This window comes from Streptomyces sp. NPDC050264, assembly GCF_040655895.1.
Lineage (GTDB): Bacteria > Actinomycetota > Actinomycetes > Streptomycetales > Streptomycetaceae > Streptomyces.
Genome location: NZ_JBFAKV010000006.1, coordinates 107,880 through 162,363 on the forward strand (window position 1 = coordinate 107,880; position 54,484 = coordinate 162,363).

Consider the following 54,484-nt stretch of genomic DNA (forward strand, 5'->3'; position numbering starts at 1 on the left):
ACCAGGCGACGTGCACGCCTGCCTCGTTCATGAGCCCGAGGAGGTCCTCCTCGATGGTGCGGCTGCCGAATCCGTCGAGCAGCAGCCGCACCCGCAGACCCGCGCGGGCGCGCTCGGCGAGAGCGAGGGCGAACTCGCGGGCGATGTCGCCGCGCCAGTAGACGAACGTCATCATGTCGATCGTGTGCCGGGCGCCGCGTATCGCCTCCAGCATGGCGGGGAAGATCTCGTCCCCGTTGCGCAGCGGCACGAGGGTGTTCCCCTCCGTGGCCGCGATCCCGATCAACCGCTCGAGCCGGCGGCGCAGTTGCTGACGGGGATCCGTCGCCGATCTGCGCTCGGGGGTGACTGGAACGGCGCTTACGGGGGACGCAGACATGGGAACTCCGGTTCATCGACGGGTACAGCGTCAGACCGGTGCCCCGTCACAACTCGTTCACGCGGCATCCGACCATGTGTCCCTCCGCACAGGGGCCGCCCGCGAGCCCGGAACGCCCGTCGAAGGGGCGCCGCCGTGAGTCGTAACACGGCGCGAGCGGGGCATTCGGAGGCCGGTACGGGCGACGCGCTTTCCAGGCGGCACAGGGCCGTCGGGGGTGAACGGGCCTCAGGGCAGCACTAGTTCGGAATTCGCGAGAACCATGAAGGTTTGGCCACGAATTCACGGGCACGCGGGGTGGAGATTCATATGACTGACACATCAAATCCTTCACAAAACGAGTCCGACGACACATCCAGGGAACCCGCCAAGAGGGAGCCCGCCAAGAAGAGGAGCGCGACGAGGAAGCGCGTGGCGGCCGAGCCCTCCCGGCCCCAGCGTCTCCGTCCGACGGAGGCGATCCGGGAGGGGCGCGAGCAGCTGGCCGAGCTGACCGGGAAAGAGGTCGACTCGGTGTCCTCGTTCCGTGCCACCGATGACGGGTGGCTGCTCGAGGTGGAAGTCCTGGAACTGTCCAGGGTCCCCGACACGATGAGCCTGCTCGCCAGCTACGAGGTCGCCCTGGACGACCAGGGCATCCTCACCGGTTACCGGCGGATCAAGCGCTACGAGCGCGGGCGGTCCGACGACCGCCACTGACCCGCCGTCGCCGACCGGCCCCCTGATGAGCGGGCCGCGCCCGGCGGCGGGCTCCCGAAAGGCGAACGAAAGGGAGGAATCGCACATGACAGTCGCAACGACCCAACAGGGCGGCGGAGGCGGAGGGACCAGTGGTCTCTACGACGTGCTCGAGCTGGTCCTCGACCGCGGACTGGTGATCGACGCCTTCATCCGTGTCTCGCTGGTCGGCATCGAGATCCTGAAGATCGACATCCGCATCGTCGTCGCCAGCGTGGACACGTATCTGCGCTTCGCCGAGGCGTGCAACCGCCTCGACCTGGAGACCGGCAGCAAGAAGCCCTCCGGTCTCACGGACATCATCGGCGACACGATGGAGTCCGGCGCCCACGGCAAGACCAAGGGGGCGCTCTCGGGCGCGGCCGAGACCATATCGGACGCTTTCTCGCAGGCCCGCGAGGAGGGCCAGAGCGAGTCCCGTCCGCGTCAGCGTCGCACCTCGTCGAGCCGCCGTAAGGAGGAGCAGGAATGAGCACCTACGTCTACGGCATCGCCGGTGCCGACCATCCGAGCCTGCCCGACGGCATGGAAGGCATCGGCAGCCCCGCGCTGACGGTCCGCGTCGTCAAGGCCGGCAGCCTCGCCGCGCTGGTGAGTGACGCCCCCGAGAACCTGCGGCCCAAGCGGCGCGATCTGCTCGCGCACCAGAACGTCCTGTCCGAGGCCGGGGGCGGAGGCACCGTCCTGCCCATGCGTTTCGGCAGCGTCGCGGAGGACGACGCCGCGGTCGCGGCAGCCCTCGACGAGCGTGCGACGCACTATGAGGAGCGCCTGGCCGCGCTGAGCGAGCGCGTCGAGTACAACGTCAAGGTCCAGCACGACGAAGAGGCGGTGCTGCGCACCGTCATGGCGGAGAACGCCGACGTACGTGCCCTGGCGCTGAGCAACCGTGACGCCGGCGGCGGCAGCCATGAGGACAAGCTGCGGCTGGGTGAGGCCGTCGCGAAGGCCGTCCAGGCCCGTGAGGCACAGGACGCCGAGATGGTCCGTACGGCACTTGAGCCGCAGGCCGACGATGTCAGCGAGGCGCCGGGGAGCACCGGCTGGATCACCAACCTCTCCTTCCTCGTGGACCGGGCCTCCTCCGAGCGGCTGCTCGGCGCGATCGAGGAGATCCGGCAGGCGGTTCCGCACCTGGTCTTCCGGGTCAACGGGCCGCTCCCGCCCTACAGCTTCGTGGAGCCGGCCCCGGCGGCCTCCAACGCGGGATGAGGCTCTCATGGGGCTGCTGAGCGAGGTGCTCCTGCTGCCGCTGGCCCCGGTTCGAGGCTCCATGTGGGTCCTCGACCAGGTGGTCAAGGAAGCGGAGAGCCAGTACTACGACCCCTCGGCCATTCAGGCTCAACTGGCCGCTCTCGAAAACCAGTTGGAGGCGGGAGAGATCGACGAGGAGACGTTCGACCGCATGGAGGACGAGCTCCTCGACCGGCTCGAGGCCAGTCGGAGCAGACAGTCAGGCGCGTGACACCGGGTCACTCCGGATCACACCTAGGCGCGTGAAGCGATACGTGCAGGAACGGACGACACGATGAACCGAACAGCAGTCGGCCTCGCAGTGGGAGCCGGGTACGTCCTGGGACGTACCAAGAAGATGAAGCTGGCCTTCGCCGTCGGCACCATGGTCGCCGGCAAGAAGCTGCAGCTGAGCCCCAAGGCCGTCGTGGACCTGGTCCGCACGCAGTTGGACAAGAACCCGCAGTTCCAGGAGATCGGCGGCCAGCTGCGCAACGACTTCCGCGGCGTCGGCAAGGCCGCCACCGGTGCGATCCTGGAACGGCAGATGGAGGGCCTCGCCAACAGGCTGCACAGCAGCACGACCGGGGTGCGGGACCGCCTCCAGGGCGGCTCCGCGGACTCCGACGGCGCCGATGACGCCGACGACGTCGAGGACTCGGCGGAGTCGGCCGACCCGGAGACGGAGGGCAAGGCCGGGGCCCGGAAGCCGCGGACCGACAACAAGCGCGACGACGACCGCGACGACGAGCAGGACGGCAACGACGCGTCGGCCCAGGACGAGGAGCGGCCCGCGCCCCGCAAGCGGGCCCCCGTCAAGAAGTCCGCCCCGTCCGGCCGGCGGAAGCCGGAGCAGGGCACGCGGACGCAGGGGACGGCCGCCAAGAAGTCGGCCTCGTCCCGGACGAAGAAGGCTACGGGGGCCGCCCGGCGGTCCCCGAGCAGCGGTGCGAAGGGAGGCCGGAACAATGGCTGAGTCCAAGGCGAACCCGCTCAAGGACCTCGCGCAGAGTCAGGCGGCCGACCGGCTGAAGGCCGAGGCGCAGGACTATCTCGCCGCGAAAGCGACGCATCTGCTGACCGGCGTCGGCCGCAAGCTGGGCCAGACCACGTCCCGGCTCAACGACATCGCCGAGGGGAACAGCCCCGGCTTCGCCAAGCTCGCCATGGACGGCGGCCGCAAACTAGCCGAGGGCAAGGGCCCCGTGCGCGCGGCCGTCGAAACCGGCGCGGGTCACCTCAAGGACAACCTGGTCGGCGGGGTGAAGGGGCTGTTCGGCAAGGGCAAGTCCAAGTCCGGTGCCGGCAAGAAGCCGACGGTCATCCTGGAGAGCATCGATGTCGGCGTGGACGTCCGCACCGCCTACGACCAGTGGACCCAGTACCAGGAGTTCTCCACCTTCGCGCGGGGCGTGAAGAACGCCAACCGCGCGGACGACGTCACGTCCGACTGGCAGATGAAGATCTTCTGGTCCAGCCGGAGTTGGAAGGCGCACACCACGGAACAGGTGCCCGACCAGCGCATCAGCTGGACCTCCGAGGGGGCCAAGGGCACCACGAAGGGCGTCGTCACCTTCCACGAGCTGGGCGCGAACCTCACCCGTGTTCTGTTGATCATCGAGTACTACCCCAAGGGCCTCTTCGAGAAGACCGGCAACATCTGGCGGGCCCAGGGACGGCGCGCCCGCCTCGACCTGAAGCACTTCGCGCGCTTCATCTCGATGAAGGGCGAGGCGACGGACGGCTGGCGCGGCGAGATCCGCGACGGCGAGGTCGTGCGCAGTCACGACGACGCGGTGGCCGAGGAGGAAGAGGAGCGCTCGCAGGAGCAGTCCGAGGACCAGCCCGACGGCGAGTACGACGACGAGGACGAGCCTCGCGCCGAGGACGCCGAAGAGCCGGCCGAGGACGACGAGTACGTCGACGAGGACGAGCCGGCGTACGAGGACGAGGACGTCGAGGACGAGGACGACGAGACGGACGACGACGTCGAGTACGTCGACGAGGAGCCGGACGACGAGTACGCCGACGAGGACGAGCCCGCTGACGAGTCCGACCGGCGCGAGCGCGAACCCGCCCGGAGTCGCTGATGAGCACCGCAAGCAGGTTCCCCGACTCCCCCCTGGGCGGGGGGAGTTCGGGGGCGAACCTCGCCGACATTCTGGAGCGGGTTCTCGACAAGGGCATCGTGATCGCGGGTGACATCCGCATCAATCTGCTCGATATAGAGCTCCTCACCATCAAGCTGCGTCTGATCGTCGCCTCGGTCGACAAGGCGAAGGAGATGGGCATCGACTGGTGGGAGGACGACCCGTCGCTGTCGTCCGGCGCCCGGCGCAAGGAACTCGCCCGGGAGAACGCCGAGTTGAGGGAACGGCTGGCCGCCCTGGAGGGCGGGAGCGCGTCCGAGGCGCTCGACCCGGCGGCCCGGGAGAAGGAGTCGCACCATGAGTGAACTGCGGTACGTCTACGCGGTCTGTGACTCCCTCGACGCCCCGCTCGCGGCGGAGCTGACCGGCGTCGGCGGGGCCGTGCCACGGCAGATCCACCACGCCGGACTGACGGCCGTCGTGAGCCACGTGCCGGCCGATCAGTTCTCCGAGGGCGCGCTGCGCCGGAATCTGGAGAACCTCGACTGGCTCTCCGACACGGCACGCGCCCACCAGGCGGTGATCGCCGCGCTCTCCTCGGTGGCCAGTCCGCTGCCGCTCCGGCTGGCGACCGTGTTCCGCGACGACAGCGGGGTGCGCGCCATGCTGGAAGAGGAGGAGCAGCGCTTCCGCACCTCCCTCGCGCGCATCCGGGACCGTGTCGAGTGGGGCGTGAAGGTGTTCGTGGAGGAGCAGCCGACCGAGTCGGTCTCCGCCTCCGGCGACGGTTCCGCGGCGACGGGATCCGAGCGGCGGGAGCGCGTCACCGCGCAGGCACTCGGCAGCGGTTCGGGCCGTGACTACCTGCGCCGTCGCCGCGCCGAACGGGACGGGCGCGACCAGGTCTGGAGGCAGGCGGAGACGTTCGCGCAGCAGTTGCACGACCGGCTCGCACAAGCCGGCGCGGAGACCCGGATCCACCCCCCGCAGAATCCGGAACTGGCCAAGAGTTCGGGCCGCAATGTCCTCAACGGCGCCTATCTGGTGGACCGTTCGGCGTCGGAGGCCTTCGTGGAACTCGTCGACGCGACCAAGGACACGCAGCCCGGACTGCGCGTGGAACTGACCGGGCCGTGGGCCGCGTACTCCTTCTCCGCACCGCCCGAGGAACGCGCGGACGAGCCGGGTCCGTCGGCAGGTGACACGCGATGACCGTCATCGAGCGCCGCGAGGTGGCCCTCGTGGACCTGCTGGACCGGCTGCTCGCCGGGGGAGTGGTCCTCGCGGGCGACGTCACGTTGCGCATCGCGGACGTGGACCTGGTCCGTATCGACTTGAAGGCACTGATCAGCTCGGTGAACGAGAACGTTCCCTCCCCGTGGGAGGACATCCTGTGAGCTCGTACGACGAAACGCGCCATCCCGGCGCGCAACTTGAGCACACCGGCCGCAACACGTGCTCGTCCTGCGGCGGGCCGGTCGCGGACCCCGGAGCGCAGCCTCAGGCGCAGCCCGAGGGGGAGCCCGAAGTGGGAAAGGGGCGCGGTCGGATCCAGATCGAGCCCGACACGGTGGAACGGGACCTGATGAAGCTCGTCCTGACCATCGTCGAACTGCTGCGGCAGCTGATGGAACGCCAGGCGCTGCGCCGCTTCGACACGGGCGACCTGTCGGAGGAGCAGGAGGACCGCATCGGTCTCACGCTGATGCTGCTCGAGGACCGGATGGCGGAACTGCGCGAGCGCTACGACCTCGGGCCCGAGGACCTCAACATCGACCTCGGCCCCCTGGGCCCCCTTCTGCCGCGTTGAGCCGCGTCACCCCGGTCGAGGTGCGGAGCGCGCATGTCGGTCGCGCCCGGAGCGGGCTCTGTGTGCGCATGCTGCCGCGGTTCTCGGGCCGTCGGTGATCGCGGCCCGCCGCGGTGGACGTGAGCGTGCTGGTAGCCGTGGCCGCACGGCCGCGTCATCCTGAACGTCGGCGCCATGCGTGGCCGCGCGCAGACGGGTTACTCGCCGCTCATGGGTCAATCACCAGATCTCGGGCACGACCGCAATGAGGACCGCGGCAGCGAGAGCGCCGCGGCGACGACACCGGAGACGAAGGCCGACCGCGACGCGGATCGGTTCGGCCCGGACGAAAACGTCGCACGGCGGGCTCCGGAGTCGATCACCGACCTGCCGAAACGTTCATGGATGGCTGTACTCAAAGGCAGCCTGCGAGAGTTCAAGGACGACGAACTCACCGACCGCGCGGCCGCTCTGACGTACTACGGGGTGCTCTCCCTGTTCCCGGCGCTGCTGGTGCTGGTCTCCCTGCTGGGAGTCACGGGCAAGTCCGCCTCGGACAAGGTGCTGTCCAACCTCAGGCAACTGGCGCCCGGCTCGGCGCGGGACATCATCACGCAGGCGGTGGAGCAGTTGCAGGGCAACAGCGGCACCGGCTCCCTGGTCGCGATCGTCGGCCTGGTGCTGGCGGTCTGGTCGGCCTCCGGCTACGTGGCCGCGTTCATCCGGTCCGCCAACGCCGTCTACGACATGCCCGAAGGCCGTCCCGTGTGGAAGATCCTTCCCGTGCGCGTGGGGGTGACCGTGGTCCTGATGGTGCTGGCCGCGGTCAGCGCGCTGATCGTGGTGTTCACCGGGGGCCTGGCCCGGCAGGCCGGCACCATGCTCGGCATCGGCGACAGCGCGCTGGCGGTGTGGTCGGTCGCCAAGTGGCCGGTCCTCGTCGTCCTGGTCACGATCATGATCGCGATCCTCTACTGGGCCACGCCGAACACCAAGGTCAGGGGAATCAGGTGGATCACGCCGGGCAGTGTGCTCGCTCTGCTGATCTGGCTGCTCGCCTCCGCCGGGTTCGCCTTCTACGTCGCCCACTTCGCCTCGTACAACAAGACCTACGGCACGATGGCCGGGGTCATCGTCTTCCTCGTGTGGCTGTGGGTCAGCAATCTGGCGGTCCTGCTGGGCCTGGAGTTCGACGCGGAGACCGCGCGGCAGCGCGCCATCGCCGGTGGCCATCCGCCCGAGGCCGAGCCGTACACCGAACCGCGTGACACGCGCGCGTGGGACGACCAGGACAGGCGCCGCATGGACGAGACGTGACGGCGCGCCCCCCAAGCACTCCTTGTTGAGAACGCCCCTGCCCATTCCATGAAAATAAGGTTAGCCTTGCCTTCGCTTTCGGGGGTGGGTGGCCGGAAGTCATCCTTCCGTGCTGGGGCGGCCTGAGGAGCAGGTGAGTGGGGACCGACACGTCCGGGCTCGGCGTCATACGCCGAGCGGTCGCCGGACAACGCAGGGACGTCGTCGTGGGCTCGGTGCTCAGTTCGGCGCACCAGACCGGCGAGGCACTCGTGCCGGTCCTCATCGGCCTGATCGTCGACCGGGCCGTGGCCCGGCCCGACGGGGGAGCGCTCGCCGGCTGGCTCGTGGTGCTCATCGCCGTCTACGGCATGCTGTCGGTCGGCTTCCGCATGGGAGCCATGGCGGGGGAGCGGGCGGCCGAACAGGCCGCGCACCGCCTCCGCCTGGACATCGTCGGGCGGGTCCTCGCCCCGCACGGCGGCGCCGAGGCAGGCCGGCCGCCCGGCGCTCTGGTCAACGTGGCCACCGAGGACGCCCGCAGAGTGGGGGCGCTCAACATGGCCCTGACCCTCGGTGTGGCGGCGGTCGTCGGGGTCGTGGCGGGAGCGGTACTGCTGCTCCGTGCCTCCCTCCCCCTCGGGTTGCTCGTCCTGGTGGGAGCGCCGGTCCTGATGGTCCTCGGCCACTTCCTGGCGCGGCCGCTGGAACACCGCAGCGCGGCCGAACAGGAACGCGCCGCGCACGCCTCCGCCGTCGCCGCCGACCTGGTGGCCGGGGTCCGCGTGCTCAAGGGGCTGCGTGCCGAACGCGCCGCGGTCGACCGCTACCGGTCGACCAGCCAGGCATCGTTGTCGGCCAACCTCCGAGCCGCCCGCGCGGAAGCCCTCCAGAGCGGCCTGATGCTGGCCCTGACCGGGGCGTTCATCGCCCTGGTCGCCCTCGTCGGCGGGCGGCTCGTCCTGACCGGCTCCATCGGGCTCGGCGCCCTGGTCTCCGCGGTCGGCCTCGCCCTCTTCCTGCCGGGGCCGATCGGCGTACTGGCCTATGTCGGCGCCGAGTTCGCGAAGGGACGTGCCTCGGCCGCCCGGATCGCCGACGTGCTGGCCGCCCCCGGTGAGACCAGCGGCGGCAGCGCGGCCCTCGACGGACCCACACCGGGCGAACTGCGGCTGGCCGGGCTCGGGCACGCGGGGCTCATCGCCGTCGACCTGACCGTGCGGCCCGGCGAACACCTCGGGATCGTCGTCACCGAACCGGCGGACGCGACGACCCTGCTGCGCTGCCTCGCGCGCCAGATCGACCCGCAGCGCGGCAGCATCGCCCTGGACGGCACACCGCTCACCGAACTGGCCCCCGCGGCCCTGCGTTCGGCCCTCCTGGTGGCCGAGCACGACGCCCAGCTCTTCGACGGCACCCTCCTCGCCAACGTGACCGCGGCCGCCCCCCTGGACAGTGACCCCGGCCCCGCCCTGGACGCGGCCGCCGTGGACCAGGTCGCCGCCGTGTTCCCGGCCGGTGTGCACGCCGGGGTCGGTGAACGCGGCAGCTCGCTCTCCGGCGGCCAGCGCCAACGCGTCGCCCTGGCGCGCGCCCTGGCCGCCGACCGCAGCGTCCTGGTCGTGCACGATCCGACGACCGCGGTGGACGCCGCCACCGAGGCCCGGATCGCCGCCGGTATCCGCCGCGTCCGCGCCGGCCGGACCACGGTGCTGGTCACCAGCAGCCCGGCGCTGCTCGCCGCCACCGACCGCGTCGCCCTCATCGAGGGCGGAACCGTCACCGCCGAGGCCTCGCACGAGGAGCTCGTAGGCTCCCACCCCCTCTACCGTGCGGCGGTGCTGTCATGACCACGGTCTCCGACATACCGGACGTGCCCGGCACCGAAGCTCCCGCGGCCGCCCCGGACGACGTCAGAGAACTGCTGCCCGTCGCCACCGCCGCCAGGACCCGGGCCGCCCTGCGCGTACTCGTACGGCCGGACCGGGCGCGGGCCCTGCTCGGCACCGGAGTGCTGGCCGCCGCCACCGCGATCGGGCTGCTCGTCCAGCCACTGCTGGGCCGCATCGTCGACATCGTCGCCGACGGCCGCCCCGCCTCCGCCCTCACCCTGCCGGTCGTCCTCCTGGCACTGGTCGCGGTGGCCCAGGGCGGCACCACGGCCATCGGGCTCACCCAGGTCGCGCGCTTCGGCGAGACCGTACTGGCCCGGCTGCGCGAGCAGTTCGTCCAGCGCGCCCTCCAACTGCCCGCGGACCGGCTGGAACGCGCGGGATCGGGCGACCTCACCGCCCGCATCACCGGCGACGTCGCCCGGGTCGCCGAAGCGGTCCGCTCCGCACTGCCCGAGATGACGCGCTCCGTCCTCACCATCCTCCTCACCCTCGGCGCGATGGCGCTGCTCGACCTCCGGTTCCTGCTGGCGGCGCTCCTCGCCGTGCCCGTGCAACTGCTCACCGCGCGCTGGTACGTGGGCCGTGCCGTCTCCCTCTACGCCGATCAACGCGTCGCCAATGGTGCCCAGCAGCAGCAACTCCTGGAGACCATCGGCGGAGCGGTGACCGTCCGGGGCCACCAACTGGAGCGGCAGCACACCGAGCGCAACGCCGAACGCTCCCGCTCGGCCGTCGGACTGACCATGCGCAGCGTCAGCCTGGTGCTCGGCTTCTACCAACGCCTGCACATCGCCGAGTACATCGGCCTCGCGGCCGTCCTCGTCACGGGATACCTCCTGGTCGACGACGGCGCCGTGTCCGTGGGAACGGCGACGGCCGCGGCCCTCTACTTCCACAGCCTCTTCGGACCGGTCAACGCCGCACTCGTGCTCCTGGACGACGCGCAGTCGGCGGCGGCGGGTCTCGCGCGCCTGGTCGGAGTGACCGAACCGCGCGAGGACGAAACAGCGGGGCCCAAGGCTGCCCCCGTACAACGGCGGCACACCGAGACCACAGTCACCGCGACCGCCGCCGTCACCGTCGACGCCGTGAGCCACGCCTACGGGTCCGCCGCCCCCGTCCTGCACCAGGTCTCCCTCACCCTCGACAAGGGCGAGCACGTGGCACTCGTCGGCAGCAGCGGGGCCGGCAAGTCGACCCTCGCCCGTCTGGTCGCGGGGGTCCAACAGCCCACGGAGGGCTCCGTCGCCGCCGGGGACGGAGGCACGGCGTCCGTCGCCCTGGTCACCCAGGAAGTCCACGTGTTCACCGGCTCGCTCGCGGACGACCTGCGCCTCGTCCGACCCGAGGCGACCGATGCCGAACTGCGCACCGCGCTGGACGCGGTGCATGCGCTGGAGTGGGCCGAGGCGCTTCCCGACGGCCTCGCCACCGTCGTCGGCCAGGGCGGCCACCGGCTCGATCCGGCGCGCGCCCAGCAACTCGCCCTCGCCCGACTGGTGCTGGCCGATCCGGAGGTCGCCGTCCTCGACGAGGCGACCGCCGAGGCGGGCAGCGCGGGCGCCAGGGAACTGGAACGCTCCGCCGAAGCGGCCCTGGCGGGCCGTACCGCCCTGGTCGTCGCCCACCGGCTGACGCAGGCCGCCGCAGCGGACCGGATCATCGTGCTGGAGTCGGGCCGGATCGTCGAGAGCGGCAGCCACGACGAACTGCGCGACGCCGACGGCCCGTACGCGACGCTCTGGCGCGCCTGGTCCGGCAGCCGCCCCGGCTCGCACCCCTGAACACCCCACTCACTACCGCCACTTGAGCATCGACCCGTATCCCCGAAGGACTTCGCCATGTTCCGTCTGCTTCCACGCACCCGGCTGATCGCCGTGGCCGCGTCCGCCCTGCTGCTGTTCGGTGCCGCGGCCTGCGGCTCCGGCGAGAGCAGTGACAAGAGCGCCCCCGCGTCCGACTCCTCCGCGGAGAAGGGCGCCTTCCCGGTGACGCTCTCGCACAAGTACGGCACCACGACCGTCGAGGCAGAACCGAAGCGCATCGTCACGGTCGGCCTCTCCGATCAGGACGCCGTCCTCGCGCTCGGCAAGGTCCCGGTCGGCACGACCGAGTGGCTGGGCGGGTTCAAGGGCGCCATCGGCCCCTGGGCGAAGGACGCGCTCGGCGACAAGCCGCTGCCCACCGTGCTCCACGACAACGGCACGGGACCCCAGGTCGAGAAGATCGCATCGCTCCGCCCCGACCTGATCCTCGCCCTGTACTCGGGCCTCACCAAGGACCAGTACCGCACACTCTCCAAGATCGCCCCGGTCGTCGCCCAGCCCGAGGACGGCCCGGACTGGAGCATCTCCTGGCAGGACCAGACCGAGCAGATCGGCAAGGCGCTCGGCCGCCCCGAGGAAGCCGGGAAGCTGGTCGCGAAGACCGAGAAGCACATCGCCGACGCCGCCGCGGCGCACCCCGAGTTCAAGGGAGCAAGCGCCGTCATGGCCACACCGTACGAAGGCATGTACGTCTACGGCCCGCAGGACAACCGGTCCCGGCTGCTCAGCTCCCTCGGCTTCACCCTCCCCGCGGGCCTGGACAAGGTCGTGGGCGACGCGTTCGGCGCCAACATCAGCAAGGAACGCACCGACCTGCTCGACACCGACGCCATCGTCTGGATCGTCACCGACCCCGCCAAGGACGAGAAGAAGCTGCACGCCGACCCGCTCTACGGCAAGCTCGACGTCGCCGAGCAGGGCAGGGAAGTGATGGTCGAGGAGAGCAGCCACTTCGGCAGCGCGGTCTCCTTCGTGAGCCCCCTCAGCCTGCCCTACACGGTCGACCGGCTGGTCCCGCAGCTGACGGCCGCCGTCGACGGCAAGCCGGCCACGAAGGTCTCCGCTCCGGCGTCCTGATCACGAACCGTCAGAGGAAACCGACCGTGGAGCCCGCCCCGTGACCCGCCCCGCCCGATGGCGCCCCGCCCTGCTCGTGGCCGCCCTGGCCGCAGTACTGATCGTGCTGTGCCTGTTGTCGCTGGGCCTCGGCGCCCTGCAGATCCCGCCCGGCCAGGTCGTCCGCGCCCTGACCGGGCAGCCGGTGGAGGTCCGGGTCGAGGACATCGTCTGGTCCGTCCGCGTGCCCCGCACCGCGCTCGGCCTGGTGGCGGGCGCCGCGCTCGGCCTGTCCGGCGCCGTGATGCAGGCGCTGACCCGCAACCCGCTGGCCGATCCCGGCATCCTCGGCGTGAGCGCCGGCGCGGCCTTCGCCATCGTGCTGGCCGCGGGGGTGGCCGGGATCGGCTCGCTGCTCGGCTACATCTGGTTCGCGTTCGCCGGCGCGATGGCGGCGAGCGTCGTGGTCTATCTGCTCGGCAGGCTCGGCCGGTCGGGCTCCACCCCGATGAAGCTGGCCCTCGCCGGGGTCGCCGTGACGGCGGTGCTCTCCTCCCTCACCAGCGCCGTCGTCCTCGTCGACCCGGAGGCGCTGGACCGCTACCGCTTCTGGTCGGCGGGCTCGCTCGCCGACCAGGACTCCTCCACCGTGCTGCGCATCCTGCCCTTCCTGGCCGCCGGAACGCTGCTCGCGCTGGCGAGTGCCCCCGCCCTCAACAGCCTCGCGCTCGGCGACGACGTCGCCGCCTCCCTCGGGCGGCGGCTCGGCCTCGTCCGCCTCCAGGGCGTCGTCGCCGTCACCCTGCTCACCGGCGCGGCCGTCGCCGCCATCGGGCCCGTCGTCTTCGTCGGCCTCGTCGTGCCGCACATCGCCCGGGTGCTGGCGCAGTACGCGGGCCTCGGCCCCGACCACCGCTGGCTGCTGCCGCTCTCCGCGGCCCTGGCCGGCGGGCTGCTGCTCGGCGCCGACATCCTCGGCCGGGTCGTGGACCGCCCGGTCGAGATCCAGGCCGGGGTCATCGTCGCGTTCGTCGGCGGGCCGTTCTTCATCGCCCTGGTCCGCCGACGCCGGCTCGCGGAGGTCTGACCGTGCCCACCGACAATCCGTCCCCGGCGGCTCCGTCGCCGCTCCGCTCCGGCGGCGCCCGCCCCTTCCGCCTCACCCTCGTGCCCGTCTCCGGTTTCCTGCGGCCCAGGCAACTCACCGTCTGCGCCCTGCTGTTGGTCGCCGTGTTCGTCGCGCTGTGCTGGCACGTGTCGGTCGGTGAGTACGGCATCCCGCTCACCGATGTCGCCCGCGCGCTGATGGGGTCCGGTGATCCGGGAACGCTCCTCGTCGTCCAGGAACTCCGCCTGCCCCGCGCCGTGGTGGGCCTCCTCGCCGGGATCGCGTTCGGCATGTCCGGCGCCCTGTTCCAGACCATGACCCGCAACCCGCTGGCCAGCCCCGACATGATCGGCCTCACCCAGGGCGCCGGAACCGCCGTGGTCGGCGGCATCGTCCTCGGCTGGGACTTCGGGCTCGGCACCCAGGCACTCGGACTTCTGGGCGCCTTCGCCGGCGCGCTGGTGGTGTACGGGCTCGCCTGGCGCCGGGGCACGACCGGCTACCGGATCATCCTGGTCGGCATCGGGGTGTCCTGGATGTGCCTCAGCGCCACCGACTTCCTGCTCGCCCGGGGCGGCCGCTTCCAGGCGCAGGCCGCGCTGGGCTGGCTCACCGGCAATCTGAACGGCCGCGACTGGGAGCAGGCCGGGCCGCTCGCCGCGGCCCTCGCCGTCCTGGTGCCCGCCACCCTCCTGGTCGGCCGCCTCATGCGCACGCTCCTGCTCGGCGACGACGTGGCCCAGGGCCTCGGCACCCGGGTCCAGGCCGTGCGCATGGCCGTCCTGGTGACCGGCGTCGGCCTCGTCGCCTTCGCGACCGCGGCCGCCGGACCCGTCGCGTTCGTCGCCCTCGCCGCTCCGCAGATCGCCCAGCGGCTGTGCCGCACCGCCTGGCCGCCGCCGCTCGCCGCCGGACTCACCGGCGCCCTCGTCGTCCTCGCGTCCGATGTCATCGCACGCGAACTGATCCCCGGCACCGAACTGCCGGTCGGGATCGTCACCGGAGTGCTCGGCGCCCCGGTCCTGCTCTGGCTGCTCATCCGCGTGAACCGCGCGGGCTCAGGAGGCTGACCGATGTCCACCGCCGAACCCGAACTGCGCGCCGAGGCACTGGACTTGGGCTACGCCGAGCGCACCGTCGTCACCGGCCTCGACCTGACCGTGCCGCCCGGCCGGGTCACCGCCATCGTCGGGGCCAACGCCTGCGGCAAGTCGACGCTGCTGCGCGCCCTGGCCCGGCTGCTGTCACCCCGGCAGGGGACGGTGAGCCTGGACGGCCGGGCCCTGCACACCATCCCCACCCGCGAACTCGCCCAGCGGCTCGGCATCCTCCCGCAGTCACCCGTGGCCCCCGAGGGACTCACGGTCATCGATCTGGTCAACCGCGGGCGCTCACCGCACCAGACCTGGTGGCGGCAGTGGACGAAGGCGGACGAACAGGCCGTGCACGACGCGCTCGCGGCGACCGGCACCACCGAACTCGCCGACCGCGCCGTCGACGAACTCTCCGGCGGACAGCGCCAGCGCGCCTGGATCGCCATGGCGGTCGCCCAGGGCACGCCCGTCCTGCTGCTCGACGAACCGACCACGTACCTCGACCTCGCCCATCAGATCGACGTCCTCGACCTGATCATCGACCTGAACCGGCGCGAGGGACGCACCGTCGTGATGGTGCTGCACGACCTCAACCAGGCCTGCCGGTACGCCGATCACGTGATCGCCATGAAGTCCGGCCGGATCGTCGCCGAGGGCACCCCGGCCGAGGTCATCACCGCGGCAACCGTGGAGGACGTCTTCGGCCTGCGCTGCCAGGTGACCACCGACCCCGTCAGCTCCACCCCGCTGGTGATCCCGATCGGCCGCCACGACGTCCTCGAAGACGCACCGGAAGGGTCCTGGTCCACCTCGATCCCGTAGTCCTGCAGCAGCGCCTCCAGGCCGCCGCCGTACCCCTTGCCGCCCACGACGAAGTCCCAGTCCCCGGTGGACCGGTGGCGGAACGAGCCGAGGACGAGGGCCGTTTCGCCGGGGCGGCCGTCGGAGACGTCGAGCGCTCCGGGTTCGGTCATGCGCGGATCCAGCAGGCGGATCCGGATCCGGGCGTCGGAGAAGCCGGACAGGTCGGCCTCCGGGTTGACCTCGGGGTCGACGGCCGCCACCAGGACGAACCGGTCGGCGGCCGCCGGCAGGCCGTCGAAGGAGACTCGGATGGCGCCTCCGACTGACGCTGCTGCTGCCGTTGCATCTCGGCCCAGACGCCGAGGACACCAGTGGAGCGACGACTCATATGTGAAAGAACCTCCCCCGCCCGCGCATCACCGTCGACGGAGTCACGCTGCCCCCACAGCTGGACGGTGACCTCACGACTTTACCCAGCGGTCCCGTCCGCGCGTATCCACCTGTCAAGGGCAACCAGCCCTGACCGCACTGGACTTGAGGGGCCCACGCGGGAAATGAGTACGCGCACTCAGGCCCGCCGGACCCGCCCCGGCCGACGATGGGACCACTGTCGCCGAGACCGGGAGAGACCTTGCTGAGCCGCCTCGCCGCGCTGCTGGTGCCGACCGCCGGCCGGCTGACCGTGACCACCGACCCCGGCGCCGCTTTCGCGCCGGGCAGCCTGATCGTCGCCAACCACACCTCGGTCACGGACCCCGCCGTCGTCCTCGCGGCGCTGCGAGGCCTCGGCGCGCGCCCCGTCGTCATGGCCGCCGCGGGGCTGTGGCGCACCCCGCTGCTCGGCCGCGCCCTCACACGCGAGGGGCACATCCCCGTGCACCGCGGAGACCGCAGGGCCGCCCGCGCCCTCGACCTCGCCGCCGCCGCGCTGGAGGAGGGGCGGCTGCTGCTCGTCTACGCCGAGGGCGGGATACCGGCCCGCCCCGACGCGGCGGAGGCCGCACCGCGCGCGTTCCGCAGCGGGGTCGCCCGGCTCGTCGAACGCACCGGAGCGCCCGTCGTGCCGGTCGGCCAGGCCGGGGCGCGACGCATCAGTTCGGGCAGCGTGGCCAAGCAGCTGGCCGGGGTGGCGAGCGCGCCGCTGCGCCGCCCGGCCCTGCACGTCCATGTGGGAGCACCGCTCACCTCGACCGGCGGCCGCCTCGCCACCACGCGTCGGGCGCACGGTGCGGTCACGGCCGCCTGGCGTACCGCCGCCGCGCATCTCGGCGAGGCCGCCGCGGGGGAGGCCCGGAGCGCCCGGCAGGCCGGCTGACGATCATCCCGCGTACCCTCGTCACGTGCCCGCCACCCGCCTGCATCGCGTCGCCGTCCTTGTCAGTGAGGGCGCCAAGCCGCTCGATGTCGGTATCCCGGCCCAGGTGTTCACGACCCGCGCGAGCATGCCGTACGAGGTACGGGTGTGCGGGGCGGCGCCCGGTCCGGTGACCGGCGGGGACGGCCTGTCGTACGTCGTCGCCCACGGTCTCGAGGCGCTCGCCTGGGCCGAGATCGTCTTCGTCCCCGGCTACCGGTTCCCGGACCGCGACGATCCGCCGCCGGCCGTCGTCGACGCGCTGGCCGCCGCTCACGAGCGGGGCACGCGGCTCGCCGCCATCTCCACGGGAGCCTTCACGCTCGCCGCCACCGGACTGCTCGACGGCAAACGCGCCACGACCCACTGGCACTACACGAGGGCGCTCGCCGCGAAGCATCCACGGGTGCGGCTCGACGAGAACGTGCTGTTCGTCGACGAGGGCAGCGTGCTGACCTCGGCCGGCGCCGCCTCCGGCATCGACCTGTGCCTGCACATCCTGCGCGGCGACCTCGGTGTCGCCGCCGCCAACCACGCGGCCAGACGCCTCGTCGCGGCCCCCTACCGCAGCGGCGGCCAGGCCCAGTACGTGCCGCGCAGCGTGCCCGAACCGCTCGGCGAACGGTTCGCCGCCACCCGCGAGTGGGCGCTGCACCGCCTCGGCGAACCGCTCACCCTCGAAGCGCTCGCCGAGCACGCGGCGGTGTCGCCGCGCACCTTCTCGCGGCGCTTCGTCGACGACACCGGCTACACGCCCATGCAGTGGGTGATGCGGGCCCGGATCGACGTGGCCCGCGAACTCCTGGAGCGGTCGCAGCACAGCGTCGAGCAGATCGCCGCCGACGTCGGCCTCGGCACCGGCGCGAATCTGCGCCTGCACTTCCAGCGCATCCTCGGAACCACACCCAGCGAGTACCGGCGCACGTTCTCCCGGGGCGAGTAGACCCGCTTCCGGTCCGCGGGACTGCTTGGCGGGATCCTTGCGGACCATGGCGATCGTGCCGCTGTCACCGGCGATCGCCGCGCGCGAGTCTTGAGGTGAACAAGAGGGAAGGGACATTTCTCATGACTCGCATCGCCATCAACGGTTTCGGCCGCATCGGCCGCAACGTGCTGCGCGCCCTGCTGGAGCGCGACAGCGGCCTCGAGGTCGTCGCCGTCAACGACCTCACGGAGCCCACCGCCCTCGCGCGGCTGCTCGCCTTCGACTCGACGGCCGGCCGGCTCGGCCGCCCGGTGAGCGTCGACGGCAACACCCTCGTCGTCGACGGCCGCCGCATCACCGTGCTCGCCGAGCGGGACCCGGCCCAGCTGCCCTGGGCCGACCTGGGTGTCGACCTCGTCCTGGAGTCGACCGGTCGCTTCACGTCGGCCAAGGCCGCCCGCGTGCACCTCGACGCGGGTGCGAAGAAGGTACTCGTCTCCGCGCCGTCCGACGGCGCCGACGTCACGCTCGCCTACGGGGTCAACACCGACGCGTACGACGCGTCCCTGCACACGATCGTCTCGAACGCCTCCTGCACGACCAATGCCCTCGCCCCGCTGGCCGCCGTCCTCGACGAACTCGCCGGGATCGAGCACGGGTTCATGACGACGGTGCACGCCTATACGCAGGAGCAGAACCTGCAGGACGGACCGCACCGCGACGCCCGCCGGGCCCGCGCCGCCGCCGTGAACATCGCGCCGACCACGACGGGCGCCGCCAAGGCGATCGGCCACGTGCTGCCGAACCTCGACGGAAAGCTGTCGGGCGACTCGATCCGGGTGCCCGTTCCGGTGGGCTCGATCGTCGAGCTCAACACGACGGTCTCGCGCGATGTGACGCGCGAGGACGTGCTGGCGGCCTACCGCGCCGCGGCGCAGGGGCCGATGGCCGGAATCCTCGAATACTCCGAGGACGCGCTCGTGTCCTCCGACATCACCGGCAACCCGGCGTCGGCGATCTTCGACTCGGAACTCACCCGCGTCGACGGCCGTCACATCAAGGTCGTCGCCTGGTACGACAACGAGTGGGGCTTCTCGAACCGGGTGATCGACACGCTGCAGCTCCTCGCCGGCCAGTGAGAACTTGTCGGTGAGAGGCGGTCGTTGAGAGCCGGTCGTTGAGAGTTCGCCTGTTTGTGCGCGCCGAGAACGGCTAACCGCAGACCATGGCAACTCAACGAGACAACGACAACAGGACCAAGACCGCAGCTCGGAAGACGACGACCGGGGCAGCGACCGGCACGGCCGCGAAGGCGGCGGCCGCCGGTGAAAAGGCCGGCCAGGCCGCCGAGTCTGCCGGTACCGGGACCGCCCGCGCGGCGACCGGCGCAGGCCAGGCCGCGGGCCGTGCCGCGCAGACCACGGGCGCCGCTCTGAACAGTGCGCGCGAAGGCGTGACGGCCGCGGCGGGACAGGTGGCCACGGTGGCCACCACCGCGTGGACCGTCCTGAAGAACCGCAAGCTGATCGCGGCCGGGGCCACGGTCGGGGCGACCGCCCTGACCGCGGCGTCCTTCGCGGCCGGCCGCCGCGCCGAACGCGGCAGCCAGGGCCCGCTGACCCGGCTGACCGGCGGCCGGGTCTGACCGGGCGGCCCGGCGATGACGCCGGGTCAGGTCCCCGGCCCTGTCGGGGACCTGCCGTCCGGCACCCGCCGCGTCCCGGTCGGGCGGGCCGTCGGCGTTGGAGCGTGCCGTCCCTACGGGCCGAGTTGGCGCAGATCGACCGCGGCGGCTTCGCGGTGAACCGCACCCGCTGACCCCTTCCCGCGGGAAGTCGGCTCAGCCGGCCAGGAGTTTCCCGAGCCGGTCCAGGACGGTGTCGATCTCCCCGTCCGTGAGCGGGACCAGCTCCAGCAGCAACTCCCCGTCGTCCTGGCGGTGGTCCATGACCCAGATCGCCGGGGAACCCGCCCGCAGCGCCCCCGCGAGGGCTGCCGCGTCGGCCGCCGTGTCCATGCGCAGGCTCGCCCGCGGGAAGGGCAGCCCGGTCGGGTCGGACGCGAGCGTCGCGCGGACCCCTGGCAGTGCGTCGGCCCGTTCGACGAAGCGTGTGGCCTTCTCCGTCTGGGCGTGCTGCCACGCGCCGAGGTCGGTCTCCTGCCGCACCTGAAAGGCGGCGAGCACCCCGAGGACGGCCTCCTTGCTCGCCTTCATCGCCCGGCCGATGCCCTTCTCCTGCGCCCGTACCGCGCTCACCGGACCCGCGCCGCCGAGCACCACGCCCGCCGTGGGGGAGCCCAGGTACTTCTGGCCGCTCACCAGCACCAAGTCGGCTCCTGTGGCGAGGAGTTCGGCAATCCGGAAGTCCTGCGCGGCGCCGTCGACGACAGCCGGGACCCCGCGCCGGTGGGCCGCCGCCACGGCGTCCGCGAGCGGTACGTGGGCGCCGCGCACCATCCGCGACGACACGAGCAGCAGGCACGCCGTGTCCGGGTGGGCGAGCTCCCGTTCCAGATCGTCGAGGGCGCAGTCGTCCTCCGTCCCGGCGAGCACAGGCGTGGCGCCCGCCAGGCGGATGTCCTGCACGAGCGGGTGGCCGTAGTGGACCGCGTGCCCGGCGGGCAGCACCACGCGCGTAGGCATGCCGCTGCTGTCCGGCAGCGCCGCGATCCGCTCCGGCGACGGCCCGGTCATCGACGCCGCGACCGCCAGAGTGATCGCCGACGAGGTGCAGTGCACGACGGTCGCTGCCTGCGCTCCGGTGGCCTCGGCCAGGACACGGTTCGCGACGTCCTGCACCTCCTCCATCACGAAGAACTCGCCCAGCGCCTCGGCCGTGGCGGCGGCGACCCTCGGGTCACTGCGCGAGACGCCCAGCGGCGTGAACGGCCCCCTGGCATTGATGACGTGCGTCAGCCCGTACTGATCGTGAAGTCCCATGCCGGGCATCCTGCCCCGTGCGGTACGTCACGGGTATGCCGGGTGCAGCCCGTCGCGGGCCCGCGGGTGACTGTGCCGCCAACCGTCCGGCACCCGTACCGCGTCGCACAGATGCGGGTGATCGGGGGCGAGCCCGACGTGTTCGTGCTCGACCTCCTCCTCGCCCGCCGGCCACAGGCGCACCGCGAGCACGGCCGCGCCCAGCGTCACGGCCCCCAGGACGAGCACCGCGCATCGCAGCCCGGCCGCTGCGCCGACCAGACCGGCCAGCGGATACGTGAGCAGCCAACAGGCGTGCGACAGCGAGAACTGCGCGGCGAACGCCGCCGCGCGCTCCCGCTCCGGGGCCGCCCGCCGCACCAGACGTCCGGTGGGCGTGAGCACCATCGAGCCCGCCGCGCCGAACGCGCACCAGGTCGCCAGCAGCGCGGGAAGCCGCCAACTTCCGCTGCCCGCCGCCGTGATGACACCGAGCGCGGCGAACACGGCACTCGACAGCAGGGCCCCGCGCAGCATCACGGCCCGGTCCCCGGTCCGGTCCAAGAGGCGTGGCAGCACGAGCGCGGCCGCCATCGACCCGGCCCCGTACGTGCCGAGCGCCAGGGGCACAGTGGCGGCGGACCGGCCGAGGAACTCCCGTACGTACACGACGGAGTTGACCGTCACCATCGCGCTCCCCGCGGCCACGGCGAGGTTCAGGGCGAGCAGCGACCGCAGCGCAGGAACGCTCAGGAAGAGCCGCGCACCTGCGGTCGCCCGCCGAGGGCCAGGCGGTGAGGGCGTGGCGCGCGGCAGCGTGACCGAGGCGACCAGGGCCGCGGAGGCGACAAAGCCCGCCATCGTGCCGGTGAACAGTTTGTTGTACGTGACCACGGACAGCAGGGCGGCTGCGAGCGCCGGGCTGAACAGGCTCTCCAGGTCGTACGCGAGCCGCGCCAGCGACAGGGCCCGCGTGTAGGCGCGCTCGTCCGGCAGGACGTCGGGGATCAGGGCCTGGAACGTCGGGGTGAACGCGGCCGACGCCGACTGCAGCAGGAACACCAGCACGTACACCTGCCACACCTGGTCCACGAAAGGCAGTGCCGACGCGACCCCGGCGCGCACCAGATCCGCGCCCACCAGCAGGGCCCGCCGCGGCAGCCGGTGCGCGATCGCCGCGACGGCCGGGGCGACGGCGACGTACGCGGTCATCTTGATCGCGAGCGCGGTGCCCAGGACGGCGCCCGCGTCGGCGCCCGCCATGTCGTAGGCGAGCAGTCCCAGCGCCACGGTGGCCAGACCCGTGCCGACCAGGGCGACGACCTGCGCGGCGAACAGCCGGCGGTAGGTGCGGTGGCGCAGGACTGCGAGCATTCGGCGGCCTCTCCGGGGAGCGGGGCGGCGGGTGCGGGCTGCCAGCTTAGTCGTCATGTGCGCACCTGTGCACATATTTGACGAGGCGGAGCCGTCCGGCCTGAGGTCATCGCCCGCGCGTACCGGCCCTACTCTTGCCCCATGTCCCCACGCGACCACCTCCCCACCGCACCGGACGCGCATCTGCGCGAGCCGGACGGCGCCCGGCTCGCCGAGGCGACACGGGTGTTCGCCCTGCTGTCGGACGCCACCCGGCTGCATCTGCTGTGGCTGCTCGCACGCGAGGAGTCGGACGTCGGCTCGCTCGCCGAACGTGTCACGGCCTCCCGCACGGCGGTCAGCCAGCACCTGGCGAAGCTGCGCCTCGCGGGCCTGGTCGAGGTGCGCAGGGAGGGGCGCCACATGCACTACCGCCTCACCGACGGGCATCTGCGGAGGCTGGTCGTGGAGGCCCTCAGCCACGCGGACCACCGCGTGAGCGGAGCGGCCCCGCACGACTGACGGGACATCAGTTCACTGCGTGGCAGCGGAAGTTGTCCGTGTGGGCGATGGCGGCCGGGGAACTCAGGCCCGGTCGCGGACCGAGGTGAGCAGTCCGTACAGGACGACGTTGCCCGCGTAACCGGTGCGCTTGTTGTACGAGCCGCCGCAGGTGATGACCCGCAGTTCGGGCAGGCCCGTGCCGCCGTAGACGCGGCGGTCGGGGAAGTCGGTCTTGTCGACGACGTCGATGCCGTGGATCTCGAACACGGCGGTCCTGCCGTCGGCGCGGTCGATCTCGATGTGCTGGCCCTTCTTCAGCGAGCCGAGCCCGTAGAAGACGGCAGGTCCGGCCGCGTTGTCGACATGCCCGTCGATGACGGCGGTCCCGCGCTCGCCGGGACTGACCGCCCCGGTGAACCAGCCCGCGAGATCGGCGTCCTCGGGCGGCGGCGCCTCCAGCCACCCTTCCTTGTCGCGGCCGACCCGGGTCAGCGGCGCGTCCACCCCGATCTGCGGGATGCGGACCCGCACGGGCGCGGAGGCGGGGAGGGGGTCGGCGGGCGGCGTCCTGGTGCCGAGCTTCGCCGACCCGGGGTCGGGCTGCGGCGGGCCGTCGGCACGGGACACGCCGTGGTGCACGAGCAGCACGCCGGCCAGCAGGATCACGGCCAGCAGCGGCCAGGACGGACGGCGGGGCGTCGACGCGGCCGGGGGCGCGGGCGAGGACACGGGCGCGGGCCCGGTCCGTCAGCCGTCGGTGCGGCGCTTGCGCAGCCGCAGGTATCCCACCCCGAGCGTGCCCGCGATCAGCGCGCCGCCCGCCACCATCAGCGCGGGGTCGGTGCCGCCCGCGCTTCCGCCGAGTCCGGCCTTCACACCGTGATCGACGGTGGTGCCGTGGTCGGTGCCGCCCGTCGCGATGGTGAGGCTCGTCGTGCCCTTTTCGCCGTTGCAGTCGAAAGTGACGTCGTACTGCGCACCCGGCTTGGCGTCCGGATAGACCTGCGCGGAGGCGGTCTCCCCCTCATTGAGTTCGACATTGTCGAAGACCGGCGCCGTCACGTGCACCGAGGGGACTTCGCATTCGCTGGAGCTGAGGGTGACGGTGCCGCCGGCCGCGACCGTGGTCGGCGAGACGGTGAAACCGAAGGACGTGACATCGGGCTGCGTGCCCCCGTCATCGGCCACGGCGAGTGGGGTGGCCAGGCCGAGCGCGGCGAGGGAGACCAGCGCTGACGAGAGCACGGATATGGAACGCATGCGAGTCCTCCGGAGAATGGGCGACTCCTGTGACGCTATTTGGGTGCCTTCCGGCCGACCATTTCATAGGGCCGAATGGGGGATGGCGGACAAAATTGCAAAAAGCCTTTCCGAGGGTGCGTGTTGCTGACCGGCCCGACTTAACGATTTGCCTATCTTTGGGGCGCGCAACCAAGCGCACACAACTCCCGGAAAAGAACAGCGAGTTGCATATGCATCGCATGAAGTACGCGTCCGCCGCAGCCCTCTCCGCGCTGGCGGTGCTGGCCGGACCCGTGGCCGAAGCGGCCTCCACGGCGCCCGGGCACACCGCGGCGGCGCAGGCCGTGCGCCCGTCGATCAGCGCGAAGGCGACCGTCGGCAGCGTACGGGCGTGGCAGCAGTTCCGGATCTACGGAAAGACCCAGCACCTGCGAGCGGGCACCCGCGTGACGCTGCAGCAGTGGCAGGGCAAGCGCTATGTCCCGCTGCCCGTCCACATGACCACCAACCGCACCGGCGGCTACAACCTGCGCGTCAAGCTCGGCCTGATCGGGCGCAACTCGCTGCGCATCGTCGGCGGCGGCGCCGTCTCCCCGGTCGTGCACGTCAACGTGCACCGCTGACCGTCCCGGTCCGGCCGGGACCGCGCGGCCCTCACCCCACGACGGGTGACGGCCGCGCCGGTCAACGTGCCGAACGCCGCTTGCGCAGGCGCTTGCGGACGAGGACGGGGACGCAGGACAGGACGAGGAGCGCGGCCGCGGCACCGAGGTGCCGGGAGAGGCCGCCACCGGCGTCCGCGGCCACCGGAGCCGCGGCAGCGACGACGGCCCGCTTGCGCGCAGCGGCGCGCTGAGGGCCCGCCCCGTGCACCAGACGCAGCGGCGCGGCGACGAAACCCCAGTCGAGCAGCGCCCGGCTCTCCTCGTAGACCGCGTTGAACGACTCCTCCTGCGGATTCATCACCGTGACCAGGACCGTGCGGCCCTTGTGGGTGGCGGCGGTCACGAGCGTGCTCCCCGCCCGGGACGTGTAGCCGTTCTTGACGCCGATGAGCCCGGGATACGGCGCTACACCGTGCGAACCCACCAGCAGCCGGTTGGTGTTCTGGATCCCGTACGCGTCCGGGCCGCCGGAAGCCGGGAAGCGGGCCCACTTGGTGCCCATGTAGCGCCGGAAGTCGGGATTCTTGAAGCCCTCCCTGGCGATGAGGGCCAGATCGTGCGCCGAGGAGAACTGGCCGGCCGTGTCGAAGCCGTCCGGTGAGCGCACCTGGGTGTCGCGGGCGCCGATCCGGCGGGCCGTGGCCTGCATCTGGGCGAGGGTGCGCGACAGCCCGCCGTTCATCTGCGCGAGGGTGTGCACCGCGTCGTTGCCGGAGCTCAGGAACACCCCGCGCCACAGATCGGCGACCGTGTACCGGTTTCCCTCGTCGACCCCGACGAGGCTGCTGCCCTCGGCGACCTCGGCCAGGTCCGCGTGGGTGGCCTTGTGCACGACGTCCTGCCGCAGCCTGGGCAGGAGCGTCACCGCGAACAGCGTCTTGAGGGTGCTCGCGGGCGGCAGTCGGCGGTGCGGCGCCTTCGCGGCCAGGACCTGCCCGGTGCCCGCGTCCATGACCTCCCAGGACAGCGCGGACAGGGACGGCACGGCGGGCGGGGCCGGAGCGGGGGCCGCGGCCCGGCTGGGACCGGCGGCTCCGACGGCGATCGCCGCACACAGCCCTGACGTCACAAGCGCCCTGGTGATACCAGGGTAAAAGCCGATGATTTGCGCCATGCCGGAAACGTAGGGCCATGATCGACTGCCCCGCGATCCGCTTACGCCATGTGGTCGAGGTGCGCCGGGGCTGGGACGGAACTACCCTTTTCGGGCGATGGTTCGCCTGTTCGGAACCGGCCGCGGCGTACGTACGCTGGAATGACCTGACGGTGGAGGTGTTGCGTCATGACGGCCCAGACACGACTGCTGAACCGGCTCCCGCGGGCCTATCGCGACCGGCTGATGGCCCTGGCCGAGGAAGTCTCGTTCCCGCAGGACACCCGGATCTTCGACGAAGGGGACCGGGCCGACCGGTTCTGGATCGTCAGGACCGGCATGGTCACGCTCGACGTGCGGGTGTCCGATCGCACCAGGCTGCCCGTCGACCCGCTCGGGCCGGGCGATCTGCTCGGCTGGTCCTGGCTGTTCCCGCCGTACGAATGGGACTTCGGCGCCGAGGCGTTCAGCCCGGTGCGCGCCTACGAGTTCGACGGCGGGGCGGTGCGCGGCCTCTGCGATCTGGAGCCCGCCCTGGGCATGACCCTGTTGCACGGTGTGGCCGAGGTGATGGCACACCGGCTGGAATCGGCGCGCGTGAGGCTGGTCGAGGCTCACCGGGCACACGGTCACTCGCTCTAGACGCAGCGTCGGCGGCGCGTTTCGAGGACGGCCGGGGCGATCGTTCGGCGCGTCGCGGAGCGGGAACGAGCCGGCGGAGGTGCGCCCTGGGGCACCCGCGCGTGCGCAGTTCGTCACCCACCTCGACGCCTCGACAGGCGGCGCGCGGTCCCGCGGGGTTGGCTCGGCCGGGAACGCCGTCCGTGGCCGCACCACCGGCCCGCCCAGAGAGGTCCCGCATGCGTCGCACCACGTCCTGGTCGACCTCCGCCGTCGCCGCGGCGGTACTCACCCTCGCCACACCGGTGTGCGCCCCCGCCTGGGCCGATGGGGACGACACGTCGTGGGACAGCACGGACAGCACCTCGTGGGAGGACTCCACGTCCGACAGCTGGGAGGCGGACAGCACCGCGTCGGCGCCGGCCGGAGCGCTCGAACTCGTCCCCGCCGACGCCCGCCCCGGCACGACCGTCACGGCGAACACCGCCGCGTGCGGCAAGGACCGGCGCGCCACCGGCGACGCCAACAGCCTCGGCGCCGGTGACTTCCCGCTGGAGACGAGCACCCAACAGGGCGACGTGGTGGGCCGGTTCGAGGTGCCGTCCGGGGCGCGTCCGGGCACGTTCCCGATCTCGGTGAGCTGCGAGAGCGGCGCCGTGGTGCGGCAGACCCTCACGGTGTCGGGCGCCGGCGGCAGCGAACTCCACGGTGTGCGGGCCGGTGACGGCGGCTCGCTGGGCCGCTTCGACACCGTGCAGCTCGTCCTGGGCGGCCTGCTGATCGCCGGTTCGGTGGGGGCTGCCGGCGTCTACGTACGCCGCCGCGCCCAGGAGTCGTGACAGCCCTGGCCATATGTGGCACTCAGTTCCCTCAGTGAAGGTACGTAGTGCCAAGATGGTCCGCCCGGTGTTACGTTCCCGGCATGAGCGAGGCACGCGAGGTCACCGGGTCACAGAAGAAGGCGCCCATGCGGGAGGCGCTGGCCGAGGCGGCGTTCCAGCTGTTCCTGGAGTGCGGGTTCGAGCGGACGACCGTGGACGACATCGTGGCGCGGGCCGGGGTCGGGCGGCGCTCGTTCTTCCGGTACTTCCCGTCCAAGGAGGACGCCGTCTTCCCGGACCACGAGAGCTGCCTGGCCGACATGACCGCGTTCCTCGACGCCGCGAGCGACGAGCGGGACGCCGTCGACGTGGTGTGCGGCGCCGCGCGGCTCGTCCTGCAGATGTACGCCGCGAACCCCGAATTCTCCGTCCAGCGCTACCGGTTGACCCGCGAGGTGCCGGGCCTTCGGACCTACGAACTGTCGGTCGTGCGGCGCTACGAGCGCACGCTCGCCGGGTATCTGCGCGGGCGCTGGGACGGCTCCGCCGACGGGTCGTTGCGCGCCGAGGTCGTGGCGGCTTCCGTGGTCGCCGCGCACAACAACGCCCTGCGCTCCTGGCTGCGCTCGGGCGGCGACGGCGACGCCGAAGTGGCCGTGGACCGCGCCCTCGGCCTCGTACGGCAGGTGTGGGGCGGAGCGGCGGTGACGCCCGCCCCGGCAGTCGCGGAGGAGGAGGTCGTCGTGATGGTCGCCGCCAAGGGGGCTCCCATGTGGCGCGTCATCCAGCAGGTCGAATCGGCGCTGAGGAACGACTGAATCGGCAATTGAGGGTACTCGGTGTCTTTACCGTGCGGCACTGAGTGCCATACGCTGAGAAGGTGCCGGGGTCCCAGCCCGGCGCGCGGCGGGCGAGCGCGGGGAGGCCGAGTGATGTCAGAGATGTCCGGGATGGTCAGGGGCGGTATCGGCGTCATGACGCCGGCGACGGAAGCCGACACGGGCTTCACCCATCAGCGCTGCCGCTGGTGCGGCACTGCCTCGTTCCGGCGGCTGCTGTGTCCGGTCTGCGCGTCGAGCGACCTGAAGACGGAGCACAGCAGGGGACCGGGCATCGTGGTGCAGTCCCGGGTCGTCAACCGCGGCACAGGGGTGGCCCGCAACGAGTCGCTGGTCCGCTTCCCCGAGGACTTCGTCGTGCCCTGCAGGATCGTCGGCACCGCCCCGCACATGGTGTGGGTGGGGGCCGCGGTGCGTCCCGCGCGAGGCGTCCACGCCGAATCCGTGCACGCCGACTCCGGGGAAGTCGTCTTCGAGCTGTACGACCCGGCCGGGGACGACGAACCGCGCTGAGCCGGCCGCCGTCCCCCGGCGTCGTCAGCCCAGCTTCTTGAGCAGTTCGGCGGCGAGCGGCGCGGACGAGGCAGGGTTCTGTCCGGTGACCAGATTGCGGTCGACGATCACGTGCGGCGCCCACGGCTCACCGACCCGGACGTTCACCCCCGCCTCGGTGAGGCGGTCCTGGAGCAGCCACTTCGCCTGCTCGGCGAGGCCGCCCTGGATCTCCTCGGCGTTCGTGAACGCGGCGACGTCGTAGCCCTTGAAGGAGTTGGCGCCGTCGGGTCCCGTCGCGGCGAGCAGCGCGGCCGGGCCGTGGCAGACCACGCCGAGCGGCTTGCCGCTCGCCAGGGCCAGCGTCAGCACCCGGCCGGACGCCGCGTTCACCGCGAGGTCCTCCATCGGGCCGTGCCCGCCGGGGTAGAACACGGCGGCACAGTCGTCGAGGTCCACGTCCTCGACCTTGATGGGGGACTGCAGCTCGGCCATCGCGGCCAGCGCGCTCGCGGTCCGCTCGGCGCCCTCGGGGCCGCCGTTGAACTCGGGCGCGAGGCTGCCGTGGTCGACGGGCGGCACGACGCCGCCGGGGGTGGCGACGACGACCTCATGGCCCGCCGCCTTGACGGCCTGGTACGGAGCGACGACCTCCTCGGCCCAGAAGCCGGTGGGGTGCTCGGTGCCGTCGGCGAGGGTCCAGTGGTCGGCGCCGGTCAGAACGAAAAGGAACTTCGACATGCGTGGTTCTCCCAAAGTGCGGATCCGTCGCTTGCTGCCCGAAGCGGTCCGGGACGGTTCGGGCCGCGCCGAACTGTTCCGGACCTAGCGTCAGGGGCATGTCGCACACTACGCATCGATTTGCCCGTTACGCGGACGTACGGGCGGCGCTCGCCGACCCGGCTCTCGTCCCGGAACTTCCGGAGGCGGACGACGGCCCGGCAGGGGCGAGCGTGGCCTGGCTGCGTGCCTCGGTGGCCCGGTTCAGCTCCGGGGAGCCGCACCGGCGGCGGCGGGCCCCGGTCGAAGCCGAACTGGCCCGCCTGGAGCCCGCCGCGCTACGAGAGGCAGTGATCGCCGGGGCCGGGGGAGACGTCCGGACGCGGGTGGTGCGCACGCTCGCCGAAGCGCTGGGCATGCCAGGGCCCGCAGAGGTGGCCGAGGCCGTGCTCGTGGTGGCGGGCGCCTATTTCGGAGGCGGCGACGCGACGGCGGACGAGGCGGTGGCCCGGCTGGTCGCGCACCTGACGCGGGACCCGGCCGACGAAGCGGCCCCGGAGACAGTGGCCAACCGCATCGGACTGCTCGTCCAGGCCTGCGACGCGACAGCCGCCCTCGTCGCGGCCGCGGCCGACAGCGGCGACGTACCGCAGGCGCGGGTGCTCCGGGAGAACCCTCCGGTACGGACCATGCGGCGCGTCGCCGCCGGGGCCACACACGTGGCGGACCGGGAGATCGCCGAAGGCGGCGTGGTGCTCCTTGATCTCGCGGCGGCCGGGTTCGCGCACCCGGTGCCCCTCACCTTCGGCGCACCGCCCCGCGTCTGCCCCGGCCGCGCCCACGCGCTCGCTCTGGCCGACGGCCTGCGCGGGCGCCCGTCGACCCCCTTCGCCCGCCTGCATCAGCAAGCCGCGCCGCTGCTGCTGCCGAACGCCTGGGACCACGCCTCCGCGGCGGCGCTTGCGGCACAGGGCTTCCAGGCCATCGGTACGACCAGCCTGGGCGTGGCTGCCGCCACGGGCCTGCCGGACGGGGTCGCGGCCACTGCCGCCGCGACCGTGGCGCTGGCCCGCAGCCTCGGACAGGGCTCCTTCCTGTTCACCGTCGACGCGGAGGGCGGCTTCAGCGATGACGTGGAGGAGGTGGCCGAGCTGGCCCGGACGCTGCACGAGGCGGGCGCGGCAGGGATCAACCTCGAAGACGGCCGGCCCGACGGAACACTCGCTCCCGTGGAGCTGCACGCCGCCAAGATCGCCGCGGTGAAGGCCGCCGTGCCCGCTCTCTTCGTCAACGCGCGCACCGACACCCACTGGCTGGGCCGCCAGGAGGGAGAGACCTCGACGCGCCTCGCGCTCTACGAACAGGCCGGAGCGGACGGCGTGTTCGTGCCGGGGCTGTCGGACCCGGCCGACATCGCCGAACTGACGGCAGGCCTGGTGACACCCCTGAACCTGCTGTACGCGCCGACCGGCCCCTCCCTCGCCGAACTGGCCGCGCTCGGCGTGCGCCGGGTCAGCCTCGGCTCGCTGCTCTACCGCAGGGCCCTGGCGGCGGCCGTGGACACCGCGACGGGCATCCGCGACGGGAGGCCCCCGGCCGGTACGGACGCTCTGTCCTACGCCGAGGTGCAGCGGCTGGCGGTCCGCTGAGCGGTGCGGTCCTCGCCCGCCGCCTCCTGCGCGATCAGGTCGAACTGCGCGCCCATCGCCGCGGCCAGCGCCTGCGCCGCGGAGAGCGGGCGGACCATCACCATGAAGTCGTCGATCAGTCCGTCCTCGTCGACGTGCAGGAAGTCGCAACCGGTGATCTGCCGCTCGCCGACCCGCGCCTCGAAGACCAGCGCGTGATCGCGCCCGTCGGCGCTCTCGATCTCGCGTACGTAGCGGAAGTCCTCGAAGACCCGGGTGACGGCGCGCAGGATCGCCGCGGTGATCGCCTTGCCCGGGTACGGCTTGAACACGATCGGGCTGGTGAAGAGCACGTTCTCGGCCAGCATGGCCTCGACCGCCGCCAGATCGCCCTTCTCCACCGCCGCGCGGAAGGGATGCATGGACGCCACCTCGTTCTCTGCCGCTGTCCACAGGACCGGTCTCGAAGACCATCCTCGATAGACAACTATTTGAATAGGTGCGAGAGACAATAATCGTCTCGCTGTAGGGTGTCCATATGTCTCTCAAGTACGCCGTGCTGGCCGCCCTGTTGGAGGGCGAGGCGTCCGGCTACGACCTGGCGAAGATCTTCGACGTCTCGGTGTCGAACTTCTGGGCCGCGACGCCGCAGCAGCTCTACCGCGAGCTGGACCGGCTCGCCGCCGAGGGGCTGATCGACGCGCGGGTCGTGTCTCAGGAGCGCCGGCCGAACAAGCGGATGTTCACCCTGTCCGGGGCCGGCCGCGCCGACCTCGCCGCGTTCACGGCGAAACAGCCGAAGCCGATGGCGATGCGCGACGAACTGATGGTGAAGGTGCAGGCAGTCGACGTCGGCGACCTCGGTGCGGTCCGCGAGCACGTCGAGGAGCGGATGGCCTGGGCGCACGGCAAGCTCGCCCGCTACGAGCGGGTGCGCCGGCATCTGCTCGGCGGCCTCGGCGAGGACGAGTTCCTGGCCGAGGGCGAGCGCGTGGGTCCGTATCTGACGTTGCTGGGCGGTATCGCCCTGGAAGAGGAGTACCTGCGCTGGGGGCGGCGGGTCCTGGACGTCCTGGAGCGCCGCGCCGCCCGCGCCCCGGGTCAGACCTCCGGGTCCGCGAGCTGAAGCCCGTTCTCCCAGATCTTGTTGAGGGTCGTCACCAGCCGCTCGTACGGGATGCGCTGCCCGAGCACGAACACCATGTACGCCATGCGGCTGACCATCACCGACAGGGCGTGCGCCGTCACCAGCGGATCCAGGCTCGCGTCCGCCGCGCCGCTCTCCTGCAGTGACCGGATCAGCTTGGCGTTGCGCCGCGCGAACGCGTTGCCCCGCTCGATGCGCAGCTTCATGAACTGCTCGTCGACCTGCGCGACCTGCTCGAACAGTGCCATCAGCCGCGCGTTCTTCTTGTACGCGCGCAGGTACTCGCGGTTCGACGCGTCGATGAGCTTCCGCGGATCGGTGATCCCGGTGCGCTCGCGCAGATGCGGGTGGAGCATCTCCTCCTGCACCTGCTCGACCAGCGCCCGGAAGATCTCCTCCTTGCTGTTGAAATACGTGTAGAAGGAGCCCGAGGCGACGTGCGCGGCCGCCGAGATGTCCGTGATCCGGGCGTCGAGGTACCCGTCACGCTCGAAGACCTCACGGGCCGCGGCGACCAGCGCGCCCCGCGTCTTGACGCCGCGTGCGCTGCGGGGCGTGATCGGTTGTTTCTGGCCGCCGTCGGCGGCCGGGGCCTGAGCAGCCAAGGCGGTCCATTCACTGTCGATCGGGAAGACGGGGTGCCGGCCGAGGTCAGCCGAGCTCGGCCAGGAACTCCAGCAGTGCGGCGTTCACTTCCTCGGCGCGTTCCTGCTGGATCCAGTGTCCCGCACCGTCGAGCACGACACGCCCGCGCAGATCGGTCAGCACCCGCTCCATCTTGTCGTCCGGCATGAAGCGCCGGACCGGATCCTTGGACCCGGTGACGAACAGCGACGGGCAGTCGACGGTGCGCCCCGCCAAGTGCTCGGTCAGCTTCCAGGTACGGTCCAGGTTCCGGTAGTAGTTGAGGCCGCCGGTGAACCCGGTCCGCTCGAACTCGGCGACGTAATACGCGAGTTCCTCCTCGCTCAGCCACGGCGGCGGCGGGAACTCCTCGTCGGGCCGCGCGGCCCACGCGGCGGACCAGATCTCTCGCGTCACGAGCGTCCTGCGTACGTTCCGCGCCAGCGCCCGGTCGGCGACGCCCGGTTCCTGGAACCACACCATGTAGAAGTCGTCACCGAGGCGCCCCCGCATGACCGGCAGCGGCGGCACGGGGGAGCGGGGCGTCACCGGCACGCTCATCCCCACCACGGCCCGCACCCGCTCCGGATACGCCCAGGCCATGTGCCACACCACCGACGCGCCCCAGTCGTGGCCCACGAACACGGCGTCGTCCGCGCCGATGTCGTCGAGGAGCCCGGCGAGATCGGCGCAGAGCGTCAGCGCGTCGTACGCGTCGGCGTCCGCCGGCTGTGAACTCCCGCCGTAACCGGGCATGTCGGGGGCCAGGACCCGGTACCCGGCCCGGGCGAGCGCCAGGATCTGGTGCCGCCACGAGAACGCCAGCTCCGGGAAGCCGTGGCAGAGCACGACCACGGGCTTGTCCGAGTCCCGTGGTCCGTGCTCGAAGACGCGCAGCGTGATGCCGCCGGTCGCGACGGACCGCGCCGTGATCCGGTCCCACGCGTCGATCGACAGATCAGCGGTCATGTACGAACTCCTCGGCATCCCGGATTCATGAACTCGACGTTGGGTTCAACTCTACAGACCGGCCGCCGGGGCATCCGTCCATTGAACCTGAACCCGGATTCAAGTACGGTGCCGGATGCCGGGCGGAGAAGGGGAGAAGCGCATGCTGATCAACGACAGGGTGGCCGTCGTCACCGGAGCCGCGGGCGGCATCGGCGCCGCCGTCGCGCAGCGCCTCCTGGAGGCCGGGGCCCGCGGGGTCCTGCTCACCGACCTCGACGCAGCGCGCCTCGACGCAACCGTGCGGCGCCTGGGCGGGGCCCACGGGGAGTGCGTGGCCGGACAGGCGGGCGACGCGGCGGACACCGATGATCTGCGCGCGCTGATCGACACCGCCCAGGAGCGGTTCGGCCCCGTCGACCTGTACTTCGCCAATGCCGGGATCGGCGGCGGCGCCGGCCTCGACGCGAGCGAGGCGGAGTGGAGCCGCGCCCTCGACGTGAACGTCATGGCGCATGTGCGCGCCGCGAAGCTCCTCGTCCCCGGCTGGGTGGAGCGCGGCCGCGGCTACTTCTTCAGCACGGCCTCGGCCGCGGGCCTGCTCACCCAGATCGGCTCCGCGACGTACGCCGTGAGCAAGCACGCCGCGGTGGCCTTCGCCGAATGGCTCTCGGTGACGTACGGCGACCAAGGGGTGAGCGTGAGCTGCCTGTGCCCGCAAGGGGTCGAGACCGAGCTGCTCATGGCGGGCACCCGCTCCGAGGACCCGGCCGAACAGGCCGCCGCGCGCGCCGTGCTGGACTCCGGCGACCTGCTGCAGCCGCTCGATGTCGCCGACCGGGTGGTGGAGGCCGTCGCCGACGAGCCGTTCCTCGTCCTGCCGCACCCGCAGGTGCTCGAGTACTTCCGCCACAAGGGCAGCGACTACGACCGCTGGCTGCGCGGCATGCGGCGCTACCAGAAGGCGGTGCGATGACCGGCGCCCCCGCGCGTGGCGCGGTCCTCTTCGACTTCGGCGGCGTGCTCACCACCAGTGTCGTCGCCGCCTTCGAGGAGCTGGGACGCGAACTCGGCGCGGAGCCCAGGCTGTTGCTCCGCCTGCTGTCGAAGGACGCGCCGAGCAGCGCGCTGCTCGTGGCGCACGAAGAAGGCCGCATCGGGGAGCGGGAGTTCGAGGACGGCTTCGCGGAGCGGCTGCGTGTGCACGGGGTCGCCGTCGAGAGCGGCGAAGGCGGCCCCCGGCTCCTGAGCCGGCTGCAGGCGCGGCTGCGGCCCGACACCGACATGGTCGCGCTCGTGGCGAAGGTACGGGCCGACGGGTACAGGGTCGGGATGCTGTCCAACTCCCTCGGCGACGACTGCTACGCGGGCTTCGACCTGCCGGCCCTGTTCGACGCGGTCACCGTGTCCGGCGAGATCGGGGTGCGCAAGCCCTCGCGGCGTGCGTACGCCATCGCCTGCGAGCGGCTCGGCTCGCGGCCCGAGGAGACCGTCATGGTCGACGATCTGGAGCAGAACATCACAGCCGCGGCCCGGCTCGGCATCGCCGGCGTCGTACACCGCGACGCCGCGGCCACCGCGGCCGGACTCGCCCGGCTGCTCGAGCCGTCGGCATGACATCAGCGCAGGACACCACCGTGGGAGGACCCGTGTACGAACTGTCCGACAAGGCCAAGGGGTACCAGGACAAGCTGCTCGCCTTCATGGACGAGCACGTCTACCCGGCCGAGCCGGTGTACGCCGCGCAGATGGCCGAGTCCGGAGACCCGCACTTCCACCCGCCGGTCATCGAGGAGTTGAAGACCGAGGCGAAGAAGCGCGGCCTGTGGAACCTCTTCCACCCGCACCCCGAATGGGGTCCGGGCCTCACCAACCTCGAGTACGCGCCGCTCGCCGAAATCATGGGCCGCAGCGCCCACTTGGCACCCGAGGCCACCAACTGCAACGCGCCCGACACCGGCAACATGGAAGTCCTCACGCTGTTCGGCACCGAGGAGCACAAGGAGAAGTGGCTGAAGCCGCTCCTCGACGGGGAGATCGCCTCCGCGTTCGCCATGACCGAGCCCGCGGTGGCCAGTTCGGACGCGAGCAACATCCAGCTGCGGATGGAGCGCGACGGCGACACCTACGTCCTCAACGGCCGCAAGTGGTGGACGTCGAACGCCCTGCACGCGCACTGCAAGGTCCTGATCGTCATGGGCAAGACCGACCCCGAAGGCCCCGCCTTCCGCCAGCAGTCGATGATGGTCGTACCGCTCGACACCCCCGGCGTCACCGTCCTGCGCGGCCTGCCCGTCTTCGGCTACCAGGACCGCGAGGGCCACGCCGAGGTGCTCTTCGAGAACGTACGGGTCCCGCACACCGCCCTCCTCGCCGGCGAGGGCGACGGATTCATGATCAGCCAGGCGCGTCTGGGGCCCGGCCGCATCCACCACTGCATGCGCTCCGTCGGCATGGCCGAGCGCGCCCTGGACCTGATGATCGACCGGGCCCGGTCCCGGACGACGTTCGGGTCACCGGTCGCCGAGCGCGCCAACATCCAGGACTGGATCGCCGAGGCCCGTATCGAGATCGACATGGTGCGGCTCCTCACGCTCAAGGCCGCGTACCTGATGGACACCGTGGGCAACAAGCAGGCCCGCACCGAGATCGCCGCCATCAAGGTGGCCGCCCCGGAGGTCGCCCTGAAGGTCGTCGACCGGGCCATCCAGGTGCACGGCGGCGCCGGCGTCAGCGACGACTTCCCGCTCGCCAGCATGTACGCGCACCTGCGCACTCTGCGCCTCGCGGACGGCCCCGACGAGGTGCACAAGCGGACCATCGCCCGGCGCGAACTGCGTCGCCGTGAGACCGAGCGCGGCGAACGGTGACCGCTCCCCGGGGCCCGGGGCGTCTACGGGGGCCGGCTCATCGCTTCGGGGCCGTTGTGGCGCCGGGCGACGGGCCTCGCCCGTACGTGTAGAGAAGCGGGGGTTGCTGGGGGTGGTCCTCCAGGTGAAGCGTGCGCGAGGATGGAGGCATGACCGCGACCCAGCGCGCCATGACCGAACTCGGGACATGGCCGAACCTGGTAAGTGGCCCGCCCCGGTGCTCGGTGGGGCGCGCGTTCGGCGCGGCGGGCCACGAACTCGTCCATTTCCACGCCGATGACTGCGCCGATCTGTACCTCACCGCGACGGTGGTGCAGCGACTGCTTCCCCAACTGCGGCACAACAGCGCCATCCGAGTCCACCCGGGCGCCTCATGGATCACCGTGCTCCTCGAATGCGACACGGACGTACATCTGTTGCTGAGCCTGGTGAGCGTCGCCCTCAAGGAGCACGACGCGCACGCCTGCCCCTCACCACCCTGCGACTGGGAGCGCCCGCGCGCCTCCTAGTCCTCCTCGTCGAACCGGTCCCAGAGCTGCTGCAGTCGTGCCTCCTCCAGGTCGAGCACATGGGTCGCGCCGGTCAGCGCGCGTGAGCTGTACGTCCCCCGTGTGCGGGCGGCGAGCAGCGCGTCCCGCTCGGCCGTGATGACACGCAGCCGCAGCCGCATGTACGTGATCCCCGCGTCGTCCGGGAGCTCGGGCGAAGGCGCGTCCCGCCCCTCGTCGTCCGCCGGGCGGATCAGGCTGTCGGCGCGGACCCGGTCGAGGATCGCCGGGGCGACGTCGCCGTCGGCCGCCTCCGCGTCCAGCGCGTCCGTCGCGGCCCGGGACACCTCGGTGATCAACTGCCCGTACTCCGTGCGCAGACGCTGCGGATCGTCGCCGGGGATCCCCACGACGCGGATCACGGACGGCAGCGTCAGCCCTTGCAGCAGCAGCGTCGTCGCGGCCACGACGAACGCGACGAGGATCAACTGCGGGCGGTACGGGGTGTCCTCCGGCAGGGTCTGCGCCGCGGCCACCGTGATCGCGCCGCGCATCCCGGACCAGGCGAGCACGACGCCGCCCTGCCAGCCGAGCGTCTCGGTGAGACGGAAGTCGATGTCGGCGCTCACCCGGCTCACCCGACGCTCGATCCGCGCCTTCCTGCGCGGACCGAACCGCTCGCTCATGTCGAAGGTGGCCACCCGCTCCTGCCACCGCTCCATCATCGGCTTGGCCGCGGCGGCCCGGCGCTCGTCGCGGCGCAGCATCGCCACCAGAGGCGCCACGAACACCATCCGTACGACGATGACGAGCCCGGTGACGGCGAGACCGTACAACACGACCCGGCCCGCGCCCAGGCCGTTCTCGTGCGCGTGCGCCTCGTCGAGGAGCGTCTTCAGGCCGAGCCCCATCAGCAGGAAGATCGCGCTCTCCAGGAGGAAGGCGAGCGTGCGCCAGTTCATGGCCTCGCCGATCCGGTCCTGGGCCCGCAGCAGCCGCGGGCTCAGATGCCCCGTCACCACACCCGTGACGACGACCGCGAGCACCCCCGAGGCGTCGAACTCCTCGGCGGGGACGTACGCGACGAACGGCACGACGAAGGAGATCGCCGTGTTGAGGACGGAGTCGTTCAGGAGCGCCCGTACGCGCACGTTGACGAAACCGACGACGAGACCGACCGCCACGGCGATCACCACCGAGAACACGAACTTCCCGGCCACACCCCACAGCGACACCGCTCCGGCCATCGCGGCGATCGCCGAGCGCAGCAGCACCAGGGCCGACGCGTCGTTCACCAGGCCCTCGCCCTCCAGAAGCGTCAACAGGCGTGCGGGCAGGCCGAGTTTGCGGCCCACCGAGGTCGCCGCGACGGCGTCCGTGGGGCTGACGACCGCGCCGAGCGCGAGCGCGGCCGGCCAGCCGAGATCCGGGATCAGCAGATGCACCAGCCAGCCCGCGCCCAGGGTCGACACGGCGACGAGCAGCACGGCGAGGCCGGTGATGGCCTTGATGTCGCGCCGGAAGTCCTGCGCGGGCATGTTGACGGCCGACGAGTACAGCAGCGGGGGCAGCACCCCGGCCAGGACCCACTCCGGTTCGATCTCCACCACCGGCACACCCGGCACGAAGCTCAGCGCGATCCCGACCACGACCAGGCTCAGCGGCGCGGCCAGGCCCAGGCGTTGGGAGAACGCGGCGACCGCCACGACGCTCGCGACGCCGACGACGGCGATCAGAGTCACTTCCATGGCAGCCCCGCGCTGCTCTGTCCTGTTTTGCGCATGGGCGCATTCTGGCCTCCCCCGGTGCGAGCGTGCTCTTCGGCCCCGCCGATATCGCCCTGGGCGAAGCCCGGCCCCGGCTCGGCGGCTCCGCCCTAAGCTGAGCCGATGACCCATCACGAGACCCGCAGGCCCCGCCACGCCGCCGCTCAGGAGCCGCTGTGGCGGCATGTCGTCGGGGACGTGCTGCGCCGCCGACGACGGGCGCAGGGACGGACCTTGCAGGACGTGGCCGACGTCGCGGGGATCTCCATGCCCTACCTCTCCGAGGTGGAGCGGGGCCGCAAGGAGGCGTCCTCGGAGATGCTCGCCGCCGCGGCCGGCGCGCTCGGCCTCGGGCTCGTCGACGTACTGGCGCTCGCACAGGGCGAGTTGGCGCGGGCCGCGCGGCTCCGGCCGGTCTCCGTCGCCGCGGTCACCGTGCTCGGTGCGGGTCCGGGCGGTGGGCAGGGGCGCGGCACGGTGTGCCTCGCGGCCTGAGGCGCCTCACGTCCCGTCGGCCGCCCCTGTCCGTGGGGCTCCTCCAAGTGGCGTACGAGCACGGGCACGTGACTGTGCTCGACGTCCTTCACCGATGTCACCAGCGTGACGGAACCCTGCCGGGCCAGTGCGCGGACATGGTCGACCAGACGGGCGCGGGCCGGCTCGGCCGGCTCAGCGGCGTACCGCTCGGCGAACGCCTCGTACCGTGCGGCCCGGTCCTCGTGGTACCAGGGGCGCAGTTCCCCGGACGGCGCGATGTCCTTGAGTCACTCGTCGACAGCGGCCCGCTCCTCGGAGATCCCGCGCGGCCAGAGCCGGTCGACCAGCAGGCGGGCGCCGTCGGACGGGGCGGGCGGATCGTAGACGCGCCCGGGCCGGGAACGGCCCGGGCGCTGGAATTGCGGTCATCGGCCCATTCTGCTCTTCTCCCCGCCGCGCGTACCGGGCGCGGTGGGGCCGCGGCGCGGGGTGCGCCGGGTGTCACCCATTCGGCCCAGTCCCGCTGGCGGACGCCGGACGACGGTGGGAACAGTCGGACATGACCCAAGCACCGTACGACCCGCAGAGTCCGCACCGGAGCACCGAGCAGAACGAGGCGCCGCGCACTCCCGAGGGCCCGCTCGGCAGACTCGCCCATGCCGCGTGGCAGGCGGTTCTGCTCGCGGGCGTCGCCGCACTGATCCTCGGTGTGCTGGTCCTGGTCTGGCCGGGCGCCTCCTTGTGGGCGGCCGGCATCCTCTTCGGCGTCTACCTCGTGGTCAGCGGCGCCTTCCAGCTGGTGACGGCCTTCGGCACGCATGTGACGACAGGGCTGCGCGTGATGGCGTTCATCAGCGGCACCGTCTCGATCCTGCTCGGTCTGTTCTGCTTCCGCGGCTCGATGCAGTCGATCCTGCTGCTCGCCCTGTGGATCGGCATCGGCTGGCTGTTCCGCGGCATCACCCAGACCGCCGCGGCCGCGTCCGACCCCGGGACGCCCGCGCGCGGCTGGCAGATCTTCCTCGGGATCGTCAGCGCCATGGCCGGCATCGTGCTGATCGTCTCGCCGTTCGAGTCCGTCGCCGTCCTCACCCTCGTCGGCGGCTGCTGGCTGGTGGCGATGGGCGTCGTGGAGATCGTCGAGGCGTTCATGCTGCGCGGCCGGGCGAAGAAGGTGCCGCACGGCGTCTGAAACCGTAGGGAGGAGGGGAGCGGCGCGTCAGACGCCGACCGCCTCCTCCAGCTCCTCCTCGGTCTCCTCGGTCTCCTCTGTGTTCGCCGCGTCCTTGACCGGCGTGGCGGCCGCGGCGAGCGCCCGCTCCTGCCGGTGTCCGGCCACCGCGCCGACCGCGAAGACCACCGCGCCCACCGCGAGCCACGCCACCAGCGTCCACACGTAGCGGCCCAGGTCGTAGTGGTCGAAGTACAGGAGGCTGCGGGCCCCCTCGACGAAGCCGGCGCCGTTCCAGAACGCGTGCAGGCTCGCGAAGAACCCGTTCTGCAGCTCGGGGCGGAAGACGCCGCCGGAACTGGTGAAGTTGAGCATCACGAAGAGCACCATCACGGCGAGCGTCGTCCACCGCTTCAGGAACGTGTGCAGCCCTACGCCGATCAGCAGGATGCCCGCGGAGTACACCCACGCCATGCCCCACAGGCCCCACAGGCCGGTGTGCGCGAGGTGGAAGACCGGGCCCGCGAAGGCCGCGCCGATCAGAGCGACCACTCCGGAGACGCCGGCCGCGAGGAGCGCGCGCGTCCGGGTCCGCAGCGCGGCACCCGCGCCGCCCAGCACCGCCACGGACGCGTAGGAGCCGATGCTCACCGCGACGAGCAGGAAGAAGAGGCCCTGTCCGGTCGAATCGCCGGAGACCGGCGGCGCCACGTCCGTGACCTTGAGCGGCTCGCCCTGCTGGGCGGCGACCGGCGTGAAGATCTTCTCGACCACGGAGACCGTGGTGTCGGAACCCGCCGAGGCCACGATCAGCTCGGGAGTCTTGGCGCCGAGCACGTAGGCACCGTCGATGTTCCGTGTCCTGAGCTGGTCGATCGCCGTGGCGCGCGTGTCGACCGTCCGCACGTCGAGGGCGTCGCCCGCCTTGTCCTTGACGGTCTGCGCGAAGACCTTCGCCTCGGCCCCGGAGCCGACGACGGCCACCGGCAGATGGTGCGGCTCGGGCGCGGCGAAGGCGCCCAGGTAGGCGAAGCCCATGCCCACGCACATCAGGAGCGGGGTGAGCAGATGCGTCAGGACGTGGCGCAGCGCCGGGTTGTGCGCGGCGGGCATGGCATGGCCTCCATAGGTTGGCTTATACAACTCTTAACCAAGTTGTACTGTACAACCACATGGGGAGGGGGTGTCTCCGCGCGGGTGTGACCATCGACACCGCGGGTGGGGGAGGGGTCAGGCGGGCCGCGACAGAGGGCTGCCCTCGAAGCCGGGTCGCGGGTACGCGGGGTGTTCCTCGTCTTCGTACGAATGCAGGCGCTCGCGCAGCGCCCGCAGGCGCATGCTCGTCTCGTACAGATAGCGGACCTTCGTCCGCATCACCCATGGCTCGATCGGCTTGACGACATAGTCGGCGACGCCGAGTTCGAAGGCCTTGAGGGCGAGCGCGGGGTCCTGCCCGGCGCCGGTGATCATCATGATCGGTATGTCGTGGGTCTGTTCGAGCCGTGCCATGTAATGGGCCACCTCGAAACCGCTGACGTCGGGCATCAGCACGTCGAGGAGCACTACTGCTATTCCGCCTCGCAGGACTGCCTTGAGTGCGTCGTCCCCGGTGTTCGCGCGGTCCACCGGATAGCCGAGCGGGGCGAGAGCGCTCTCCATCGCGAAGAGTGTGTCCTCGCGGTCGTCGACAATAAGGATCTTGGGCCGTGCAACGGTGGGCATCGCCGGGTGCCTCCCCTCGTCGGCTCCGACAGCATATGCCGGAACGCCGATGGTGGAAGGGTGCTCTCAGTCCTCCCCGCGCACCAGATTCCAGTCAGGATCCCGCTCGGCGTCGGCTTCGCGGATGTCGCGCCCGTCCCAGCGGGCCGGGCGGCAGGTGCGGATGCGGCCCCTGACCTCCTGCTGGGTCTCCGCGGGGTGCGGTGCGTGCTGACGCATGTTCATGAACGGACCTCTCCTCGGCCGGATGTGAGCAGATACGGGCAGATGCGGGCTGATTCGGCTTGTAGGCGACTATGCGGACGGTCTCCCGTGTTCCATGAGCGATCACGGATACGCAGAATGCGTCAAGTGACCGACAGGGAGAGGCAGTCGGTCAGTGCGACTTCGGCTTCGCGAGGTGCCTCGCGCTGCGCAGGGAGAACGGATGCCCCGCCGGGTCGGAGTACAGGCGCGACTCGGTGCGGCCGGCGCTGCCGCGGGTCTCCAGCGGCCGGGCGCCGAGCCCGATGATCTGCCGCTCCACCTCGTCCAGGTACTCCGCCGCCACCAGCAGATCCAGGTGGGCCTGCTGGGAGTCGTCGGGGCGGGGCCAGCTCGCCGGGGCGGCGTTGAGATCGCGGCGGAACGCCATGCGGGTGCCGCCCGCTCCGACGAGCTCGATCCGGTTGCCGCCGTCCGGCGGCTGGATCTTCCCGTCGAGCAGCACCCGGTAGAACTCGGCGAGTTCCTCCGGCTCCGCGCAGTCGAGCACCAGCACTGCCGATTCGACGTGGCTCATCGCACCTCCCCATGCCGGCCGGTGCGGCCGGCGTTCGCTGTGGCTGCGCTAGTACCCGCGTTCGAACCCCCGAATCACCGGCCCCGGAGGTCAGTCCCGCACCCGTTGCGGCACCTCCACCACGTCCAGGAAGACCTGGTCCGCCTCGGGCCAGTGGTCCTGAATGGCGTCCTTGATGCGCTCGCTGACCAGTTCCAGACGTTCACTGTCGATGCCGGGGGTCAGATCGACGCGGGCGGCGACGAGCGTCGAGTCCATGCCGAGGCGCATCGTGTACAGCGATGCCACATAGTCGATCTCCTGCTGCTCGTCGAGGAATTCCAGGATGCCGGCGCGCAGCTCCGGGTCGACTGCCTCGCCGATCAGCTGCTCACGGGCGCTCTTGCCGAGGCGGTACGCGACGAACACCAGAAGCACGCCGATGGCCAGGGACGCCGACGCCTCCCACACGATGTCGCCGGTCACCATGTGCAGCACCATGCCGCCCGCGGCGAGCAGTACGCCGAGCACCGCCGTGCTGTCCTCGGCGAGGACCGTGCGCAGCGCCGGGTCGGAGCCGATGCCCTTGCCGGGCTGGGCCCGGACCTGGAGAACGGCGCGGATCAGGGAGGCGCCCTCGGCCAGCAGCGCCACGCCGAGGACCACGAGACCCACGACGTAACCCGTGTGCGATTCCTTGGCGGCGGGTTGCGTCAGCGCCTCGAAGCCCTGGAAGAACGAGAAGCAGCCGCCCATCACGAAGATGCCGACCGCGGCGAGCAGCGACCAGAAGAACCTCTCCTTGCCGTACCCGAAGGGATGTTGGCGGTCGGCGGGGCGGCGGCTGCGGTGCAGTGCCGCGAGGAGGAACACCTCGTTGAGGCTGTCGGCCACGGAGTGCGCGGCCTCCGACAGGAGCGCGGGCGACGTGGCGATGAGGCCGCCGATCGCCTTCGCCACGGCGATGAGCAGATTCGCGGAGAGTGCCACCAGGACCGTCAGCCGGGTCTTGCGGTCCTCCCGCGAACCGGACTTCTTGGGCTCGGACACGTGTCAACTCGCAGATGCTCGGGGGTGATTACGGGGTTGCGCTGCGGCGGGAGGGCGGCGCCGTCGCCACCGGCGCGGCCGCGCCCCCCGCTCGCCGTCGTTCCGCGTACCAGTAACCGGGGCCCCGAAGCTGTAAACCAGGCATCCAAGCATGTGAACTCTGGCCGGGCGGCTGCTCCGAGCGCGTGGCCCTAGAGGTTCAGCTGGTACTCGCACGAGCGATGCGTCGCTACGTAGCCCAGCGCGTCGTTGATCGTCCGCATGGGCGTGTTGCTGTCCGCGGTGTCGGTGACGAGCCCGGTCAAGCGCGGATGGCGGTCGCGCAACCGCAGGATCTGGTCCGCCTTCATCCAGCGGGCCAGCCCCCTGCGGCGATGTTTCGGCAGGACGCCCGTGCCGTAGTGCTGCGCGTCGCCTTCGCGGGCGCCCGGCACGACCACCTCCGTGAATCCGGCGACCGAGCCGTCCCTCTCGTCGATCGCGGCGACGGTGTGCAACAGGTCACCGCGGCGTGCCACCGTCGCGGCAACGGCACGCACCCGTGCGACGTCCCACTCGACGCGGCCTTGGTCGACGTCGTCCATCGGCATGTCGTCCATGGCCGTGCGCGACGCGGCGAACGACACCGCCAGCGCGTCGGGCACCGTGCCGTCCCATTCCACGAGCCGGTATCCGGGACGCGGCCGCCCGACTGTCACCTGGAGGGCCGCGAGATCCGCGTCGGCGAGCGCGAGACGCGCGTACGTCAGACGGAGCACCCGCTGGAACCGGGCTGCCTCCAGGAAGTGTTCGCCGGGGGAGTCGCCGTCGGCGGCGGCCAGCACGCAGCGCCGGCCGTCCGCGCGGGCGGCCTCGACCGCTGCCGCCAGCAACCGGGAGCCGACCCCGGCGCGCCGCTCCGCCGGATGCACCCGGATCTCCAGCTCGGCCAGATGCCGTTGCCCGTTCCGGTCGAAGAGGCGCAGGAACGCCGACCCGACGGGGTTGGTCTCCGCGTCGCGCGCCAGCCAGACGAGGCGGCGTGTGCCGGCGGTGGCGTGCGGATCGGTGAGCTGCATGGGCTGTGGTGTGACGTCCGGGTTCGGCAAGGGCACTCCTTGGGGGCGCGCGGATGGTACGGGGGCGTACGGATGGTGCGAGGCGCGCCGAAAGTAACCCCATGCGCCCTCCGTGGCAAAGGAATTGTCCGGCTCCCCGCCGTTCCGCCGGTTTGGTCGCGGGCGAACCGGCTACCCGCGTCGAAAGCAGACGTTCCCTGGAAAGGAGCCGGGCCGGTGACCCCCCTGGCGAAGCACCCGTACTTCCGCGCCGAGACCACAGAGGTTGCCGACCCCGCTCCGATGGCCGAACCGACCAAGGACTACCTCGTCCGCTTCCTCGAGGTCCGCTTCGCCTGCGCGCAGGCCTGCACCGAGACCGCCCGCGCCTGCGCGCTGCGCGTCAGCGCCCTCGAACCGGCCCCCGCCGCCCCGCCCGCGCACGGCCCCGTACGCCCCGTCCGGGCGTGGGAGTCCGAGCGGGAAGAAGCGCGGCACGGGCTGCGCCGCTCCCTGCTGCTGTGCGTCGAGGTCTGCGACGCGACCTGCCGGCTGCTGTCGGAGGAGGCCCACCAGGACGAGTACGGGCTGCGGCTCCAGGTCGAGTGGTGCCGGGCCGTCGCCCTGGAGTGCGCGCACGCCTGCGACGGCGTGCCGGAGGCCGCGAACTGTGCCGAGCAGTGCCGGGCCGGCGCGCGGGCCTGTACCGACTTCCTGGCGATCCTCGGCTGACCCCGGCCCGTGAGCGACGACTGATCCGTCCCCGGCATTCCCTATTTCTGGAACGAGTTCTACTGTGTGCGCCGTCAAGCCCGCGCCGACGCCGCCCAGTTGACCGCCAGGAGGGGCCGTGCACCTCGAATACACGCCTGAGCAGCAGCAGTTGCGCACCGAGCTGCGCGCCTACTTCGCCGACCTCGTGCCCGACAACGCGTACGCCCGCTACGAGGACGCGATCGCCCAGAAACGCTTCTACCGCGAGACCGTGCGCCGCCTGGGCACCGACGGCTGGCTCGGGGTCGGCTGGCCGAAGGAGTACGGCGGCCGCGGCCTGACACCGATGGAACAGTTCATCTTCTTCGACGAGGCCGCCCAGGCGGGCGTCCCGCTGCCGCTGATGGCGCTCAACACCGTCGGCCCGACGATCATGCGGTTCGGTACGGACGAACAGAAGGAGTTCTTCCTGCCGAAGATCCTCTCCGGCGAGCTCGACTTCGCGATCGGCTACAGCGAACCCGAGGCGGGCACCGACCTCGCGGCCCTGAAGACCCGAGCCGTCCGCGACGGCGACGACTACATCGTCAACGGGCAGAAGATCTGGACGACCAACGGCGACACCGCCGACTGGGTCTGGCTCGCCGTGCGCACCGCCTTCGACGATCCAGCCGCCCCGCCCCACAAGGGCATCACCATGCTGCTGGTGCCGACCTCCGACCCCGGCTACACCTGCACCGTCATCAACACCCTCGCCTCGCACGACACCACAGCGAGCTACTACGAGAACATCCGCGTCCCCTCCGCCCGCCGCGTCGGCGACGAGAACAAGGGCTGGCGGCTGATCACCAACCAGCTCAACCACGAGCGGGTCACCCTCGCCGCGCACGGCACCATGGCGATCCGCGCCCTGCACGACGTCCAGCGCTGGGCCATGGAGACCGAGCTCGCCGACGGCCGGCGCGTCATCGACCTCGGCTGGGTCAGGAAGAGGCTCGCCCGGACCCACACCAAGCTCGACGCGATGAAGCTCCTCAACTGGCAGATGGTGAACGCCGTCCAGGAGGGCACCCTCCAGCCGCAGGACGCCTCCGCTGTCAAGGTCTACGGCTCCGAGGCACGCCGTGACGCCTACGCCTGGCTGATGGAGGTCGTCGCCGCTGCGGGCGCCCTGAAGGAGGGCAGCGCCGGGGCCGTCCTCCACGGCGAACTGGAGCGCGGCTACCGCTCGGCCGTCATCTTCACCTTCGGCGGCGGCAACAACGAGATCCAGCGCGAGATCATCTCGTGGATCGGCCTCGGGATGCCGCGGGTGCGCCGCTAGCCGGAGAGCCTGTCGGACCCGCTGCGTAGGCTGGTCATGTCGGACACGACGACGCGGGAGGCGCAAGGTGACGCAGGCGGGTACGGCGGATCCGGGGCTGTTCGGGCCCGACTCGGTGACCTGGCAGATGCACGCCGACCCCATGATGTGGGTGGCAGGCGTACGCGCCCTCTACCTCCAGGCGCTGCACCCGCGCGCGGTGCGCGGAGTCATGCAGAACTCGGACTTCCGGCGCGACGCCTGGGGGCGGCTGATGCGCACCGCGGGCTTCGTCGGGACGACGACGTACGGCACCGGCGAGGCGGCCGAGAAGGCGGGCGCCCGGGTCCGCGGGATCCACCGCCGCCTGACGGCCACCGACCCGGACACGGGGGAGCGGTACGGCGTCGGCGAACCCGGGCTGCTGCTGTGGGTGCACTGCGCCGAGATCGACTCCTACCTGCACGTCGTGCGGCGCTCGGGCTTCCGCCTCACCGACGCGCAGGCGGACCGGTACATCGCCGAACACCGCACCAGCGCCCGCCTCGTCGGCCTCGACCCCGCCGAAGTGCCGGTCAGCCAGGACGAGTTGGCGGCGTACTTCGAGAAAGTGCGGCCCGAGCTGGCCGCGGGCGCGGATGCCCGCGTCGTCGACGACTTCCTGCAACGACCACCCACCCATCTCCTTCTCGTCCCGGCGCGCGAGGTGCTGTGGCGGCGTGTGGCCGATCTTGCGTACGCCTCCCTGCCGCCGTACGCCCACGAGCTGTACGGCCGGCGCGCTCCCGCCTCCGCCGTCGTCACCCGCCGCCTGCGCGCCACGGGCACCGCGCTGCGCCGCGTCCCCGCCCGCGTGCGCTGGCAACTCCCCCCGAAACACATCCTGCGCGCCATGGCCAGGCTCGGCCCCGACGCCCGCCCCGCACCGTACAAAGTCGGCAGATGGGTAGCCATACTGGACGAGCCGGGGAGGGCGGACAACGGTGACGGGGGCGACAGCGGGACATGCCGGAGTCGGGGGAGACCAGGGACGTCAGGCTGATCCACGGACGGTACCGGCTGCTCGACCGGATCGGCCGGGGCGGCATGGGCGAGGTGTGGCGCGCCCGCGACGAGTCGCTCGGGCGGCACGTCGCGGTGAAGTGCCTCAAGCCGCTCGGGCCGCAGGGCGACCAGTCGTTCACCCGCGTGCTGCGCGAGCGGTTCCGCCGGGAGGCCCGGGTCGCGGCGGCGCTCCAGCACCGCGGCATCACCGTCGTGCACGACTTCGGCGAGTACGACGGCGTCCTGTACCTCGTGATGGAGCTCCTGGAGGGCCGCAACCTCAGCCAGCTCCTGGAGGACAACCGGCACCATCCGCTCGCCGTCGACACCATCGTCGACATGGCCGAGCAGATCGCCTCCGCACTGGCCTACACCCACGAACAAGGCATCGTGCACCGCGACTTGAAGCCCGCCAACATCGTGCGCCTGCCCGACGGAACGGCGAAGATCTGCGACTTCGGCATCGCCCGGCTCGGCCACGACATCGGTTTCACCGCCCGGCTCACCGGCACCGGCATCGCCATGGGCACCCCGCACTACATGTCACCCGAGCAGATCGGCGGCATCCACGTCGACCGGCGCAGCGACCTGTACTCACTGGGCTGCGTGCTGTACGAGATCGCCACCGGCGCGCCGCCGTTCGACCTCGACGACGCCTGGGCCGTACTCGTCGGACACCGGGACACCCCGCCCGAACCGCCGCGCAGCCACCGCCCCGACCTGCCCGCGTACGTGGAACGGATCATCCTCGACCTGCTCGCGAAGGATCCCGGACAACGACCGGACGACGCGCGGGAGTTGGGACGCCGCCTCGTCGCCGGGCGGTCCGCTCGCGGGGCGTACGTGCCCACGGTGCGTGCCGCACAGGTCGAGCCGCGCACGAACGCGCGGATGGTCGCCGAGCAGCCGGTCTCGCGTGAGCCGCGTCTGCCCTCGTGGACGCGCGGCATGACCACCGGGCGCAAGGCCACCGGCGGATCGGGGCTGCGCGTCACCCCTCCCGACGGCGCGGCCGGCCTCACCGGCGAATGGATTCCCCCACCGGCCTCCAGCGCCGGTTCGGCACCGCACGCGCGGGCCGAACGGCCCGTGCCCGCATCGAAGCTGGTCGCCACACTCGCCTCCCGGCACAACGCGGGCCTCAGCCTGGGCCGGCTCGGCCGCTGGACCGAGGCCGGCGAGGTGCACCGCGCGGTCACCGCCGATCGGGAACACGCCCTCGGCCCCGACCACCCCGACACCCTCGCCAGCCGCTACGAGGTCGCCTTCTCGCTGAGCCGCACCGGGCGCGCCGCCGACGCGCTGCGCGAGTACCGGCGCGTGGTCGAGGGCCGCGAACGCAACCTCGGCGCCGACCACCCCGAAACCCTCGGCGCGCGGCAGGAAGTGGCGTACGTATTGGGCAAATTGGGCCGGCACTCCGAGGCGCACGAGGCGTACACGGCCGTCCTCGCCGCCCGTGAGCGCGTCATGGGACCCGAGCACCCCGACACCCTGCGCTGCCGCCACAACCTCGCCTTCAACCTGAGCCGCCTGGGACGTCTCGACGACTCGTACCGCATGGCGAGCCAGGTCGCGGACGCGCGGGCCCGCGTCCTCGGCGCCGACCACCCCGACACACTCGTGACCCGCTGCGAAGTCGGTTACACCCTGGGCCAGTTGGGGCGCTGGAGCGAGGCCCTGCGGGCCTACCGGGAGGTCGCCGAGGCCAGGGCGCAGGCGCTGGGCACCGACCACCCGGACACGCTCGCCGCGCGCTACGAGGTGGGCATCAGCCTGGGCCGGCTCGGCCGCAGCGCGGAAGCGCTCACGCTCTACCGCGACCTGATCGACGACCGCGCCCGGGTCAGCGGCCCCACCGACCCCGAGACGCTGCGCGCCCGGCACGGCCTCGGCGTCAACCTCGGCCGGATGGCCCGCTGGGAGGAGGCCCTCGCCGAGGCCCGCGACGTGTGCGCGATCCGCGAGCGGATCCTGGGCGCCGGCCACGTCGACACCCTCATCAGCCACCGCGAGGTCGCGGTCGGGCTCGGCTGGCTGGGGCGGTGGCAGGACGCGCTGGTCGAGTACCGCAGGGTGGCGGCCGCCAGGGCGCGGGTGCTCGGTGAGGATCATCCGGACACAGTGGCCAGCCGGAACGACGAGGCGCACTGTTTGGAACAGCTGGGACGGGGGACGGAGGCGGGGGAGTTGTACCGTCGTGTTGCCGCGTTGCGACAGCGCGGCCAGAATCGCGGCTGACCTCGCGGGACTCCGCCCCGGACCCCGCTCCTCAAGCGCCGGAGGGGCTTCCATGGACCAGTACGACGTCGTCATCGTCGGCGGTGGCCACAACGGTCTCGTCGCCGCCGCCTACCTCGCCCGGGCCGGCCGCACCGTCACCGTGCTCGAACGGCTCGGGACCACCGGCGGCGCCGCCGTCTCCACCCGGCCCTTCCCTGGCGTGGACGCCCGGCTCTCCCGGTACTCGTACCTGGTCAGCCTGCTGCCCAAGAAGATCGTGGCCGAGCTGGGGCTCGACTTCGCCGTACGGCAGCGGACCGTGTCCTCGTACACGCCGACGGTCCGAGCGGGCCGCCCGACGGGGCTGCTGGTCGGCGGTGGGCCCGACCGCACCCGCGAGGCCTTCGCCCGGCTGACGGGCGGCGAGCGCGAGTACGAGGAGTGGAGCCGCTTCTACGAGACCACCCGGCTCGCCGCGGAACGGATCTTCCCCACGCTCACCGAACCCCTGCCCAGCCGCAAAGCCCTGCGCGAGCGCGTCGGGGACGAAGCGGCCTGGCGGCTGCTCTTCGAGGAGCCCGTCGGCGTCGGCATCGAGGAGCGCTTCGAGGACGACCTGGTGCGCGGCGTCGTCCTCACCGACGCGCTGATCGGCACGTTCGCCGACGCCCACGACCCCTCGCTGGCCCAGAACCGCTGCTTCCTCTACCACGTGATCGGCAACGGCACGGGCGACTGGGACGTGCCCGTCGGCGGCATGGGCGCGCTCACCGACGCCCTCGCCGCGGCGGCCCGCGCGGCCGGCGCCGCACTCGTCACCGGGCACGAGGTGACCGGCATCGAGACCGACGGACAGCGCGCCGAGGTGACGTACAGGACCGAGGCCGGCGAGGGCACCGTCGCCGCCCGGCACGTCCTCGTCAACGCCTCCCCGCAAGACCTCGCCCGGCTCCTCGGCAGCATCCCGCCCGCCCCCGCCGAAGGCGCCCAGCTCAAGGTCAACATGCTGCTCAAGCGGCTGCCACGGCTCAAGGACACGTCCGTCGACCCGCGGGAGGCGTTCGCCGGGACGTTCCATGTCGCCGAGGGATACGGCCAGTTGGCGACCGCGTACGCCGAGGCGGCAGGCGGCGCCCTGCCAAGCGCGCCGCCCTCCGAGATCTACTGCCACTCCCTGACCGACCCGACGATCCTCGCCCCGGACCTCGTCGCCCGCGGCTACCAGACCCTCACCCTGTTCGGGCTGCACACCCCGGCGCGGCTGTTCACCGAGGACAACGACACCGCGCGCGCCGACCTCCTGAAGGCCACCCTCGCGCAGCTCGACGCCCACCTGGCCGAACCTCTCGAAGACTGCCTCGCCGAGGACGCCGACGGCCGGCCCTGCATCGAGGCGAAGACCCCGCTGGACCTGGAGCGCGACCTGCGCCTGCCCGGCGGCAACATCTTCCACCGCGCCCTGGCCTTCCCGTACGCCGAGGAGGGCACCGGCCGCTGGGGCGTGGAGACGGCCCACCCGAACGTGCTGCTGTGCGGTGCGGGCGCGGTGCGCGGCGGCGGGGTCAGCGGTATCCCCGGGCACAACGCCGCCATGGCGGTGCTCGGCCGCTGACCCCTGCCGCGTCAGGCCGCGAACACCCCCCGCAGCGCGGCGATCTTGCGCGGCAGGTCGTACTCGGCGCCGCCCTCGTGCCCGTTGTAGGGGAACACCTCGATGGCGGCGGGTCCTGCGTGGCGGTGGTACGCCGCGAAGACGGTGGACGAGGGGCAGACCTTGTCCATCAGGCCGACCGAGAACCACGCCGGACTCGTCGCCCGCGCCGCGAAGTTGACCCCGTCGAAGTACGACAGCGTCTCCATCGCCGCCTCGGTCCCGAAGCGGTGTCCGGACAGGAAGCGGGCGATCTCCGCGTACGGCCCGCTGTCCGTGATCTGCGAGGCGCGCCGGAAGTGGCAGAGGAACGGCACGTCGGCGACGGTCGCCGCCACGTCGTCGCGCAGCCCGGACACGGCCAGCGCCAGGCCGCCGCCCTGACTGCCGCCGAGGACCGCGACCCGATCCGCGTCGACCGCCCCGTGCGCCCGGACGGCGTCGACCGCCCGCACCGCGTCGGTGATCAGCCGCCGGTAGTAGTGCCGGTGCGGGTCCTCGATGCCGCGGGTGAGGAAGCCAGGCGACGACGAGCCGTGCCCCTCCGGCGCGATGTCCGGGGTGTCGGCGGTGTTCTTGCCGCCGCCGCCCTGGCCCCGGTTGTCCATCACCAGATGCGCGTAGCCGAGCGCGCTCCAGGTCAGCCAGGTGTACGGGACACCGCGGCCGCCGTTGTAGCCGATGTACTGGACCACCGCGGGCAGCGGCCCGGTGCGGGCGCGGGGCAGCAGCAGCCACGCCTTCACGGGCTGCCCGCCCCACCCGTTGTACGTCACGTCGTACACGTCCACCGTGCTCAGCCCGGTCTCATGCGGTACGAAGCGGGCATCGATCGGGTGCCGGGCGGTGTCGTCGAGCGTCTTGCGCCAGAACGCGTCGAAGTCGGCGGGCTCCTCCGGCTCGGGGCGGTACTCCCGCAGCCGGTCGAGCGGCATGTCGAACAGCAAGGTCAGCTCCTCGAAAGGGTCAGGGTGACGGTCGCGCCGTGCAGGCCGGCCGTGTCGACCGTGACGCGGGTGCCGGTGGCGGTGCGGGAGACGGTGACCCCCGGATCGGCCCCGGCGACGCCGAACCCGCGCAGATCGAGGTCGAGCACGATCCGCTCCCGCAGCTGCGTCGGGTCGCTCACCGCGATGTCGACGCGGCCGTCGCGCGGGCGGACCAGGACCGAGGCGGGACCGTCGGCGGCGAGTTCACCGGCGCGGCCGGCCGCCCAGAAGTTCGCCGCGAGCAGCCCGTCCGCCGACCGCCGTACGGCGTGCACGGTGTCCGACTCGGCGACGGGGCGCACCGGCGGGGCGAGCGCGCAGCGGCGGGTCCGCTCGGCGGAGGCCCCCGGCAGCTGCAGCCAGCAGTAGCCCGCCCCGGACGGAGCCGCGCCATGGTCCTGCCACAGCGTGAGGTACGGCCGGGTGACCGGGGTGTCGGTGCCGTACTTGACGTTGATCTCCCGCCAGGCGGCGGCCCGCTGCTCGCGCAGGGCACGGACGGCGGCGGGCCGCGGAAAGACGTAACCGCCGGTGCCCGAGAGGTGCAGGCTGCGCACTCCGGCGTAGTCGGCGCTCCAGCCGGACGCGGTGGGCGCGGGCGAACCGTCCACGGTCAACAGGGCAGCTGTGTCCCGGAGTTTGCGGTTCTCCACCACCGTCTCGACGATGCCGGAGTCGGCCGTGATCCCCGAGCCGACATGCACGATCACATCGTCCAGGCAGAACCAGCTCTTGAAGGCGCGCAGTGAGCTGCCGTAGGCCAGCAGCTCCATGCCGTACGCGCCGAGCGTCGTGCCGGGCAGCGCGGCGCCGCCCGCCCACTCCGCGGTACTGGTGGTGCGCTGGCCCGCCGCGTCCGCCGGGCGGTCCGCCACGACGGTGGTGCCGGGCAGCCGCAGCGGATCCACCGTCGGCCAGTAGTCCTCGCTGTAGTGGCCGAGGTCGTCGTCGTAGAGCAGGACCATGCCGTCCGAGAGGTGCCAGCCGTGCAGGTTCTCGTTCTGGATGGACTCGTAGTTGTAGATCCGGCTGGAGTAGGCGGAGATGCCGAGGGCGAAAGCCGGGCGGTGGTGCATCGCCTTGTCCATACGCGGGAACTGACGGTGCGTCACCAATGTTCCGCGCGGTGCCGTGTCCGACGCGAGGAGGCGTTGGGCGGCGACGAGTGAGGCCAGATCCGTCACGTCGAGGAAGTTGCGGTAGGTGTCCTCGGTGATCCACTGCTTGACCAGCGCGGTGAACCGGTCGGCGTCCTCGGCCGTCAGGCCCGGCAGCAGCCGCAGCACCGCTTCGATCACGGTCTGCGCCGCGACGTGTCCCTGTTTGCTGGCCCGGGCGATCTCCCGGCCGCACACTCCCGCCTGCACGTCGCCGCGGACGATCAGCGGGTCGAAGCCGTCGGTCACCCAGTGCCGCACGTTGGCCACGTCGGGGTCGGTGACCTGCCACTCGGTGGCGTCGAGCAGATGCAGCAGCCGGGACAGACTGCCCAGCAGCTCTTTCCCGTAACCGCCGTTGTAGGGGTGCTTGTAGTGCTGGAGGAACGAGCCGTCGGAATAGAAGCCCTCGCCCGTCCCGGTACCCGACCCCGACCCCGTGTCCTGGAAGGTCAGCACGCTGTTGGCGCCGCCGCCCGTCACGTCGGAGAGCGCGTCGCGTACGCGCGTCAGGTCCGTGCCGTCCTCGCGCAGCACCGCGTTGACCGCGACGACCGTGCAGATCCACACCCGGTTGGCGCCGGTGGCGATCTGCCGGTCGGCCCGCCACAGGTCCGGGTCCGGCGTGTAGTGCCCGATGGCCGCGGTGACCCGGCCGAGCCGGTCGGCGCCGAGCGCTTCGTGCAGCAGGACCGCCGTGTCGCACAGCGCGAGCGCGCAGCCGATCTCCCAGTCCCAGTCGTTGTCGAACCGCTCGTGGCCCGGCCCGTACCGGTGCGCCAGCATCCAGTCGACGCCGCGGCGGAGCAGATCGGCCAGGTCCGCGTCGCCGTACCGCGTCGTACCGGGCACCGCCCA

The 54,484-nt window shown here is 72.0% G+C and carries 59 protein-coding genes and 2 pseudogenes (2 of these 61 only partly in view); 40 read left to right on the forward strand and 21 right to left on the reverse strand.

Features of this window, described 5'->3' with window-relative positions; genetic code table 11:
* A protein-coding gene (locus AB0J02_RS12390; protein WP_363193565.1) for a phospholipase D-like domain-containing protein crosses the window boundary here: on the reverse strand, nt 1-379 show its 5' portion. Its footprint begins 830 nt before the window's first position; the window shows 379 of its 1,209 coding nt (coding positions 1-379); it begins with the start codon at nt 377-379; its stop codon lies beyond the left edge, outside the window.
* Between the two features lie 411 nt (nt 380-790).
* Between AB0J02_RS12390 and AB0J02_RS12395 the strand changes: the two genes are divergently transcribed.
* The 17 genes from AB0J02_RS12395 (at nt 791) to AB0J02_RS12475 (ending at nt 15,326) form a co-directional block, all read left to right on the forward strand.
* Nucleotides 791-1,078 (forward strand): gas vesicle protein, encoded by a 288-nt coding sequence (locus AB0J02_RS12395; protein WP_363193566.1) that lies wholly within the window; start codon nt 791-793, stop codon nt 1,076-1,078.
* An 85-nt stretch (nt 1,079-1,163) separates the two neighbouring features.
* Nucleotides 1,164-1,589, forward strand: coding sequence for a gas vesicle structural protein GvpA (locus tag AB0J02_RS12400; RefSeq protein ID WP_363193567.1), 426 nt, complete (start codon nt 1,164-1,166; stop codon nt 1,587-1,589).
* The gene (locus AB0J02_RS12405; RefSeq protein WP_363193568.1) at nt 1,586-2,329 is read left to right on the forward strand and encodes a GvpL/GvpF family gas vesicle protein; all 744 of its coding nucleotides are present in this window, start codon (nt 1,586-1,588) and stop codon (nt 2,327-2,329) included. Before AB0J02_RS12400 ends, AB0J02_RS12405 begins: the two co-directional genes overlap by 4 nt.
* A 7-nt stretch (nt 2,330-2,336) precedes the next feature.
* Nucleotides 2,337-2,582 (forward strand): gas vesicle protein GvpG, encoded by a 246-nt coding sequence (locus AB0J02_RS12410; protein WP_363193569.1) that lies wholly within the window; start codon nt 2,337-2,339, stop codon nt 2,580-2,582.
* A 63-nt stretch (nt 2,583-2,645) separates the two neighbouring features.
* Nucleotides 2,646-3,326, forward strand: a complete 681-nt coding sequence (locus AB0J02_RS12415) for a DNA primase (protein ID WP_363193570.1) — start codon at nt 2,646-2,648, stop codon at nt 3,324-3,326.
* The gene (locus AB0J02_RS12420) at nt 3,319-4,440 is read left to right on the forward strand and encodes an SRPBCC family protein (RefSeq protein ID WP_363193571.1); all 1,122 of its coding nucleotides are present in this window, start codon (nt 3,319-3,321) and stop codon (nt 4,438-4,440) included. Before AB0J02_RS12415 ends, AB0J02_RS12420 begins: the two co-directional genes overlap by 8 nt.
* The gene (locus tag AB0J02_RS12425; RefSeq protein WP_363193572.1) at nt 4,440-4,805 is read left to right on the forward strand and encodes a gas vesicle protein; all 366 of its coding nucleotides are present in this window, start codon (nt 4,440-4,442) and stop codon (nt 4,803-4,805) included. The genes AB0J02_RS12420 and AB0J02_RS12425 overlap by 1 nt, the downstream gene beginning before the upstream one ends.
* The gene (locus AB0J02_RS12430; RefSeq protein WP_363193573.1) at nt 4,798-5,652 is read left to right on the forward strand and encodes a GvpL/GvpF family gas vesicle protein; all 855 of its coding nucleotides are present in this window, start codon (nt 4,798-4,800) and stop codon (nt 5,650-5,652) included. Before AB0J02_RS12425 ends, AB0J02_RS12430 begins: the two co-directional genes overlap by 8 nt.
* Entirely contained in the window at nt 5,649-5,837 is a 189-nt protein-coding gene (locus AB0J02_RS12435) for a gas vesicle protein (RefSeq protein ID WP_363193574.1), read from the forward strand. The genes AB0J02_RS12430 and AB0J02_RS12435 overlap by 4 nt, the downstream gene beginning before the upstream one ends.
* The gene (locus AB0J02_RS12440; RefSeq protein WP_363193575.1) at nt 5,834-6,250 is read left to right on the forward strand and encodes a gas vesicle protein K; all 417 of its coding nucleotides are present in this window, start codon (nt 5,834-5,836) and stop codon (nt 6,248-6,250) included. Before AB0J02_RS12435 ends, AB0J02_RS12440 begins: the two co-directional genes overlap by 4 nt.
* A gap of 210 nt (nt 6,251-6,460) precedes the next feature.
* Entirely contained in the window at nt 6,461-7,546 is a 1,086-nt protein-coding gene (locus tag AB0J02_RS12445) for a YihY/virulence factor BrkB family protein (protein ID WP_363193576.1), read from the forward strand.
* A gap of 137 nt (nt 7,547-7,683) precedes the next feature.
* A complete protein-coding gene (locus AB0J02_RS12450; RefSeq protein WP_363193577.1) occupies nt 7,684-9,375 on the forward strand; it encodes an ABC transporter ATP-binding protein in 1,692 nt (563 codons plus the stop codon).
* Entirely contained in the window at nt 9,372-11,204 is a 1,833-nt protein-coding gene (locus AB0J02_RS12455) for an ABC transporter ATP-binding protein (RefSeq protein WP_363193578.1), read from the forward strand. The genes AB0J02_RS12450 and AB0J02_RS12455 overlap by 4 nt, the downstream gene beginning before the upstream one ends.
* A 57-nt stretch (nt 11,205-11,261) precedes the next feature.
* On the forward strand, nt 11,262-12,323 hold the full coding sequence (locus AB0J02_RS12460) for an iron-siderophore ABC transporter substrate-binding protein (protein WP_363193579.1): 1,062 nt from the start codon (nt 11,262-11,264) through the stop codon (nt 12,321-12,323).
* 40 nt (nt 12,324-12,363) lie between these two features.
* Nucleotides 12,364-13,389: an iron chelate uptake ABC transporter family permease subunit gene (locus tag AB0J02_RS12465; RefSeq protein WP_363193580.1), complete on the forward strand. Its 1,026-nt coding sequence runs from the start codon at nt 12,364-12,366 to the stop codon at nt 13,387-13,389.
* Nucleotides 13,390-13,391: 2 nt separating this feature from the next.
* Nucleotides 13,392-14,480 (forward strand): iron chelate uptake ABC transporter family permease subunit, encoded by a 1,089-nt coding sequence (locus tag AB0J02_RS12470; RefSeq protein ID WP_363193581.1) that lies wholly within the window; start codon nt 13,392-13,394, stop codon nt 14,478-14,480.
* Between the two features lie 3 nt (nt 14,481-14,483).
* Nucleotides 14,484-15,326 (forward strand): ABC transporter ATP-binding protein, encoded by an 843-nt coding sequence (locus tag AB0J02_RS12475; protein WP_363193582.1) that lies wholly within the window; start codon nt 14,484-14,486, stop codon nt 15,324-15,326.
* Here the strand turns inward: AB0J02_RS12475 and AB0J02_RS12480 are convergent.
* Nucleotides 15,308-15,622: pseudogene (locus AB0J02_RS12480) on the reverse strand (TerD family protein); the annotation flags it as partial. The gene AB0J02_RS12475 and the pseudogene AB0J02_RS12480 overlap by 19 nt on opposite strands.
* 317 nt (nt 15,623-15,939) lie before the next feature.
* On the opposite strand from AB0J02_RS12480, the gene AB0J02_RS12485 reads away from it, so the two are divergent.
* The 4 genes from AB0J02_RS12485 to AB0J02_RS12500 all read left to right on the forward strand — a co-directional run bounded on the left by AB0J02_RS12485 (nt 15,940) and on the right by AB0J02_RS12500 (nt 19,232).
* Nucleotides 15,940-16,623 (forward strand): lysophospholipid acyltransferase family protein, encoded by a 684-nt coding sequence (locus AB0J02_RS12485; RefSeq protein WP_363193583.1) that lies wholly within the window; start codon nt 15,940-15,942, stop codon nt 16,621-16,623.
* Between the two features lie 25 nt (nt 16,624-16,648).
* Nucleotides 16,649-17,605, forward strand: a complete 957-nt coding sequence (locus AB0J02_RS12490) for a helix-turn-helix domain-containing protein (RefSeq protein WP_363193584.1) — start codon at nt 16,649-16,651, stop codon at nt 17,603-17,605.
* Between the two features lie 122 nt (nt 17,606-17,727).
* Nucleotides 17,728-18,726: a type I glyceraldehyde-3-phosphate dehydrogenase gene (gene gap, locus AB0J02_RS12495; protein WP_363193585.1), complete on the forward strand. Its 999-nt coding sequence runs from the start codon at nt 17,728-17,730 to the stop codon at nt 18,724-18,726.
* 86 nt (nt 18,727-18,812) lie between these two features.
* A complete protein-coding gene (locus AB0J02_RS12500; RefSeq protein ID WP_363193586.1) occupies nt 18,813-19,232 on the forward strand; it encodes a hypothetical protein in 420 nt (139 codons plus the stop codon).
* A gap of 195 nt (nt 19,233-19,427) precedes the next feature.
* Here the strand turns inward: AB0J02_RS12500 and AB0J02_RS12505 are convergent, their stop codons facing one another.
* Nucleotides 19,428-20,528, reverse strand: a complete 1,101-nt coding sequence (locus AB0J02_RS12505; protein ID WP_363193587.1) for an aminotransferase class V-fold PLP-dependent enzyme — start codon at nt 20,526-20,528, stop codon at nt 19,428-19,430.
* Between the two features lie 27 nt (nt 20,529-20,555).
* The gene (locus AB0J02_RS12510; RefSeq protein ID WP_363193588.1) at nt 20,556-21,881 is read right to left on the reverse strand and encodes an MFS transporter; all 1,326 of its coding nucleotides are present in this window, start codon (nt 21,879-21,881) and stop codon (nt 20,556-20,558) included.
* A gap of 141 nt (nt 21,882-22,022) precedes the next feature.
* Between AB0J02_RS12510 and AB0J02_RS12515 the strand changes: the two genes are divergently transcribed.
* Entirely contained in the window at nt 22,023-22,382 is a 360-nt protein-coding gene (locus AB0J02_RS12515) for a metalloregulator ArsR/SmtB family transcription factor (RefSeq protein WP_363193589.1), read from the forward strand.
* Nucleotides 22,383-22,445: 63 nt separating this feature from the next.
* Here the strand turns inward: AB0J02_RS12515 and AB0J02_RS12520 are convergent, their stop codons facing one another.
* Entirely contained in the window at nt 22,446-23,093 is a 648-nt protein-coding gene (locus AB0J02_RS12520) for a class F sortase (protein ID WP_363193590.1), read from the reverse strand.
* Between the two features lie 18 nt (nt 23,094-23,111).
* The gene (locus AB0J02_RS12525; protein ID WP_363193591.1) at nt 23,112-23,624 is read right to left on the reverse strand and encodes a hypothetical protein; all 513 of its coding nucleotides are present in this window, start codon (nt 23,622-23,624) and stop codon (nt 23,112-23,114) included.
* A 221-nt stretch (nt 23,625-23,845) separates the two neighbouring features.
* Between AB0J02_RS12525 and AB0J02_RS12530 the strand changes: the two genes are divergently transcribed.
* Nucleotides 23,846-24,229, forward strand: a complete 384-nt coding sequence (locus tag AB0J02_RS12530) for a hypothetical protein (RefSeq protein WP_363193592.1) — start codon at nt 23,846-23,848, stop codon at nt 24,227-24,229.
* A gap of 61 nt (nt 24,230-24,290) precedes the next feature.
* Here the strand turns inward: AB0J02_RS12530 and AB0J02_RS12535 are convergent, their stop codons facing one another.
* The gene (locus tag AB0J02_RS12535; protein ID WP_363193593.1) at nt 24,291-25,340 is read right to left on the reverse strand and encodes a serine hydrolase; all 1,050 of its coding nucleotides are present in this window, start codon (nt 25,338-25,340) and stop codon (nt 24,291-24,293) included.
* A gap of 213 nt (nt 25,341-25,553) precedes the next feature.
* Here AB0J02_RS12535 and AB0J02_RS12540 point away from each other — a divergent pair, with 213 nt between their 5' ends.
* The 4 genes from AB0J02_RS12540 (at nt 25,554) to AB0J02_RS12555 (ending at nt 28,158) form a co-directional block, all read left to right on the forward strand.
* Nucleotides 25,554-26,006, forward strand: a complete 453-nt coding sequence (locus AB0J02_RS12540; RefSeq protein WP_363193594.1) for a cyclic nucleotide-binding domain-containing protein — start codon at nt 25,554-25,556, stop codon at nt 26,004-26,006.
* Between the two features lie 218 nt (nt 26,007-26,224).
* Nucleotides 26,225-26,824 carry a hypothetical protein gene (locus tag AB0J02_RS12545; protein ID WP_363193595.1) on the forward strand — a complete coding sequence of 200 codons (600 nt, stop codon included), beginning with the start codon at nt 26,225-26,227 and terminating at the stop codon, nt 26,822-26,824.
* Between the two features lie 83 nt (nt 26,825-26,907).
* Nucleotides 26,908-27,624, forward strand: coding sequence for a TetR family transcriptional regulator (locus AB0J02_RS12550; RefSeq protein ID WP_363193596.1), 717 nt, complete (start codon nt 26,908-26,910; stop codon nt 27,622-27,624).
* A 156-nt stretch (nt 27,625-27,780) separates the two neighbouring features.
* Nucleotides 27,781-28,158 carry a hypothetical protein gene (locus AB0J02_RS12555; RefSeq protein ID WP_363193857.1) on the forward strand — a complete coding sequence of 126 codons (378 nt, stop codon included), beginning with the start codon at nt 27,781-27,783 and terminating at the stop codon, nt 28,156-28,158.
* A 24-nt stretch (nt 28,159-28,182) separates the two neighbouring features.
* Here the strand turns inward: AB0J02_RS12555 and AB0J02_RS12560 are convergent, their stop codons facing one another.
* Nucleotides 28,183-28,878, reverse strand: coding sequence for a type 1 glutamine amidotransferase domain-containing protein (locus tag AB0J02_RS12560; protein ID WP_363193597.1), 696 nt, complete (start codon nt 28,876-28,878; stop codon nt 28,183-28,185).
* 98 nt (nt 28,879-28,976) lie between these two features.
* Here AB0J02_RS12560 and AB0J02_RS12565 point away from each other — a divergent pair, with 98 nt between their 5' ends.
* A complete protein-coding gene (locus tag AB0J02_RS12565) occupies nt 28,977-30,506 on the forward strand; it encodes an isocitrate lyase/phosphoenolpyruvate mutase family protein (protein ID WP_363193598.1) in 1,530 nt (509 codons plus the stop codon).
* On the opposite strand, the gene AB0J02_RS12570 is transcribed toward AB0J02_RS12565, so the two are convergent.
* Nucleotides 30,473-30,907 (reverse strand): nuclear transport factor 2 family protein, encoded by a 435-nt coding sequence (locus AB0J02_RS12570; protein WP_363193599.1) that lies wholly within the window; start codon nt 30,905-30,907, stop codon nt 30,473-30,475. The genes AB0J02_RS12565 and AB0J02_RS12570 overlap by 34 nt on opposite strands.
* A gap of 116 nt (nt 30,908-31,023) precedes the next feature.
* Here AB0J02_RS12570 and AB0J02_RS12575 point away from each other — a divergent pair, with 116 nt between their 5' ends.
* On the forward strand, nt 31,024-31,611 hold the full coding sequence (locus AB0J02_RS12575; RefSeq protein ID WP_363193600.1) for a PadR family transcriptional regulator: 588 nt from the start codon (nt 31,024-31,026) through the stop codon (nt 31,609-31,611).
* Here AB0J02_RS12575 and AB0J02_RS12580 read toward each other — a convergent pair.
* Both AB0J02_RS12580 and AB0J02_RS12585 read right to left on the reverse strand, forming a co-directional pair.
* On the reverse strand, nt 31,587-32,237 hold the full coding sequence (locus AB0J02_RS12580) for a TetR/AcrR family transcriptional regulator (protein ID WP_363193601.1): 651 nt from the start codon (nt 32,235-32,237) through the stop codon (nt 31,587-31,589). The genes AB0J02_RS12575 and AB0J02_RS12580 overlap by 25 nt on opposite strands.
* A gap of 46 nt (nt 32,238-32,283) precedes the next feature.
* Entirely contained in the window at nt 32,284-33,225 is a 942-nt protein-coding gene (locus tag AB0J02_RS12585; RefSeq protein WP_363193602.1) for an alpha/beta hydrolase, read from the reverse strand.
* Nucleotides 33,226-33,367: 142 nt separating this feature from the next.
* Between AB0J02_RS12585 and AB0J02_RS12590 the strand changes: the two genes are divergently transcribed.
* The 4 genes from AB0J02_RS12590 to AB0J02_RS12605 all read left to right on the forward strand — a co-directional run bounded on the left by AB0J02_RS12590 (nt 33,368) and on the right by AB0J02_RS12605 (nt 36,583).
* Nucleotides 33,368-34,180 (forward strand): SDR family oxidoreductase, encoded by an 813-nt coding sequence (locus AB0J02_RS12590; protein WP_363193603.1) that lies wholly within the window; start codon nt 33,368-33,370, stop codon nt 34,178-34,180.
* Nucleotides 34,177-34,821, forward strand: coding sequence for an HAD family phosphatase (locus tag AB0J02_RS12595; RefSeq protein ID WP_363193604.1), 645 nt, complete (start codon nt 34,177-34,179; stop codon nt 34,819-34,821). Before AB0J02_RS12590 ends, AB0J02_RS12595 begins: the two co-directional genes overlap by 4 nt.
* 20 nt (nt 34,822-34,841) lie before the next feature.
* The gene (locus AB0J02_RS12600; RefSeq protein ID WP_363193605.1) at nt 34,842-36,074 is read left to right on the forward strand and encodes an acyl-CoA dehydrogenase family protein; all 1,233 of its coding nucleotides are present in this window, start codon (nt 34,842-34,844) and stop codon (nt 36,072-36,074) included.
* Nucleotides 36,075-36,223: 149 nt separating this feature from the next.
* Complete coding sequence (locus AB0J02_RS12605; RefSeq protein ID WP_363193606.1) at nt 36,224-36,583, forward strand: luciferase family protein; 360 nt, start codon at nt 36,224-36,226, stop codon at nt 36,581-36,583.
* On the opposite strand, the gene AB0J02_RS12610 is transcribed toward AB0J02_RS12605, so the two are convergent.
* Nucleotides 36,580-38,310: a sodium:proton antiporter gene (locus AB0J02_RS12610; protein WP_363193607.1), complete on the reverse strand. Its 1,731-nt coding sequence runs from the start codon at nt 38,308-38,310 to the stop codon at nt 36,580-36,582. The two genes, AB0J02_RS12605 and AB0J02_RS12610, sit on opposite strands and share 4 nt — an antisense overlap.
* Nucleotides 38,311-38,451: 141 nt before the next feature.
* On the opposite strand from AB0J02_RS12610, the gene AB0J02_RS12615 reads away from it, so the two are divergent.
* A complete protein-coding gene (locus AB0J02_RS12615) occupies nt 38,452-38,823 on the forward strand; it encodes a helix-turn-helix transcriptional regulator (protein WP_363193608.1) in 372 nt (123 codons plus the stop codon).
* Between the two features lie 41 nt (nt 38,824-38,864).
* On the opposite strand, the pseudogene AB0J02_RS12620 reads toward AB0J02_RS12615, so the two are convergent.
* Nucleotides 38,865-39,194, reverse strand: a pseudogene (locus AB0J02_RS12620) (DUF488 family protein); the annotation flags it as partial.
* Nucleotides 39,195-39,364: 170 nt separating this feature from the next.
* Here AB0J02_RS12620 and AB0J02_RS12625 point away from each other — a divergent pair.
* On the forward strand, nt 39,365-39,997 hold the full coding sequence (locus AB0J02_RS12625; RefSeq protein WP_363193609.1) for an HdeD family acid-resistance protein: 633 nt from the start codon (nt 39,365-39,367) through the stop codon (nt 39,995-39,997).
* 27 nt (nt 39,998-40,024) lie between these two features.
* On the opposite strand, the gene AB0J02_RS12630 is transcribed toward AB0J02_RS12625, so the two are convergent.
* The 6 genes from AB0J02_RS12630 to AB0J02_RS12655 all read right to left on the reverse strand — a co-directional run bounded on the left by AB0J02_RS12630 (nt 40,025) and on the right by AB0J02_RS12655 (nt 44,566).
* The gene (locus tag AB0J02_RS12630) at nt 40,025-41,089 is read right to left on the reverse strand and encodes a hypothetical protein (protein ID WP_363193610.1); all 1,065 of its coding nucleotides are present in this window, start codon (nt 41,087-41,089) and stop codon (nt 40,025-40,027) included.
* Nucleotides 41,090-41,206: 117 nt separating this feature from the next.
* Nucleotides 41,207-41,698: a response regulator gene (locus tag AB0J02_RS12635; protein ID WP_363193611.1), complete on the reverse strand. Its 492-nt coding sequence runs from the start codon at nt 41,696-41,698 to the stop codon at nt 41,207-41,209.
* 66 nt (nt 41,699-41,764) lie between these two features.
* Complete coding sequence (locus AB0J02_RS12640) at nt 41,765-41,923, reverse strand: hypothetical protein (RefSeq protein ID WP_363193612.1); 159 nt, start codon at nt 41,921-41,923, stop codon at nt 41,765-41,767.
* 151 nt (nt 41,924-42,074) lie between these two features.
* Entirely contained in the window at nt 42,075-42,479 is a 405-nt protein-coding gene (locus AB0J02_RS12645; RefSeq protein WP_363193613.1) for a VOC family protein, read from the reverse strand.
* A 90-nt stretch (nt 42,480-42,569) separates the two neighbouring features.
* On the reverse strand, nt 42,570-43,508 hold the full coding sequence (locus AB0J02_RS12650; protein ID WP_363193614.1) for a cation diffusion facilitator family transporter: 939 nt from the start codon (nt 43,506-43,508) through the stop codon (nt 42,570-42,572).
* Nucleotides 43,509-43,699: 191 nt separating this feature from the next.
* Nucleotides 43,700-44,566, reverse strand: coding sequence for a GNAT family N-acetyltransferase (locus AB0J02_RS12655; protein ID WP_363193858.1), 867 nt, complete (start codon nt 44,564-44,566; stop codon nt 43,700-43,702).
* A 282-nt stretch (nt 44,567-44,848) separates the two neighbouring features.
* Between AB0J02_RS12655 and AB0J02_RS12660 the strand changes: the two genes are divergently transcribed.
* The 5 genes from AB0J02_RS12660 (at nt 44,849) to AB0J02_RS12680 (ending at nt 51,441) form a co-directional block, all read left to right on the forward strand.
* Nucleotides 44,849-45,277, forward strand: a complete 429-nt coding sequence (locus tag AB0J02_RS12660) for a ferredoxin (RefSeq protein ID WP_363193859.1) — start codon at nt 44,849-44,851, stop codon at nt 45,275-45,277.
* 118 nt (nt 45,278-45,395) lie between these two features.
* Complete coding sequence (locus AB0J02_RS12665) at nt 45,396-46,583, forward strand: acyl-CoA dehydrogenase family protein (protein WP_363193615.1); 1,188 nt, start codon at nt 45,396-45,398, stop codon at nt 46,581-46,583.
* Nucleotides 46,584-46,710: 127 nt separating this feature from the next.
* A complete protein-coding gene (locus AB0J02_RS12670) occupies nt 46,711-47,604 on the forward strand; it encodes an oxygenase MpaB family protein (protein WP_363193860.1) in 894 nt (297 codons plus the stop codon).
* Nucleotides 47,568-49,847, forward strand: a complete 2,280-nt coding sequence (locus AB0J02_RS12675; protein WP_363193616.1) for a tetratricopeptide repeat protein — start codon at nt 47,568-47,570, stop codon at nt 49,845-49,847. Before AB0J02_RS12670 ends, AB0J02_RS12675 begins: the two co-directional genes overlap by 37 nt.
* A 52-nt stretch (nt 49,848-49,899) precedes the next feature.
* A complete protein-coding gene (locus tag AB0J02_RS12680) occupies nt 49,900-51,441 on the forward strand; it encodes an NAD(P)/FAD-dependent oxidoreductase (RefSeq protein WP_363193617.1) in 1,542 nt (513 codons plus the stop codon).
* A gap of 11 nt (nt 51,442-51,452) precedes the next feature.
* Here the strand turns inward: AB0J02_RS12680 and AB0J02_RS12685 are convergent, their stop codons facing one another.
* Nucleotides 51,453-52,427 carry an acetylxylan esterase gene (locus AB0J02_RS12685; RefSeq protein ID WP_363193618.1) on the reverse strand — a complete coding sequence of 325 codons (975 nt, stop codon included), beginning with the start codon at nt 52,425-52,427 and terminating at the stop codon, nt 51,453-51,455.
* Between the two features lie 2 nt (nt 52,428-52,429).
* On the reverse strand, nt 52,430-54,484 hold the 3' portion of the coding sequence (locus tag AB0J02_RS12690; protein WP_363193619.1) for a polysaccharide lyase 8 family protein. 342 nt of this gene lie beyond the right edge of the window; the window shows 2,055 of its 2,397 coding nt (coding positions 343-2,397); its start codon lies beyond the right edge, outside the window; its stop codon occupies nt 52,430-52,432.

Bases quoted from the DNA above. Each gene is read 5' to 3' on its own strand.
- AB0J02_RS12400 (WP_363193567.1), top strand. From the start codon at position 1,164: ATGACAGTCGCAACGACCCAACAGGGCGGCGGAGGCGGAGGGACCAGT.
- AB0J02_RS12405 (WP_363193568.1), top strand. From the start codon at position 1,586: ATGAGCACCTACGTCTACGGCATCGCCGGTGCCGACCATCCGAGCCTG.
- AB0J02_RS12410 (WP_363193569.1), top strand. From the start codon at position 2,337: ATGGGGCTGCTGAGCGAGGTGCTCCTGCTGCCGCTGGCCCCGGTTCGA.
- AB0J02_RS12415 (WP_363193570.1), top strand. From the start codon at position 2,646: ATGAACCGAACAGCAGTCGGCCTCGCAGTGGGAGCCGGGTACGTCCTG.
- AB0J02_RS12420 (WP_363193571.1), top strand. From the start codon at position 3,319: ATGGCTGAGTCCAAGGCGAACCCGCTCAAGGACCTCGCGCAGAGTCAG.
- AB0J02_RS12425 (WP_363193572.1), top strand. From the start codon at position 4,440: ATGAGCACCGCAAGCAGGTTCCCCGACTCCCCCCTGGGCGGGGGGAGT.
- AB0J02_RS12430 (WP_363193573.1), top strand. From the start codon at position 4,798: ATGAGTGAACTGCGGTACGTCTACGCGGTCTGTGACTCCCTCGACGCC.
- AB0J02_RS12435 (WP_363193574.1), top strand. From the start codon at position 5,649: ATGACCGTCATCGAGCGCCGCGAGGTGGCCCTCGTGGACCTGCTGGAC.
- AB0J02_RS12445 (WP_363193576.1), top strand. From the start codon at position 6,461: ATGGGTCAATCACCAGATCTCGGGCACGACCGCAATGAGGACCGCGGC.
- AB0J02_RS12455 (WP_363193578.1), top strand. From the start codon at position 9,372: ATGACCACGGTCTCCGACATACCGGACGTGCCCGGCACCGAAGCTCCC.
- AB0J02_RS12460 (WP_363193579.1), top strand. From the start codon at position 11,262: ATGTTCCGTCTGCTTCCACGCACCCGGCTGATCGCCGTGGCCGCGTCC.
- AB0J02_RS12475 (WP_363193582.1), top strand. From the start codon at position 14,484: ATGTCCACCGCCGAACCCGAACTGCGCGCCGAGGCACTGGACTTGGGC.
- gap (WP_363193585.1), top strand. From the start codon at position 17,728: ATGACTCGCATCGCCATCAACGGTTTCGGCCGCATCGGCCGCAACGTG.
- AB0J02_RS12500 (WP_363193586.1), top strand. From the start codon at position 18,813: ATGGCAACTCAACGAGACAACGACAACAGGACCAAGACCGCAGCTCGG.
- AB0J02_RS12505 (WP_363193587.1), bottom strand. From the start codon at position 20,528: ATGGGACTTCACGATCAGTACGGGCTGACGCACGTCATCAATGCCAGG.
- AB0J02_RS12510 (WP_363193588.1), bottom strand. From the start codon at position 21,881: ATGCTCGCAGTCCTGCGCCACCGCACCTACCGCCGGCTGTTCGCCGCG.
- AB0J02_RS12515 (WP_363193589.1), top strand. From the start codon at position 22,023: ATGTCCCCACGCGACCACCTCCCCACCGCACCGGACGCGCATCTGCGC.
- AB0J02_RS12525 (WP_363193591.1), bottom strand. From the start codon at position 23,624: ATGCGTTCCATATCCGTGCTCTCGTCAGCGCTGGTCTCCCTCGCCGCG.
- AB0J02_RS12530 (WP_363193592.1), top strand. From the start codon at position 23,846: ATGAAGTACGCGTCCGCCGCAGCCCTCTCCGCGCTGGCGGTGCTGGCC.
- AB0J02_RS12540 (WP_363193594.1), top strand. From the start codon at position 25,554: ATGACGGCCCAGACACGACTGCTGAACCGGCTCCCGCGGGCCTATCGC.
- AB0J02_RS12545 (WP_363193595.1), top strand. From the start codon at position 26,225: ATGCGTCGCACCACGTCCTGGTCGACCTCCGCCGTCGCCGCGGCGGTA.
- AB0J02_RS12550 (WP_363193596.1), top strand. From the start codon at position 26,908: ATGAGCGAGGCACGCGAGGTCACCGGGTCACAGAAGAAGGCGCCCATG.
- AB0J02_RS12555 (WP_363193857.1), top strand. From the start codon at position 27,781: ATGACGCCGGCGACGGAAGCCGACACGGGCTTCACCCATCAGCGCTGC.
- AB0J02_RS12560 (WP_363193597.1), bottom strand. From the start codon at position 28,878: ATGTCGAAGTTCCTTTTCGTTCTGACCGGCGCCGACCACTGGACCCTC.
- AB0J02_RS12565 (WP_363193598.1), top strand. From the start codon at position 28,977: ATGTCGCACACTACGCATCGATTTGCCCGTTACGCGGACGTACGGGCG.
- AB0J02_RS12570 (WP_363193599.1), bottom strand. From the start codon at position 30,907: ATGCATCCCTTCCGCGCGGCGGTGGAGAAGGGCGATCTGGCGGCGGTC.
- AB0J02_RS12575 (WP_363193600.1), top strand. From the start codon at position 31,024: ATGTCTCTCAAGTACGCCGTGCTGGCCGCCCTGTTGGAGGGCGAGGCG.
- AB0J02_RS12585 (WP_363193602.1), bottom strand. From the start codon at position 33,225: ATGACCGCTGATCTGTCGATCGACGCGTGGGACCGGATCACGGCGCGG.
- AB0J02_RS12590 (WP_363193603.1), top strand. From the start codon at position 33,368: ATGCTGATCAACGACAGGGTGGCCGTCGTCACCGGAGCCGCGGGCGGC.
- AB0J02_RS12595 (WP_363193604.1), top strand. From the start codon at position 34,177: ATGACCGGCGCCCCCGCGCGTGGCGCGGTCCTCTTCGACTTCGGCGGC.
- AB0J02_RS12605 (WP_363193606.1), top strand. From the start codon at position 36,224: ATGACCGCGACCCAGCGCGCCATGACCGAACTCGGGACATGGCCGAAC.
- AB0J02_RS12610 (WP_363193607.1), bottom strand. From the start codon at position 38,310: ATGGAAGTGACTCTGATCGCCGTCGTCGGCGTCGCGAGCGTCGTGGCG.
- AB0J02_RS12615 (WP_363193608.1), top strand. From the start codon at position 38,452: ATGACCCATCACGAGACCCGCAGGCCCCGCCACGCCGCCGCTCAGGAG.
- AB0J02_RS12625 (WP_363193609.1), top strand. From the start codon at position 39,365: ATGACCCAAGCACCGTACGACCCGCAGAGTCCGCACCGGAGCACCGAG.
- AB0J02_RS12630 (WP_363193610.1), bottom strand. From the start codon at position 41,089: ATGCCCGCCGCGCACAACCCGGCGCTGCGCCACGTCCTGACGCATCTG.
- AB0J02_RS12635 (WP_363193611.1), bottom strand. From the start codon at position 41,698: ATGCCCACCGTTGCACGGCCCAAGATCCTTATTGTCGACGACCGCGAG.
- AB0J02_RS12640 (WP_363193612.1), bottom strand. From the start codon at position 41,923: ATGAACATGCGTCAGCACGCACCGCACCCCGCGGAGACCCAGCAGGAG.
- AB0J02_RS12645 (WP_363193613.1), bottom strand. From the start codon at position 42,479: ATGAGCCACGTCGAATCGGCAGTGCTGGTGCTCGACTGCGCGGAGCCG.
- AB0J02_RS12655 (WP_363193858.1), bottom strand. From the start codon at position 44,566: ATGCAGCTCACCGATCCGCACGCCACCGCCGGCACACGCCGCCTCGTC.
- AB0J02_RS12660 (WP_363193859.1), top strand. From the start codon at position 44,849: ATGGCCGAACCGACCAAGGACTACCTCGTCCGCTTCCTCGAGGTCCGC.
- AB0J02_RS12670 (WP_363193860.1), top strand. From the start codon at position 46,711: ATGCACGCCGACCCCATGATGTGGGTGGCAGGCGTACGCGCCCTCTAC.
- AB0J02_RS12675 (WP_363193616.1), top strand. From the start codon at position 47,568: ATGCCGGAGTCGGGGGAGACCAGGGACGTCAGGCTGATCCACGGACGG.
- AB0J02_RS12680 (WP_363193617.1), top strand. From the start codon at position 49,900: ATGGACCAGTACGACGTCGTCATCGTCGGCGGTGGCCACAACGGTCTC.